Genomic DNA, 56,160 nt, shown 5'->3' with positions numbered 1-56,160 from the left:
AGATCACGTTGCCGGCATTGTTGACGAGGATGTCGAGCCCGCCGTGGCGTTCCTGCACCGCGCGCATCACCTCGATCCACTGCTCCTCGCTGGTGACGTCCAGCGCCATGGCATCGCCGCCGATCGAATCGGCGACCTTGTGGGCCATTTCAACCTCGCGGTCGGTGACGATCACCGTCGCACCCTCGCGCGCCAGCATCTCGCAATCGGCCTTGCCCAGCCCCATTGCGCCGCCCGTTACCAGCGCGATCTTGCCCGCAACCCTTCCCGCCATCCGTGTCTCTCCCCGTAAAGGTCTTGTTTTATGGGTCGCAGCCTATCGGGCGGGCGGTGCGCCGCCACTGTCGAAAGCGCGCATTCCCCGGCCTCGCACAAGTCGCAGTCGCACCGCCGCACGGCGCGGGTCTATCCTTGGCCATGAGGGAGAGGCGAGCATGATGGACGAAGCCGAAGTCGCGCGGCTGAAGGCACTGATGGAGTGGGAAGGCACGCGCACCGCGCCGCCCGAAGGCTTCCCCCGCCTGCCCGACATGCCGGCCGGGCGCTATACCAGTGCCGAATATTTCGCGCTCGAACAGGAACACGTGTTCCGCAAAAGCTGGCTGTTCGCAGGCCATCTCGACGAGATCCCCGAACCGGGGTGCTACATGCGCTGGCACAATGCCGGCGATCCGATCGTCATCGTGCACGGTATGGACGGCAAGGTGCGCGGGTTCCACAACACCTGCCGCCACCGCGGCGCGCCGGTCGTCACCGAGGATCGCGGCAAGTCGAGCCGCCTGATGTGCGGCTATCACAACTGGACCTACAAGACCGACGGCAGTCTGGTGGGCGTGCCCGAAAGGCGCGACTTTCCGTCCGATTTCGACCTGTCCTGCCGCGGGCTGCTGCCGGTGCGGTGCGAGATGTTCGGCAAGGTCATCTTCGTCAATTTCGACGAAAACGCGATGCCGCTGATCGACTGGCTCGGCCCGCTGGCGCGTGAATGGGAGGAATTCGCCTTCGACCGCATCAGGCTGGCGGCGCGCCATTCCTTCGAACTCAACTGCAACTGGAAGGTGGCGATGGAGGCGAACATGGAAGTCTACCATGTGCCCTTCATCCACCCCGACACGGTCGCGCCGCTGGTGGACAGCACCCGCAATCTCAACACCATGTACCCCAACGGCCATGCGCGGATGCTGGCCCCGCCGCCGCGCCAGACCAATCGTGAACACGTGCGCGCGATCGATTCCCCGCCGGGTTGGCAACAGATCGAAAGCGTGGGCGAATTGGGGCGCACCTGCACCCAGAGCTACACCCTGTTTCCCAACTGGGTATCGCCGCTGTCCAACTACTTCGTGCCGCCGCTGGTGTTCTGGCCAACCTCGTTGACGACGACCCGGCTGGAGCTGGTGACAATGGCGCTCGACTGGGGCGACGAACCGGCGCCCGATCTATGGACCGTCCCCGATGCCAGCCAGCCCAATGGACGGCAGATGAGCCCGATCATTCTTGAAGACACCCAGTTCGGCGAGGCAATCCAGCATTCGATGCAATCGGCCGCGTTCCGATCCGTGCCGCTGTCCTATCAGGAAGCGCGGATCTACTCCTTCCACCAGAGCCTCGACCGGATGATCGGGCCGGACAATGTGCCCGACGGACTCAGGGTAGAGCCGGTGATCGGCCCCGAATGGGTATGGCCCAACGAACCGCGCGTAGCACAGATGGAGCGCGAGGCTGCGGGGTCAGCGCAAGCGGCCGAATGACGTTACGGCATTCTTTGCTTTCAGGCGCTTTCGGGCGCCGTTGTGATGTTTTTGTCGCAGTTTCGGACCGTCACTATCGCTTTTGCTGATAGCGTGATTGCGCAGGCACCATACACCTTCATGTCATACCGATAGGCGCGTCAAAAAGCGCCACGGAATTGGGGAACCAGGGCCCGCGGGGGAGCCGCGGCCCGCAGGGGAGAGAGGACCATGAACACACTTCGTGCCCGAATTGCATGCCGCGCCGGCGGCTTGCGGACCGCATTGCTCTGCGGCGCCGCGCTTGGCGGGTTTGCCGCCATGCCGAGCGCCGCTTTCGCGCAGGACGCCGAGGATGCGGCGCAGGACGGCAACGATTTCGGAGAGCGGGTGATCGTCGTCCAGGCCCGCCGCCAGAACGAAACCCTGCAGGAAGTCCCCGTCACCGTCACCGCGATCGGCGGCGAGACGCTGGAACGCTACTCGATCGACCAGGTGGCCGACATCGCCAGCCGCGTGCCGACCCTCAATGTGCAGGTCGGCGGCTCGGGCTCGGGCGGCCAGCTGTCCCTGCGCGGTGTCGGCTCGTCCAACATCTCGGCAGCGTTCGATTCGGCGGTGGCGTTCGAATATGACGGTGTCGTCGTCTCGACCATGCGCATGGTGCAGGCCGGGTTCTTCGACGTCGAACAGGTCGACGTGCTGCGCGGCCCGCAATCGCTGTTCTTCGGCAAGTCGGCCACCGCGGGCGTGCTGTCGTTGCGTTCAGCCAACCCGACCCCGAATTGGGAAGTCGGCGTGCGCGGATCGTATGAATTCGAGGAAAAGGGCTATCTCGTCAGCGGTTATATCTCCGGCCCGCTCAGCGACACGCTGGGCATGCGTCTTGCCGCGCAATATAACGACATTGACGAATTCCAGCTGTTGCAGCCGGGCACCCCGGCGGTAAACCAGAAGCGCGGGCTGAAAGACCTGATCGTGCGCGGCACGCTCGAATGGGAGCCCTCCGATCGGTTCAGCGCCAACCTGAAAGTGCAGTATACCCGCAACGAAAACGACGGCGCGATCGGCACTGCCGAAATCGGTTGCGGCCCCAACGGCCTGCCCGATCCGGTGTTCCTGCTGGGCGGCGGGGTTGTGATCCCGGGCGGCCATGACTGTAACGTGCAGGACCAGCGCTACTTCATCCCCGACGCCGCACCCCAGCTGGCGCCCGGCGTGCCCACGCCTTCGGCTGCGGCAGGACGCAACGGCGTGCCCTTCGGCAAGACCGATATCTGGTTCGGCCGGTTGCAGTTCGAACTCGACCTGTCCGACACGCTCAGCCTGACCTCGGTCACCGGCCTGCTCAACATGGATGCCGTCGACTTCGACTGCTATTCCTATGTCGGCGTCTTCCCGGGCGGCATTCCGGGCGGTGCGGGCTGTTCGGACCCGATCAACTCGCTCGAACAATATAGCCAGGAGCTGCGGCTCGCCTCGGACTTCGACGGCGCGTTCAACTTCATGCTCGGCGCGTTCTACGAAGATCGTACCTTCATCTTCGATACCGCGCAGCAGGGCGTGAACATCTCGTTCCTCGGGGCCGACCCGATCACCGGGTTCACCTATGACTGGGACAAGACCCACACCACCAAGACCGAGGCCCTGTCGTTCTTCGGCAGCGCGATGATCGATCTGACCGACAAGCTGGAACTGTCGGGCGGTGTGCGCTGGACCGATGAAACCAAGGTCCAGACCATTTCGGTGCCCTATATCCACCTGTTCCTGCAGGGTCCGGGCTTCGTGCAGCCGGGCTTCTTTTCGGGCCCGATCAACTTCAAGGACGACAACTTCTCGCCCGAAGTCACGCTGCGGTATCAGGCGAACGACGATCTCAACTTCTTCGCCTCGTACAAGACCGGCTTCAAGTCGGGCGGCATCGACAACTCGGCGCTGCCGTCGAACAGCCTCAGCCAGGCGGCGATCAGCGGCGACTTCAGCTCGCTGATCTTCCAGTCGGAAGAGGCCGAGGGCGGTGAAATCGGCTTCAAGTCGCAGTGGGCAGGCCGCAGCTTCACCCTGAACGCGACGGCTTACTACTACGTCTTCACCGATCTGCAGGTGCAGAACTTCAACGCCACCACCATCCAGTTCGTCACCAGCAACGCGGGCGAGCTGACCACCAAGGGCGTCGACATCGAATCCCGCTGGATCACCCCGGTGGACGGGCTGAACCTGTCGGCCAACCTGTCCTATCTCGACGCGCAATACACCGACACCTTCCTCCAGCCGGGCGGTGCGGGCGGCACGATCGACCTCGACGGACGGCGCGGCAGCCAGGCGCCCGAATGGGCGGGCAACATCGCCTTCGACTGGACCGTGCCGGTGAACGACAATCTCGAGTTCTTCATGTCGGGCAACGCCGCCTATAACGACGGCTACATCACCGACGAAGCGACGCTGAACGACTATGTCCAGCCGAGCTTCTGGACGCTCGACGGTACCATCTCGGTCGGCGCGCCCGACGGCAAGTGGAAGCTTTCGCTGATCGGCGTGAACCTGACCGACGAGATCTTCGTGATCACCTCGGGCGGGCGTCCGTTCCTCGCGCCTCCGGGCAACATCGCCGGGTTGCCGGCGGGCGACGACCTGGTGCTGACCCAGAACCGCGGCCGGCAGGTGTTTGTCGAAGCAAGCTTCAAGTTCTGATCCATCCGGCACTGCCGGTCTGAAGGGGGCGGGTCCGCAAGGATCCGCCCCTTTTCGCATCCCCGCTCTGCCAAAAGTGAGCATTGCCGGAGGCGGCGCAAAGGCGGATGCTGACCCATAAATTCGCGGCTTCGGGGAGGAAACCATGTCACGCGACAAACTGATCGCCATGACCCGCAATCTGGTGGCGCACGGCGCCGCGGACACCATGGAATATGCCGACGAAGTCGTGCGCGTCCCCGCCAGCGCCTATACCGACGAAGCCCTGTTCGAACTGGAAAAGCGCAACATCTTCCGCCGCCTGCCGCTGATGGTCGCGCCGTCCTGCGAGCTGCCGAACCCGGGCGATTACAAGGCGATGGACATCTGCGGCGTGCCGCTGTTGCTGACCCGCCAGCGCGACGGCAGCGTGGGCGCGTTCCTCAACATGTGCACCCATCGCGGCAACCCGGTGGCAAGCGGCAGCGGCAATGCCAGCCGGTTCACCTGCGGCTATCACGGCTGGACCTTCAAGAATGACGGCGATCTGGTGGGCGTGGCAAGCGCGAAGGATTTCGGCGCGGTGGACAAGGCGGCGCTGTGCCTCAAACGTTTCCCGGTCTACGAAAGCGCGGGGCTGATCTGGGCGACGCTCGATCCCGACAGCAAGCTTTCGATTGCCGATTACCTGTGCGGCTATGACGAATTGCTCAAGGCGTTCGAGTTCGACGGCTGGACGCTGTTCGCGCAGCGCACGCTGGCGGGGCCGAACTGGAAGACGGCGTACGACGGCTATCTCGATTTCTATCACCTGCCGGTGCTGCACGCGAATACCTTCGGTTCGGATTTCTACAACCGTGCCAATTACTTCGCCTTCGGCCCGCACCAGCGCCTCAGCACCCCGTCGAAATTCGCGATCAAGGTGTCGGGCGAGGATGACCAGCAGATGGACCTCGAAGCCCTTGCCGACGAGGAGCTGCCGCAGGAAGTGCTGGTGCAGGGTGTGTGGACGATCTTCCCGCACATCTCGATCGCCAGTTTCTACGGCGGCGGGCAGCGCGGCGCGATGATCAGCCAGCTGTTCCCGGGCGACAAGGTGGGCGAAAGCTACACCACCCAGTTCTACGTCATGGAAAACCGGCCCGAGACCGAAGCCGACGTCAAATCGGCGCACGAACAGTTCGACTTCCTCGAAGTGGTTGTCCGCGACGAGGATTACGCCACCGGCAAGCGCCAGCACCAGGCATTGCAATCGGGGCTTATGAAGGAAGTGCTGTTCGGCCGCAATGAACGCGGCGGGCAGGTGTTCCACCAGTGGGTGGAGCGGCTGACCAATGCGAGCGATGCCGAATTGCTGGACATCTTTGCCGCCGAGCAGCGCGAAGCGGCGGAGTAACGGGCGGGGCCGCGTTATTGGGCGGTGTAGCCACCGTCCACGACGAACTCCGCCCCGTTGACATAGCCAGCCTCGTCAGAGGCCAGGAACAGCACGCAATTCGCGATGTCGCGCGGGTCGCCCAGCCGCCGCGCGGGGATGCCGGCAACGATCGCGTCGTAATTCGCCGAATTATCCTCCAGCCCCTGCTGCTGCATATTGGTGCGGATGATGCCGGGATGGACGGAGTTGACCCTGATCCCCTCGGCTGCGGTTTCGAGCGCGACCGACTTGGTCATCAGCTTCACCGCGCCTTTGGTTGCGGCATAGGACGCGCTGCCGCGAAAGCCGACTTTCCCCGCAACCGACGACAGGTTGATGATCGCACCGCCATTGCCGCACGCGCGCATCGCCCTCACCCCGGCCTGCGTGCCCATGAAGCAGCCGACGACGTTCACCTCCAGCTGCCGCCGCAGCCCGGCCAGCGCGTGATCGTCCGCAATCGCGGCGATATCGAGAATCCCGGCGTTATTGACCACGATGTCCAGGCGCCCGTGCCGACCGAGAATATCCTCGACCACCCGGGTCCAGTCCGCTTCCGACGCGACATCGTGCACCATGGCCTCGGCAGCGAGGTTGCGTTCGCAGATCAGCCGCGCGCTTTCCGCGACGCCGCCGGCATCGACATCGGTCAGGATGACGATGGCGCCTTCTTCGGCCAGCCGTTCGGCAATGGCAAAGCCGAGACCGGGGCGCGACGCGCCGCCGGTCACCAGCGCAACCTTGCCTTCAACCCTGCGGGTCATGATCCGGGCCTACCCGAACGCAGGCCGGTAATTGCTTTCGCCCCAGTCCTGCCGCTTGGTCCATTCGCCCATGGTTTCCAGCTTGCCGTCAAGCTCGGGGAAGCGTTCGTAGACATGCTCCATGTCGACGGCGAAGGGCTTGGTCGGGGCGGTGTTATTGTATTCGTAGAAGGCCTGGATGCCCTTGGCGAATTCCTCGCGCATTTCCGCGGGCATGCTGTCGCCCGCCGCATCGACCAGATAGCGGCCGAATTCCTCAGGCGTGCAGGGATCGTAGGTGATGTCCTTGTCCAGCGCTTCGGACAGGCACTGCGTCACCTGCTTGCCGACCAGCCGCTCCGGCCCGCCGATATTGAGCCACGCGCCCTCCATGTCTGGCCGCTCGATGCTGGCCAGCATGAACTTCGCCACGTCGTCGAGGCTGATCCAGTTGGCTTCCAGATTGGGGTTGTGCGGGTACACATAGCGGCCTTCGTTCACGATGAAGGGCCGTGCCCAGTTGGTCAGCAGGTTGTCCATGAACAGCACGCTGCCGAACACCGTCCCCGCTGCGCCGGAACGCCACAGCGCGTTGATGCCCTTGGTGTTCTCGCCATAGGTGAAGGGATCGCCGGGCTTGTCCGGAATCCAGCTCGAAGTGTTCCACACCACGCGCTTGACGTTCAGCGATGCGGCCACCTTGCCGACTTCGCCGATCAGGTAGGCGCGGTCCGCCCGGGCCTGCAGCGGGTGGGTGTAGAAGATGTAGTCCGACCCTTCGAGCGCGTCATGGAAGGTCGCGGTGTCATAGAGGTCCATATTGCGCACCTCGACCCGCTCGACCCCGTCGATAGGCGCCCCGTCGAGCGCATCCGGGCGGCGCGAGATCGCGCGCACGTCATAGCCTGCTGCCAGCGCCTGCCGCACCTGCGCCATGCCTTGCCGGCCGGTCGCGCCGATCACCGTGATGAGTGCCATGCTGTCTCTCTCCCCTCTTGTGGTCTTGGCGAAAGACTAGGAACCCGCGGTCCCCTGCGCACCGCGCCAAAATGATAGCCGCAGGCCTGAAACCCCCTAGCGAAAAGGCGGGGTTGCCGTAGCGACGAAGCGCCCGGACAGTGTGGCCATGAACAACCGTTTCTGGCGCATTGAAAGCCGCCCCGAAGGCAATGATTTCGCTGGCGCGCTGGCGCTGGTGGACGCCCCGCTCGCCCCGCTTGCGGAAGGCGAGATCCGCATCCGCAATTCGCACCTGTCGATGGATGCGGGCACGCGGTTGTGGCTCACCAGCCGCGAGGACGGATACCAGCCGCCGCTGCCGCTCGGCATCCCGATGACGGGGCTGGTGCTGGGCGAGGTGACCGAGAGTCGCGCCCAAGGTTTCGTCCCCGGCGATCTGGTGCGCGCCTTCGGGCAATGGGCGGATATCAGCACGGTCGATGCCGTCATGTCGGGCGCGATCGTGCTCGATCCGTCGGTGGCGGACCGGCGCGCATGGTTCGGCCCGCTCGGCATGAACGGCTGGACCGCGCTGTGGGGCGTCGAACAAACTGGTGCGGCCAAGCCGGGAGAGCGGGTGCTGGTGTCCGCCGCCGCCGGGGCAACCGGCATCCTCGCGGTGCAGATTGCAAAGCTGCTCGGCTGCGAGGCGTGGGGGATCGCCGGCGGCGCGGAAAAATGCGCCTATCTGACCGGCGAACTCGGGATCGCGGGCGCGGTCGATTACAAGGCGGGTGACGTGGGCGCGCAACTCGATGCGGCCAAAACAAATGGCTCCGGCTTCGACGTCTATTTCGACAATGTCGGCGGGGCGCTGCTGGATCAGGTGCTCACCCGCATGAACCACTATGGCCGGATCGCGGTGTGCGGGCTGCTCGCCGACTATTCGTCCGGCACGCGCACGGCGCCTGCGGAATTCGATCAGGTGCTGATGCGCCGCCTGCGCGTCGAAGGCTTCTTCTCGCCCGACTTCATGCACGAAGGCCCGGCCCTGACCGAGCGCCTTCGCGGCTGGTACGAGGCGGGCGATCTGGTGATGCCCTATGACGTGACGCGGGGGCTGGAGAACACGCTTGCCGCCTATGCGAAACTCTTCACCGGGGGCAATATCGGCAAGGTGATCGTGGAGCTGGAGCAATGACGGGCACAATCGAAGACCGCGAGGCCATCCGCGATATTCTGGCCGCCTATGCCCACGCGATCGACCGTCGGCGCTGGGGGATGATGGAGCGGCTGTTCCATGCCGACGCCACTTTCCGCTTCGGCGTGATCGAGGGCGACTGGCGCGGGTTCGTCGATCAGGCCCGCGCCGTGATTGACCCGTGCCTCGCCACCCAGCACCAATTGGGCCAGACGATCTTCGGGTTCGAAGGCGACACCGTCTGCCACACCGAAACCTATATGACGGCGATGCACACCATTCCGCCCGGCTATCCGCTGGCGGCGGTGTTTCCCGACAAGGGCGTGATCTACTCCGCGATTGTCGCGGGGCGCTATGTCGACCGGTTCGAGAAGCGGGCCGGAGAATGGCGCATCGCCCAGCGCACGGGCCTCTATGACTGGCGCGAGTTCCGGGTGATGGAGGGGGCCGACCTGTCGGACACGCCCGAGGGCGCGGCTGGCTATCACGACGAGCGCGATCCCGCGACCGCGGCTGTGCGGCATTGGCTCGGTTAGGGCCGCTTGAACGCGAATACCCCGCTCATCGTCGCGATCTGTTCGTCCCCGCGCCAGATCCCGCCCGAGGTATAGGCGGTGCGCCCACCCATACGATCAATCCTGACGCGGGCCTCCAGCCAGTCGCCCAGCCGCGCACCGGACAGGTAATTGACCGTCAGCGTCACTGTGGAGGGTGCGAGGCGGGGCCGCTCGGCATCATAAACCGCATGGCTCAGGGCAACATCGGCAAAGGTGGAGATCACGCCGCCGTGGGCTGCATCCTGATAATTGATGTGGTGCGGCACAATCCTGAGGCCCACCACCCGCACGCCATCCACGGCAGGGCCGAGATAATAGGGCCCGCCATGGTCGAGAAAACCGGGCGTGAAACCTGCGGGTTCAAAGCCTGAGGGAATATCCATCCGCCCACCCTAACGCGGCCTCGCCCCGGCGCCGCTATGAATTGTGCCAATGACAGCAGCCTTTCGGGCGGTCTATCTGCTTGCCCCATGGGAGACATTGCAGAACGCGCCGCAGATTCATTCTGCGACATCGTGGCGGAACACGCGCGCAATCAGGGCGACGTGATCGCCTTCACCTACGGCGACGAGGAAATCAGCTTCGCGGAGCTGGACGACGGCGCGAACCGGGTGGCGAACGGTCTGGTCGCGCTGGGGGTGAAGCCGGGCGATCGCGTCGCTTTCCTTGGCAAGAACCATCCGCTCTATTTCGAGGCTTTCGTCGGCGCGGCGCGGATCGGCGCAGTGATGACCCCGGTCAACTGGCGCCTCGCCGCGCCCGAGGTTGCCTATATCCTCGACAATTCGCAAGCCCGCGTGGTGTTCGTGGGCGAAGGTTTCGCGGCGATGATCGATCAGGTGCGCGCTGCTGTGCCGCATGTCGAACTGGTGATCGGCATCGACGCGCCCGAATATGCCGGCACCGATTACCGCACCTGGCGCGACGGCTTTCCCGCCACACCGCCCGCACACAAGGTGAAGCCGGAAGACGACGCCTTGCAGCTCTATACTTCTGGCACCACCGGCAAGCCCAAGGGCGCGGTGATGACCCACGGTTCGATCCTCTCCAGCCGCGATGCGATGGCGAGCGGGGAGGAGATGCGCCAATGGCAGGAGCCGATCCCGGGCGATGTCACGCTGCTGGCAATGCCGTGCTTCCACATTTCGGGCACCGGCACCGGCATCGGCACGATGGTTGCGGGAACCAATTCGATCGTCCTGCCCGAATATGATCCGACCAAGGCACTGGACCTGATCCAGAATTTCAACATCTCCAAGATCTTCCTCGTGCCCGCCGCGATCCAGATTCTGCTCAACCATCCGCGGGTGAACGATGTCGATTTCAGCCGCCTCAAATACGTCACCTACGGCGCCTCGCCCATCCCGCTCGAACTGATGCGCGAGGCGATGCGGGTGATGGGCTGCGGCTTCGTGCAAATGTACGGCATGACCGAGACCAGCGGCACCATCGTCGCGCTCGATCCCGAAGATCACGTGCCCGAAGGCAGCCCCCGCATGCGCTCGGTCGGCAAGCCGCTCGCCGGGGTGGAGATCAAGATCATCGACGAGGCGGGGAACGAAGTCCCCACCGGCACCGTGGGCGAAATCGCCACACGATCGAGCAAGAACATGCGCGGCTACTGGAACAATCCCGAAGCCACCGCCGCCACGATCGACGCCGAAGGCTGGCTGCGCACCGGCGATGCCGGATACCTCGACGAGGACGGCTATCTCTACATCCACGACCGGGTGAAGGACATGATCATCTCGGGCGGCGAGAACGTCTATCCGGCCGAGGTGGAAAACGCGCTCTATGCCCACCCCAAGGTGGCGGATGTGGCGGTGATCGGCGTGCCCGATGCCAAATGGGGCGAAGCGGTGAAGGCCTGCGTGGTAGTAAAACCGGGCGAGGAGCTGAGCGAGGCGGAGCTGATCGCGCACGCACGCCAGCATATCGCGGGTTACAAGTGCCCCAAGTCGGTCGATTTCATCCCCGCCCTGCCGCGCAACCCTTCGGGCAAGATCCTGCGGCGCGAACTGCGCGCGCCTTACTGGGCGGGCAAGGATCGCGCGGTTAACTGACGTGCTGCCGGTCCGGCAACTGGCCTACAAGGTCAATGATCTTGAAGCCGCGGCGGCAGCGCATCACCGCCAATTCGGTTCGGGGCCGTTCTTCGTGCTGCGCCATGTGGCGCTGTCATCCTCGCACCATCGCGGGATCGAACGAACTTTCGACCATTCCAGCGCCTATGGCCAATGGGGCAGCGTGATGGTGGAGCTGGTGGTGCAGCACAATTCCGACGACAGCGCGCTGCACGACATGTTCCCGCATGGCTCGGGGCGCGGAGGGCTGCATCACGCGGCGCTGTTCGTCGATGATCTGCAAAGCGAGATCGCCCGCTTCGAGAGCCTGGGCAGCCCGCTGGCCCAGCTTTCCGTGACGCAGACCGGCACCGCCTTCGCCTTTGTCGATACGCGGGCGAGCCTCGGGCACATGCTCGAACTCTATGAGCCTACCGAGCAGCTGACGGGGTTCTACGACTTCGTAGCGCAGGCCGCGCAGGGATGGGACGGGCGCGATCTTATCCGTGAGCTGGGTTAGGCCCCTGCCAACCCCGGCAGATCGACCATCGCCGCGCGGCATTCGGCATCGGCCAGCGCCGTCACCACCGAGAAGGCGACATAGCCCGCCTCGCCCAGATGCGCTGTTACGGCGGAGGCTTCAGCATCGCTGATCGCCGTATGCTCGAACGGCATCCGCCGGGCATAGGCGAGGCACAGCTTCGTTCGATCGTCGAGCATGCTTTCGTCCGGCGCGCGCGCCATCCCGTGCACCGCCGCCACCGCATCGCGGACCAGCGCCACCAGCGCGGGATCGAGCGCAGCCTCGGCATTGGCACGGAAGGTGGCGTAGTGTTCGGCCAGCACCGGATCGCCCGCCAGCGCGGCTTGCACCGCGCTCATTCCGCGGCCTCAAGCACGGCAGGCGTGGGCAGCACGGTGCGGTCCATCACCTCGGGCTCCAGCCCCATCGTGATCAGCGCCTTGGCGAGCGCGAGGAACAGCGTCACCCCCAGCCCCAGTTCGGCAATCTGCGCAGGCGTGAGGTGGCGTTGCAACGCGGCCTTTGCGCCACCGGTCAGCAATTCGGGATCGTGGATCAGCGCGTCGGTGAACTTCAGCACGGCCTTTTCGGTATCGGTCAGCTTGTCGGAGGTTTCGTAGCCATCGGTGATGTCGTCCACCACCTCCTCGCCCAAGCCCTCGGCCACCGCCTTGTCGAAGCGGACATTGCGGCAGAACCCGCATTCGGTGACGCGCGCATTGCGCATCCGCGCCACCTCCTTGATCCGCGCCGCCAGCACGTCCGATCCCCAGAACCGGCCATAGAGCGCGAAGAAGCTTTCCGCGATGGCAGGCTGGTGGGCGAGGACGGAACCGAAATGCGCAGGCTCTCCGGCAATCGCCGATGATACGCGGGGGATGGTGGACATGGCGCCTCTCCTTTGCAGGGGAGGATAGCCCGAGGGTGCCGTAACGTCCGCCTCGCCATTTTCACAGGCGGACGGGGCGCGGCGTCATGGCAGAATGCCGCCAGCACAAGGAGATGATCCATGCCCGGCGAAGCACAGCGCGTGATCGAGGAATTCTGGCGCATTCAGGACAGCGGCGACTACACGAAACTGGTCGATCTCTTCGCCGAGGACGCCTTTCTCGAAGACCCGATCTGGGGGCAATATCGCGGGCGCGAGGCGATCATGGGCTTCATGACCACGATGGTGAAGGAAATGGGGGACCGCAAAGTCCACTTCACCGTCGATGAAATCTGCGGTGACGATCATGCCGTCTGGGCGCGATGGACGATGCACATGGAAGGCGCAGCCCCGCGCGGGGGCGTGGGCATCTACAAGGTGAGCGGCGGCAAGCTGACCTATTACCGCGATTACATGGACCCGGCGGCCGAGTGACCTACATCACCCGGTAATCAGGGTGGCCGCTGGCGATGATCTGCAACACCGGCAGGGGGAAGTCGGGGTTGGGTTCATTGGACGGCTGATCGTCCAATGGCAGTTTCCAGTCCATGATGTAGCGGCGGCTGGCGATCCGCCATTCGCCGTCCTTCTTCTCGAACTCGTCGAGATAGCGCCCGCCATAGAGCCCGCCCGACCACGTACCGTCCTCAGTCTTGCGGATGCCGGTGGCAAAGCCGTAGGATTCGACGCTCGCCCTGTCGGGACCATCCAAGGCGATTGATGGTGTCGAGAGGAAATGCCAGCGCCGCTGGCTGGCACGCTCGATCTGCATCACCACCGGGATGAAATCCGCCGCGCTGCCGGTGAAAAAGCCGTAATCAATCTGCGCATCGGGCCAGAAACAGCCCGCCTGCCCTTCGTCATCCAGCCAGTCCAATGTGCGCGAATAGCGTTGCAGCACCTCGGTGATCGCCTGCTTGTCGAGCAGCGCCTGAAGCTGTGCCTCCATCGTCATGCGCGCGCACTCCACCATGCCGGGATGTCGAGCGGGAAGCGTTCCTGCGCGGTCTTCATCGCTTCGTCAGCGTCATCGGGCAGCGCCGGGTCGGCGGTGTGCGGCAGGCCCCCGCCCGCGCCCTCCACCGGATCGACATATTCGAGCCTGATGCCCGCCAGCACATCGGCAAAATCGTGGCCTTCGTGATGGTCGGACATCTGGTGGTGGTAGAACGCCCATTTGTCCCTGAAACTGAGCAGGCAGTAATAGATCAGCGGTTCCTGCCCCTTCCAGTATTCGTACCGGATCACACCCTCCTCGGTGCCGAAGGTCTGGGCCACCATGTCGCGCATGATCGACTCCCACTTGGCCTCCTTGCCAGGCTTGATCTGGATATGGGCGAGCAGGGTGGCCATCAGCGCGTCTCCGTCGGGGTGAGGTTCACAAGCAGTCGGTGGATGCCGAGCATGATCCCGCCCTGATGGCGGAAATCATTGCCCGGCGCGTAGGTCATATCGGCAAAGGCATCGCACAAGCGGTCCCACGCGATCATCTGTTCGAGCCGGGAGATGTTCGATCCCGGGCACGAACGCGGCCCCTGGCTGAAGGCGAGGTGGCGGGTGGCGGCCTTGCGGGTCAGCTTGAGATCGAGCGGGTCTTCGAATTCATCCGCGTCGATATTGGCCGCAGCCCACCTGAGGTGGAGCATCGATCCGGCAGGCACTTCGACCCCCTGAAACACCTCGTCCTGCGCACAGATGCGGGTGGACAGCCCCTGCGTGGGCGAGCGCAGCCGCATCCCTTCCTCGATGAAGGTGCGGATCAGGCTGCGGTCTTCGCGCAACCGGCCGAACATGCCGGGACGCTCGCACAGCAATTGCGCCTGTTCGGCGATGGCATATTGGGTCGTCTCCAGCCCGCCGATCACCATCGCATAGACCACGCCATTGATCTCGTCGTCGGTCAGCTTGCGGCCCAGCGCCTGATATTCGTGCCTTGTCAGGAAGCTGACCATGTCGTCCTGCGGGTTCGCGCGCTTCTTGGCCGTCTGCTCGGCGACATATTCCTTCATCCCTCCCAGCAGCCGGAATTTCTCGGCGGACTGTTCGGGGGTGAGGATGTTCTTGTGCGTGCGCCCGTGGACATAGGACATGACCTGCGCATTGCCCCATTGCTCCAGCCGCGGGATGTCTTCCTGCGGGAAGCCGAGCACATCGGCCATCACCCGCTGCGGCAGGGGGCGCGCGAAATCGGCGACGAAATCCACCGCCTCGCCCGCACGCGCCTTGGCAAGCATCCCGGCGATCAGATCGTCGATATGGCCGGTTATCATCGCGGCATGGCGGGTGCAGCCCGGCCCCACCCACGGATCGGTCAGCTCCTTGCGGTGCGCACGCCACAGCTCGGGCGTGGGGCGCAGCGAGACGATGCTCGCGACCATCGCGTCGATATCGGGGATGTGGGTCGGCATCTCACCCGACTGCTGGATCTGCGCCACCAGCAGCGACAGTGTCGGCGGGAAGCGGTCCCAATCCTTCACCACGCGGGAAATATCCTCGTATTTGGTGAGGACGAACGCGTCGGTGCCCGGGCTCAAACCCTCGCCCGGCAGGCGCTGCACCGGGCATTCTTGGTGGAGGATGGCATAGGCATCATACCAGTGCTCCTGCGCGCCGGGGGCGAACAGATCGACATCTGCCAATGTGTGCGGTTTTTCCGCCTGCAAACCGCCTCTCCCCTGCGGTGCGGAAGCGCGCTTAGCGAATCCGCCAATTGCTGATGCGGGGGTTGTCCCGCAGCCTCGCCCTTACGGAAACGGGCTAATTTGCCAGTGCCGAATATGGGGAGAGATCTGTGAGCCGCATTGCCAAACTGCCGCCGGAGGAGTGGGACGCGCGCCTCGTCAATGCGATCCGCCCCGAAAACCTGACCGATCTCGAACAGGGCCTCACCCGCTACTTCGCGCATTGTCCCGAACAGGCGCTGGGGTTGATGGCGTTCGGCGGGGCGTTGAAACAGAACCGCAGTCTGCCCGATCGCCTCGTCGAACTCGTGCGGCTGCGCGTCGCTTTCTTCAACCAGTGCCGTTCCTGCATGGCGATCCGCTATTCCGACGCGGTGGCGGATGGGGTGACCGAAGGGCTGGTTTGCTCATTGGAGCGCCCGCAGGAGGCGGAAAACCTCTCCGAGGCGGAAAAGGTCGCGATCCGTTACGGCGAACTCATGGCGACCGATCACCTCGCCATCGACGATGCGCTTTATGACGAGCTGCGCCGGCATTTCACCGAGGCACAGATCGTCGAACTGGGCATGACGGTCGCTTTCTTCGTCGGCTTCGGGCGGCTCGCGGCAACGTGGCACATGGTCGAGGAACTGCCCGAAGCCTTCCGGACCGCCGAAAAGATCGCGCCATGGGGTGCCGAGAAAATCCAGGTGCGCTGATGAACCAGCCCACGATCAACCTGTTCGATCCGCAGCTGCAGCAGTGCCCCTACGACGCGTACAAAACCCTGCGCGACGAGGCACCGGTCTACAATATCCCGGGCACGCAGATCTACGTCGTCAGCCGTTATGATCACGTGCGCGAGGTGCTGATGGACCCGCAGCGCTTCCCCTCCACCGCCGCCAACGAATTGATGCGCGCATCGCCGGTGGATATGGAGCGCGGGCGCAAGGTGGCCGAACGGTTCCGCGAGAAAGGCTGGCTGCCCGCGCCGACGCTGGCCGGGCGTGATGATCCCAATCACAAGCAGATGCGCGCCATGTTCAACGAGGCGTTCAAGCCCAGCCGCATCAAGGACATCGACCCGCGCGTCGAAACGCTCGCCTACGAGCTGATCGACGAATTTCTGGCGGACGGGAAATGCGACTGGGTGCGCCAGTTCTGCGTCCCCCTGCCGCTGTTCATCATCGGCGAGCAGATGGGCGCCCAGCGCGAGGACATGTGGCGGATCAAGGGCTGGACCGACGCCTTCTTCCACCGCATTTCGATGATGCTGCCCGAAGACAAGCATCTGGAGATGGTGGACCGCGAGATCGAGGCGCAGCATTATTTCCAGCCGATTTTCGAACGCCTGCGCGAACATCCCGACGGCAGCCTCATATCGGTGCTGGTCAACACCGTGATCGAAGGCTGGGGCCGACCATTGAACGACAATGAACTCCATGCCGAAATGATGGCCGACACCTTCGTCGGCGGTAGCGAGACCACCACCAATGCGCTTGCGGCGGGGATGAAGCTGCTGATCGAGAACAAGGATGTCTGGGCGAAACTGAAGGCCGATCCCGACAAGTACATGCGCAATTTCGTCGAGGAGGTGCTGCGGCTCGAAAGCCCGGTGCAATCGCTGATGCGCTTCACCCACAAGGATGTGGAGCTGGACGGGGTGACGATCCCTGCCGGATCGGTCGTCAATGTCCGCTACGGCGCTGCGAACCGCGATGAGCGGGTGTTCGAATGCCCGGAAAGGCTCGATCTCGACCGGCCCAAGCCGGGCTCGCACATGGCCTTCGGTTCAGGCACGCACCACTGTCTGGGTGCGCCGCTTGCCCGGCGGGAACTGACCTGGGGGTTTCAGGCGGTGGTCGACCGGTTCGAGGACATGGACTTCGCCGAAGGGCAGAACGATTTCAGCTACCACCCGCACTTCCTGCTGCGGAGCCTGAAGCAGCTCAACATCACCTTCGAGCCGAAGAAGCGTTAGGTGTTTGCCGCCGCCGCGCTGCGCCCCGCGATATAGCCGAAGGTGATTGCCGGGCCGAGTGTCCCGCCCGCCCCCGCATAGACACCCCCGGTCGGGCAGGCGATGGCATTGCCCGCCCCCAGCAGCCCCGGAATCGGCTGCCCGTCATGGCCAAGGATGCGGGCACTTCCATCGGTTCTCGGCCCGCCATTGGTGCCAAGCAGGCCCGATGAAATCTCCACCGCGTAGAACGGCGCCTCGCGGATCGCGCCGAGCGTGACGGCGGCGCCTTCCCGACTGCGGTCGCCGTAGAAATGGTCATAGGCGCTGGTTCCCCGTCCGAAGTCGGGATCATGGCCTTCATCGGCATGGACGTTGAAGCGGGCTACCGTTTCGGTCAGCGCCGCAGCGTCGATGCCGATCTGTCCGGCCAGCGCCTCCAGCGTGTCGGCGCGCATCACCCAGTCGGGGATCAGCTGGCCCGGCATCCTTAGCCCGAGCGGATAGCGTTCGGCATATTGCGCGTCGAAGATCAGGTATGCGGGCAGGTTGAGGTAATCATAATTTGCCGGATCGAACTGGTGGAACACGCCGCCCAGCGCCGAGTAATTCGCCGCCTCGTTGCAGAAACGTTTGCCCGAACGGTTGACCATGATCGAATGCGGCACGGTGCGCTCGATCAGGATGATCTGTGCGCGCTGTTCGCCGCTGGCCCACGGTGCGTCGGGGGTGACGAGCGTCGGGGCCCACCACGCGCTGGTCATATTGCCGAGCTTCGCGCCTGCCGCCATCGCAAGGCCCAGCCCTTCGCCGCGCGCGGTCGGCGGGCTGGCGGGGGCCGTCACCGGCCCGCGCAGGAAGGTCTGGCGCAGCTCGGTGTCCCATTCGAAGCCGCCGGTGCTGACGATCACCCCGCGGGCAGCCGACAGCGCGAAAGGCTGGCCGTCCCTGGTGCCTTCGATGCCGGTGATGCGTGTCCCGTCTTTCACCAGCCGCTTCGTTTCCACCCCGAGGATCGGTTCGATCCCGCGCGCAAGGCAGGCCTTGAGCAGCCGCGCGACCATCGCCTGTCCGAAGCCGCATTGCCGCGCAGCCATGCGCTGGCCCAGCACCTCCAGCGGCGGGGTCGATGTCGCGCCGCCTAGCGGCGTCTCGCGCAGCATCAGCGGCTTGGGTTCTTCAATGGCATAGATTTTCGCCGCCCAGTCGCCGAGCTCGGGCAGATCGAACAGGTCATGGTCAAGCGCGCGGCTGCCTTCGGGCTTGGCGCCGGGCCGGTCGAGGTAATAGTCGGGATAGCCCGGCAGCACCGCCACCTTGAGCGCATCGATGCTTTCGAGGAAGGCCAGCGCCTCCGGCCCCTTGTCGACGAAAGCCTCCAGTGTCTCGTCCACCAGATCGCCGTGATCGAGACTGCGGAAATAGGCGAGCGCTTCTTCGCGGCTGTCGGGCATGCCCGCCGCGCGCATTCGCGGGTTGTCCGCCACCCAGATCACCCCGCCCGATATGGCAGAGGTGCCGCCGATACGGTCGAACCGCTCGACCAGCGCCACCTTTGCCCCCGCTTCATGCGCGGCGAGCGCGGCGGCCATTCCGGCAGCGCCGGTTCCCAGGACGATCACATCGACATTGCTCATGGCGCCCATAGACGCGCCGCATGCCATGATCGGCAACCCGTCATTTTGGCAAGGTGCGCGCCCGCGCCGCTGCGGCTACCCAGCGGACAAAGGAGAATGAGCCATGAAACTTGAAGGCAAGGTCGCCGCGATCACCGGCGGCACGGCGGGCATGGGGCGCGGCATCGCCGAGGCCTTTCTGGCCGAGGGTGCGAAGGTGGCGCTGTTCGCGCGCAATCCGGACAAGGGCGCGAACGTGCTCGAAGAACTGGGAGCGGGCGACAACGCGATCTTCGTCGCCGGGGACGTGATGGAGCAAGCCGATCTGGAAGGCTTCGTCGACAAAGTGATCGCGCATTTCGGCACGATCGACATTCTGGTGAACAATGCGGGCGGTGCGGGCGATCTCCAGCCGCTCGTCAACCTGTCCGATCACGCCTTCGACGAGGCGATGAAGTGGAACGTTTATTCCACCTTCTGGGCCACCCGCCGCGCGCTGCCGACGATGCTGGAGAAAGGCGACGGGCGGATCATCAACATCTCGTCGATGGAGGGCAAGCACGGCAAGCCGGTGCTGACCGCCTATTCCGCCGCCAAGCACGCGGTGAACGGCATGACCAAGAGCCTGGCGCGCGAAGTCGGCCCGGCGGGGGTGACAGTCAACGCGATCTGCCCCGGCCTCGTCATCACCGACATCATCAAGAACAACGGCCCCGCCACCGCGAAGGCGATGGGGATGGAGCTGGAAGAGATGATCGAGCTGTTCGCGCAGGAAGCCGCGATCAAGCGCCCCAACGAGGTCGAGGAAATTGCCGCCGTCGCGGTGCTGCTCGCCAGCAAGGCCGGTGCGGGGATTACCGGCGCACAAATCAGCGTGGACGGCGGTACGGCCCAATATTGACGCGATCTCGGCCGATTTCGGCCGATTTCGCCCCAAACTCGCGGCATTTCGGCAAGTTGCGCCGTGTTTCACGTGAAACACGGCGGCACCGTCAGCCCTCCTGCAGCTTCGCCATCGCCGCGCCGACTGCGGCCTCGATATCGCGCGCCTGCGGATTGCCGCGCAAGGTCAGCCCGCCATTGGGCTGGATGTTCTGGCCCGTGACGAAGGCATGGTCGGTGGACAGCCACAGGCAGGCATTGGCGACATCTTCCGAGGTGTTGAGCCGGCCCAGCGGATAACGCGGCACGAATGCATCGACGAGACCCGGCACCTGGAAACTCTCGGACGTCATCGGGCTTTCGGTAAAGGCGGGGGAAACGCTGTTCGCCTTGATCCCCAGATGCCCGAAATCATTGGCGACACATTCCATCATCGCCTCGCCCGCGCGTTTCGATGCGATATAGGCCATGTGGTTGTTGATCAGCGCCTTGGTGGTGGCCGAGCTCAAGGAGATGATCGATCCGCCGGTCGGCTGCTGCTCGCTCATCACCCGGACAAATGCCTGCGCGAAGTGGTGCACCCCCTTGAATTGCAGGTCGGTGATCTGGTCGAGCTGTTCCTGCGTAATCTCGAGCGTGTTGGCGAGCAGGCCCCAGCCGGTGGTGTTGATCGCGATATCGACCCGCCCGAAGGCATCGCGCGCCTTGTCGGCCAGCGCGTTCACCTCGGCATGGCTGGTGATGTCGCACAATGCGTATTCGCCACCGATTTCCGCCGCGATATCGGCCAGCGGGGTCTGCTTGCGTCCTGCCACCATCACCTTCGCGCCCTCGGCCGCGAACAGGCGGGCGATGACCTGACCCATATTGCCCGGCGATGCCGCCCCCAGAATGACGGCGCTCTTGCCTTCGAGTTGTCCCATCGCGTCTCTCCTCTCTCTCTTGCCTGAGCGCCTACCACGCATCGGCGCGCAGCCACCCTTCCCAAAAGTGTCCATTGTCCGCGTGTCCGACGCGCCCGATAGCCGGACCATATTCGAGGGAGAGCGAACAATGTTCACCGGACCGCTGGAAGATCGCGTCGCGATAGCCGAACTCAACGGGACCTATGCCGACGGGGTGGTGCGCTTCGATGCCGACACCTGGGGATCGGTCTGGGCGGATGATGCCGACTGGGATCTGATGGGCCACAAGACGAAGGGCAAGGACGCCATCGTCGGCTTCTGGAACGGGGCGATGGGCGGGTTGGAAGCGGTCAGCTTCCAATGCGTGCCCTGCATGATCGAGATCGACGGCAACACCGCGAAATCGCGGGTGCAGACGCAGGAAATCCTAAAGCCCAAGGACGGCAAGGCACGCCATGTCGGCGGGCTTTACGAAGACACCCTCGCCAAGATCGACGGGCGCTGGGTGTTCACCAGCCGCGTATTTCGTATTGTCGCCGAATTCGGAGTGGAAGGCTGACCATGGCAAAAATCCTGATTTCCGCCCAGATCGATCTGGACCCCGCCCAGCGCGAGGAAGCCCTGCGCACCGCCCGCCCGCATATCGAGGCGGCGCTCGCGGAGAAGGGCTGCATCCACTACGACTGGAGCGCCTGTTCGATGAACCCCGCGCGGGTCAACGTGTTCGAGGAATGGGAGAGCGAGGAAGATCTCGCCGCGCATTTCAAGGACCCGGCCTATGCCGGCATGCGCGATCACATCGGCCAGTTCGGCCTGACCGGGGCAACCAGCCGGAAATACCGCGTGGATGCTGAAGGCGAAGTCTACAATGCCGAAGGGCAGGCGACCGAAGCATTTGACTAACATCCTCGGAGCGATCCTTGCGGGCGGTCAGGCGCGGCGGTTCGGCAGCGACAAGGCCCATGCCCGCGTCGATGGCTGGCGGCTGATCGATCTGGTCCATGATCGCCTTTCGGTGCAGTGCGACGCCATCGTTGTTTGCGGGCGGGTGGAGCAAGGCTTCACCTGCATCCCCGATCTGCCCGAACCGGGCCTCGGCCCGCTGGGCGGGCTCAACGCGGCGCTCGCCCATGCCGCCGCGTCGGGCCATTCGCATGTGCTGAGCTGCGGGGTCGATGTGCCCAACCTGCCGCCCGATCTTGCCGGCACGCTGGCAGGCGAAGGTGCGGGAATCGTGCAAAGCCAGCCGGTCGTCGGGCTGTGGCCGGTGACGCTGGCCGGTGTGCTGGCAGACTATCTCGCCGGGGGCGGGCGGGCGCTTTACGGCTTCGCCGATAGGGTCGAGGCGCGGCGGATCGCATTCGACCCGCCGCTGCTCAATGTGAACAGGCCCGAAGACCTGCCCTAAAGCTTCAGCATCTGCTTGCCGCGGTTCTGGCCGGTGAACAGGCGCTGCAATGTCTGCGGCGCGTTTTCGAAACCGTGCTGGATGTCTTCCTGATATTTCAGGCTGCCGTCCTTGACGAAACCTTCCAGCCGCTTGCGGATGCCGGGGAATTCGCTGGCCCAGTCGAGCACGATGAAGCCCGCCATGGTGCCGCGTCGGAACACGAGGTTGAAGTAGTTTTCCGGCCCGGCAGGAAGCGAGCCTGTCTCGTAACGGCTGATCCCGCCGCAGATCACCACCCGCGCGCCGGTGGCAATGCAGGCGAGCATGTCGTTCAAAATCTTGCCGCCGACATTGTCGTAGATCACGTCCACGCCGCGCGGGCAGTGTTCCTTGATCTGGCCCTTCACATTGTCGGCCTTGTAATCGATCGCGGCGTCATAGCCCGCCTCGCGCACCAGCCAATCGCACTTGTCCTTGCCGCCCGCGATGCCGACCACGCGGCACCCGGCGATTTTCGCGAGCTGGCCGACGATGCTGCCTGTCGCCCCTGCCGCGCCCGAAACCAGCACGGTATCGCCCGCCACCGGCTTGCCGACCTTGAACAGCCCGCAATAGGCGGTCAGCCCCGTGGTCCCCAGCACCGACAGCACGGCGGTGGGCGAAAGCTCGGTTTCGACCTTGGTCAGCTCCTTGCCGTCGGTGACGAGATATTCGGTCCAGCCAGTGGTGCCGAACACCAGATCGCCAACCGCAAAACGCCCGCCATTGCTGGCCACCACCTCGGCAATCCCGCTGCCGCGCATCACGTCGCCGATGTTCATGGGCGCGACGTAATCGGCGATGTTCTCCATCCAGCCCTTCTGCGCCGGATCGAAGCTGAGATAGTGGGTCTTCAGCAGCATTTCGCCCGGGCCGGGATCGGGTAGCTCGGCGGTGACGAGCTTGAAGTCGCTGTCTATCTCGATGCCGCGACCGCGCGGGTGTCCGTTCAACAGCCATTGGCGGGTGGTGGTGGGCATGGGGCATCTCCTCGTTTCGCCTGCCCTATTGCGGGCGCAAGCCTGTGGCCTCCACGGACAAAAGTATCAGTCGAGCCCCCTGCCCCCTGTGGTAGTTTGCCTGCTTCAAGGAGAGAGATGATGGGCGTCGAGACTCACAAAACCTTCTGCCGCTTCTGCCACGCCAACTGCGCGATGGAGGTGGATGTTGCCGATGGAAAGGTGATCGAGGTGCGCGGCGATCCGGTCGATCCGGCCTATGGCGGCTATACCTGCATGAAGGGCCGCGAGTTGCCGGATTCGCATAATTCGGAAAACCGCCTGCATCACAGCCTCGTCAGGAATGAAGCGGGCGAATTCGTCGAAACCCCGATGCCGGAAGCGCTCGCCCATGTGGCGAGCGAGCTGCGTCGGATCATCGACACCCACGGTCCGCATTCGGTCGCGGTGTTCATGGGTTCGGGCGGTTTCCAGAACTCTGCCGCGATGGCTGCGTCCCTGTCTTTCGCGCAGGCCGTCGGCAGCCGCAATTTCTACACCTCGGTGACGCTCGATCAGCCCGCCAAGGTCTTCACCACCGCGCGCTACGGCAAGTGGATGGCGGGGCCGAACACCTTTTCCGAAAGCGACGTCGCGCTGTTCATCGGCAATAATCCGATCGTCTCGCACTATGCGCCTGTCGGCGGCGTGCCGCCCTTCAGCCCATCGCGCCGCATCCGCGACCAGAAGGCGAAGGGCATGAAGCTGATTGTCGCCGACCCGCGCGAAAGCGACGTGGCGCGGCTGGCCGACATCTACCTGCCGGTAAAGCCGGGCGAGGATCCGGCGATGCTGGCGGGGATGCTCAACGTGATCATTTCCGAAGGGCTGTATGACCGTAACTTCGTCGCGGCTCACGTCGACGGCTTCGACGAGCTGGCCGAGGCAGTGAAGGACTTCCCGCCCGAAGTCGCGGCGGAGCGCGCAGGCCTCGACAAGGACCAGCTCATCGCCGCGGCACGGATGTTCGCGGGCGGCTCGAAGGGCTGCGCCACCACCGGAACGGGGCCCGAAATGGCGGGCCACGGCACGCTGACCGAATATCTCGTCACCTGCCTCAACACGATCTGCGCCCGCTTCAAGCAGGAGGGCGAGAAAGCCGCCATCCCGGGCGTGTTCAGCCCCTACCAGACCGCGCGCCGCGCGCAGGTCGCCCCGCCGGTGCCGATGTTCGGGGCGGAAGGCATGCCCAAATCGCGCTTCCGCGGGCTCGGCCACCTCGGCTGGGAAATGCCGTGCAACGTGCTCGCCGACGAAATCCTCACGCCCGGCGAAGGCCAGGTGCGCGCGCTGATTTCGGTCGGCGGCAATCCGGTGGTCGGCTTCCCCGATCAGGCCAAGATGGTCCGCGCGCTGGATGATCTGGAACTCTTCGTGCAGATCGACCCGTGGATGAGCGCCAGCGCCAAGCGCGCCACCGTGGTGCTCGCACCCTCGCAATGCCTCGAGCGCGAGGACATCACCAATCTTTCCGAATGGTGGCACGAACAGCCCTATGCCCGCTACACCGAAGCGGTAGTGAAAGCCCCGGGCGACTGCATCGACGAATATGAGATGTTCTGGACTCTGGCCCATCACCTCGGCCTGACGATGGTGCTGAACGGCGGCCCGCTGCCGATGGACCGCAAGCCGAGCAAGCAGGAATTCCTCGATCTGATGGTCGCAGGCAGCCTCAAGAAGCCGTCGGACGTGCGCAAGGATTGCCAGGCGAATGGCGGCGCGGCGATGGTCTATCCAGAGGTTCACCCGCTGGTCGAACCGCTCGACGAAAGCGAGTTCCACCGCTTCGATCTGGCAGTGGGCGCGATGCCTTCCGAAATCCTCAAATATGCCGCCAATCCAGCGAGCAAGGCGGGTTTCGACTTCCGCCTGATCAGCCGCCGTTCCAAGACGCGGTTCAATTCGATCGGCCATCCGCTGAAAAAGCTTCAGGCCAAGACCACCACCAACCCGGCCTATATCCATCCGGAGGACATTACCGCGCTGGGCCTGCAAGAAGGCGGGTTGGTGGCGATCACTTCGCCCCACGCCACGATCCACGGCGTTGTGAAGGCCAGCGACAAGGTACGGCGCGGGATTGTCTCGATGGCGCATGCCTATGGCGATGCCGACGCCACCAAGGAGGACGTGCGCGAGCGTGGGTCTTCCACCAACCGGCTGGTGAGCGAGGTGGTCGATTATGACCCGATCACCGGCCAGAGCCTGCAAAGCGCCATTCCGGTGAAGCTCGAACCGGCCTGATATTCTCTCCAACCGAAAGACCGATATGCCCCAGAACCGCCGCTTCCTTCTCCAGCGTCGCCCCGATGGCACGCCGGTGCCCGAAGACTTCGCGCTCGTCACCGAGGATACGCCCGCGCTGGAGGACGGCCAGTTCCTGATCCGCAACCATTACGCCTCGCTCGATCCGGCCATGAGAGGCTGGATGGATGCCGAGGGCAACTACATGCCGCCAATCCCGCTGGGCGATCCGGTGCGCGCCAGCACCATCGGCGTGGTCGAGGAAAGCCGCGCCGAAGGGTTTGAAAAGGGCCAGTGGGTGATGGGCCTCAACGCGCTGGAGGATTATTCCATCGGCGTTTCGGGCGGCTTCACCCAGCCGATCGATCCGTCACTGGTGCCCAGCGTAACCAATTACCTGTCGATCTTCGGGGCGGTGGGCATGACAGCCTATTTCGGCTTTCTCGAAGTGTGCGAGCCGAAAGCGGGCGAGACCGTGCTGGTCAGCGGCGCGGCGGGCGCTGTCGGCAGCCTTGTCGGCCAGCTCGCCAAGATCCACGGCTGCCGCGCGGTGGGCATCGCCGGAGGCCCGGCCAAATGCGCAAGACTTACCGAAAAATACGGCTTCGACGCTGCCATCGACTATCGCGGCAAGGACGAGGCCGCGCTCACCGCCGCGATTGCCGAGGCCTGCCCCGACGGGGTCGACGTGATTTTCGAGAATGTCGGCGGGATCATCCTGGATGCCGGGCTGATGAACCTGAACCTGCATTCGCGCGTCGGCCTGTGCGGCCTGATCAGCGAATACAACACCGAACCGCGCGGCATCCGCAACCTGTGGCAGCTGATCGTCAAGCGCGCGCAAATCCGCGGGCTGCTGGTGGCGGATTACGTCGAACGCTTCGGCGAGGGCGCGGCGCAGATGGGCGTCTGGGCGGCGCAAGGCAAACTCACCATCGACGAGCATATCGACGAAGGGCTGGAGAACGCCTTCGACAGCTTCATGCGGCTGTTCGCGGGCACCAATGACGGCAAGATGATCCTCAAGATCGCCTGATGCGCCAAAGCCGTCGAACGCTTCTGGTGCTGTCGGGCGGTCACCCCTACGAGGCCGGGCCGTTCGACGATCTGCTGCGAAGCCTGGGCGATTGGGACATCACCCACCTGATCCACCCCGATGGCGGAGAGGCTGACGCGGCAGACGCGATCTGCGCTACTGAAGCCCTGCTGTTCTACGACATGGCAGGCTATAGCTTCGGCGAGGGGCGCGTGGAAATGCGGCCACCCTCAGCCGCCTTCCGCGAGGCTCTATCGACCCGCTTCGAAAGCGGCAGGGGCGCGGTGGCGATGCACCATGCACTGGCCGGGTGGGCACTCTGGCCCGAATGGCATGACTGGCTCGGCGGGCAATTCCACTACCAGCCCGGCGCACATGGGCCAGACTCCGGCTATCGCCACGATGTCGCCTACGACGCGCGGATCGTGGCCGATCATCCGGTAACGCGCGGGTTGCCGGCGAGCTTTCCCGTCACCGATGAACTTTACCTTTGCCCGATTGACGAGGCAGCCTTCACCCCGCTGGTGCGCGCCAGGGGCTTCGCCTTCACGCGCGACAATTTCTACTCTGCCGCCAATGCCGTCGCGGGCGCGATGTTCAGCAACGAAGGCTGGGACCATCCGGCGGGCAGCGACTGCATTGCATGGGAAAGCCGCACCTGCCCCGCCCCGCTGGTCTACCTGCAATTCGGTGACGGCCCCGCGACCTACGCCAACCCGCATGTGCGCCGGATGCTGGCGCAGGCACTCGATTACACCTCAGGAGGAACAGCATGACCCCGCAAGCCACCGTCGAAGCGTTCATCGGCCACTGGAACGCCTGCGATATCGACGCGATGATGGCGCTGTGCGCGGACGGGATCGTCTATCACAACATCCCGATGGAGCCGATCCATGGCACCACTGCGATGCGTGCCATGGTCGAAGGCTTTCTCGCCGATCTTGCAGGCTGCGACTGGCACACCCACGCCATCGCCGCCAACGGCAATGTCGTTCTGACCGAACGCACCGACGGCTTCACCTTCAAGGACGGACGCAAGGCGGCGATCCGGGTGATGGGGACATTCGAAATCGATGCCGACGGCAAGATCGCGGCGTGGCGCGACTATTTCGACATGGGCGAATTCCAGCGCGAATTTGCCGGCGGATGATGCCCCGGGCGCAACCCTAACACATTCGTGCATCGCGTCGGGTGCGCAGTCATGGCTAGGCTCCCCACCATAATCTGCAAGGGTTGGAGCCTGTCGCCATGAACAAGCCCGAAGGCAACGTATTTGCCCCGGAAACGCTGATCGATCCGTTCGACTACTACCGCGCCGTGCACGACGCCGGGGTGGAGATCGAACTGATCGAAGGGATGAACACCTACGTCGTCTACAGTTATGATCTGTGCAGCGCGGCGGCAGCGAATCCGGAAGTCTTCTCGAACGATTTCACCGCGCTGATGGGGCGCGAACAGGACGAGGAAATCCAGGCGATTCTGGCCGAGGGCTGGCCCGACCTGCCCACCCTGCTGACCGCCGATCACCCGGTCCACACCCGCAACCGCAAACTGGTGAACCTCGCCTTTTCGGCCCCGCGCGTGAATGCGATCGAGGCCGATATGCGCGAGAAGTCGATCGAGCTGATCGAGGCCTTCGCCGACAAGGGCCACTGTGAATTCGTCGAGGATTTCGCGGTGCCGCTGCCGGTGGCGATGATCGCCGGGCAAATCGGGCTCGATAATGATCCCAAGCGGGTGAAGCGCTGGTCCGATGCCGCGGTCGACCGATTCAGCCAGATGGTCGATCACCAGCGCAAGCTGGAATGTGCACGCAGCCTCGTCGAATTCCAGCACTACATGAAGGGCCTGATCGACGACCGGCGGGCCAATGGCGGCAATGATCTGCTGACCGATCTGGTCGAAGCGCGGGTCGAAGGCGAAACCCCGCTGACCGATCCGGAAATCATGTCGCTGATGCAGCAGTTCATGGTGGCAGGCAACGAAACCACCACCTCGACGCTGGCCGGCGGCCTGCTCCAGCTGATCCGCAACCCCGACCAGATGGCCAAGGCCAAGGCGGCGGCCGGCGGGCGAGATCCCAAGGTGATCACCAACCTTGTCGAGGAATCGCTGCGCTATGAAACCCCGACGGCGGGGATGTGGCGGATCGTGAAGGCCGACACCGAGCTGGGCGGAATGAAAATCCCGAACGGCAGCGTGGTGCAGCTGCGCTATGCCGCGGCCAACCGCGATCCGAAGAAGTTCCCCGATCCGGACAAGTTCGACATAGAACGCGCCAATGCCCGCACGCACCTCAGCTTTGGCAAGGGGCCGCATATGTGCGTGGGCAACATGCTCTCCCGCAAGGAAATGCTGGTCGCCTTCGACGAGCTGCTCGAACGGCTCGATAACTTCGCGGTGGCCGACGAGAACGCCATCCGCATTCTGCCCAACATCCTGCTGCGCGGTGTGACCCACCTGCCGATCACGTTCGCACGCGCTGGCACGCGGAAGGCCTGACATGAATTTCGATCTGTCCGAAGAACAGCAGATGTTCGTGACATCGGTCGAGCGGTTCGCCGCGCCGGTCGATGTCGAGGCACGGCGGCGCCTGCGCCTGTCGTCCACCGGGTATGACCGGGCACGCTGGCAAAGCCTTGCCGAGATGGGTCTGATCGCGCTCGCCGCAGGCGAGGATGCGGGCGGTATGGGCGGGTCGGCTGTCGATCTCGCGCTGGTGGCGGAAGCGATCGGCAAGGCCAATGCCCCCGATCCGCTGCTTGAACACGGCATCCTGCCCGCACTGCTGCTCGAACGCGGCGGAGCGGACGAGGCGTTGGAGAGCGTGCTTTCGGGCACGGCCATCGCCACCCTTGCCTGGACCGAGCGGGGCCAGCGCTACAGCCTCAAGGCCAAAGGCATGAAGGCGGAAGAAAGCGCCGACGGCATTGTGCTGTCGGGCGAGAAAACGATGGTGATGGGCGCGCTGCTGTCAGACCTGTTCATCGTCACCGCAGATCATTGCGGCGAGACCGCTTGTTTCCTCGTGCCCAAGGACGCGCCGGGGTTGGAAGTGCGGGCCTATCGCCTGGCCGATGGCAGCATCGCGGGCGAAATGAAGCTCACCCGCACGCCCGCCAGCGCCCGGCTTTCGCTCGATGCGGCGGCGCTTGATGCGATTGCCGCCGAGATGCGCCTTTATGCGGCTGCCGAGCTGGTGGGGCTGGGCCAGCGGCTGCTCGACGACACGCTGGCTTACGTGAAAGAGCGCGAGCAGTTCGGCGTCGCGATCGGCAGCTTCCAGGCGCTCCAGCACCGACTCGTCGATTGCTACGCGCGCGAGGAACAGTCGCGCTCGATGCTCTATCGCGCCGCGCTGACCGACCGTGCCGACGCCGCCGCATGGCAGCGCGCCGCCGCCGGAGCCAAGGCCTTCATCGCCGAGAATGTCGATCACATCGCGCGCGAGGCGGTACAGATGCACGGCGGCATGGGGATCACGGATGAACTGGCGATCGGCCACGCATTGAAGCGCGTGCTGCTGCTGGCGCGGCTGTTCGGCGATGTCGACACCGTGCTCGCCGAATATGCGCTGGCGGCCTGAGGGGAGAAGGGATGGGACAGAAGATCGATCCGGAACTGTGGAGCGACGGGCCGGAACCGCACCTGATGGGCGGGCGTCTGCCTTCGGGCGAAATCGTCTTCCCCATGCCGGTCGGCGATGCGGCCGAGGGCGTGGAGCCCTACAAGCTGTCGCGCCGCGGCAAGCTGTGGTCGTGGACCTCGCAGGGCTTCCTGCCCAAAGAACCCTATGAAGGCCCGGGCAGCGGCCCCGGCGAAGGCCCGCCCGATTTCCAGCCCTTCCTGCTGGGCTATGTCGAACTGCCGGGCGAGGTGATCGTCGAAAGCCGCATCGTCGACGCGCGGCTTGAGGATCTGCACCTCGGCATGGATCTCGAATTCTGCGTGGTGCCGTTCAACGCCACCTACGACACCTTCGCCTTCCGTCCCCTCGCCGCAAAAGAGAGCAAAGCTGCATGAGCGAGAACGTCTATATCATCGGAGCGGGCATCCATCCCTTCGGGCGCACAGACGGCCGGTCAGGCCGCGAACAGGGTGTCTATGCCGTGCGCGAGGCGCTGAAGGATGCCGGGCTCGACTGGCCCGATATCGAATGCGCCTATGGCGGCAGCGCGGCGGCAGGCAATGCCGACATCATGGTGAACGAGCTGGGGCTGACCAGCCTGCCCTTCACCAATGTCGCCAATGGCTGCGCCACCGGCGGCAGCGCGCTCGCCGCGTCGCAGCAGGCGATCGCCAGCGGGATGTATGATCTCGCGCTGGCGGTGGGCTTCGACAAGCACCCGCGCGGTGCCTTCAACGCCAAGCCGTCCGATTACGGCCTGCCCGAATGGTACGGCCAGACCGGTATGATGCTGACCACGCAGTTCTTCGCGCTGAAGATCCAGCGCTATATGCAGCTGCACGGCATCAGCCGCACGACGCTGGGCCGGGTCGCGGAAAAAGCCTTCCGCAACGGCACCATCACGCCCCATGCATGGCGGCGCAGCCCGGTCGATCTGGAAACGATCATGAACGCGCCAATGATCAACGACCCGCTGACCAAATACATGTTCTGCTCTCCGGCAGAAGGCGGCGTTGCGCTGATCCTCGCTTCGGAAAAGAAGATGAAGGAACTGGGCGCCGACGGGGTCAAGATCCGCGCGGTTGCGGTTAAGACGCGCCCGCCCAATTCCTTCGAGGTGTTTCAGGCCGGCATCAGCATCGAAGAAGGCGGCAAGCCCACCGTGCTGGCCAGCCAGGCCGCATTCGAGAAAGCCGGCGTCGGGCCTGAGGACATCTCCGTCGCCCAGCTGCAGGATACCGAAAGCGGCGCCGAAATCATGCACATGGCCGAAAACGGCTTCTGCAAGGATGGCGAGCAGGAGGAATGGCTCGCGAACGGCTGGACCGAGATCGGCGGGAAGCTGCCGGTCAACACCGACGGCGGGTGCCTCGCCTGCGGGGAGCCGATCGGCGCCTCGGGCTTGAGGCAGGTCTATGAAAACGTCCAGCAACTGCGCCAGCGCGCTGGCGAACGACAGGTGCCCGGAAAACCGCGCTTCGGCTATTCCCATGTCTATGGCGCACCGGGCCTGTCGGGCGTCGCGATTCTGGAGCGCGAATGAGCAGGATGGAAGGCAAGGTCGCGCTGGTTTCGGGCGGCGCGGAAGGGATCGGGGCGGCGGTTGCGCGCCTGATCGTTGCCGAAGGCGGCAGCGTGATGCTGGGCGATATCCAGCTGGAAAAAGCGCAGGAACTCGCCGCCGAACTGGGTGAGCGGGCCGACGCCTGCCAGCTTGATGTGCGCGATCTGCACCAGTGGGAAGCCGCCGTTTCCGCCACGCGCGGCCGTTTCGGCAAGCTGACCGTGCTGTGCAATATCGCGGGCATTTCCGAACCGGGCAATGTGCCTGACGGTGCGCTCGACGTGTGGGAACGCACCATCGACATCAACCTGCACGGCCCGTTTTACGGCATGCGCGCGGCGATTCCGGCGATGGAGGCAAGCGGCGAGAAATGCGCGATCGTCAATATCGGTTCGATGATCGCGATGCGTCCGGCGGCCTTCGTGGCGGCCTATAGCGCGTCCAAGGCGGGCCTGCGCGGGCTGACGCAAAGCGTCGCGCTCGATCTGGCTGAACGCGGCCTGCCGATCCGCGCCAACATGGTCCACCCCGGCGCGATCCGCACCCCGATGTACAACCGTTACAAGTTCTCCGGTGCCGACACGCCGGAGAATATCGAGACCAATTTCGCCGCAACCCACCCGATGAACCGCATCGGCGAGCCGGAAGAAGTCGCCCGCGCGGTGGTGTTCCTCGCCAGCGACGAGGCCAGCTTCACCACGGGGTGCGATTTCACCGTCGACGGCGGCGGCAGCATCAGGAGCTGACATGGCAGAACAACCCGCCACCCGCATCGACGCGCATTTCATCGCTGCGGGGAAATATCACGACATCGACTATCCGCGGCTCGAAATTCTCAAGCTGCTGGCCGAACATCCGCAGATCCGCACCACCGTGGCGGCGGATTATTCGGGGCTGGAGCGGCTCGACCAATGCCGCTTCCTCATCACCTATACCTGCGATCTGATGCCGACCCGCGAACAGGCTGCGCAATTGCGCGAATGGCTGGCCAAGGGCGGCAAGTGGATGGCGCTGCACGGCACCAATTCGATCCTTGTCTTCACCGAAAACGGGCTGGTCGATGCGCCGGATGATCGCCCCGACGTGATGGAAATGCTGGGCACGCAATTCGTCGCCCACCCGCCGATCGACAAGTTCCCGGTGGAGGTGGTCAACAAGGACCACGAACTCACCAAGGGCATCGAGGATTTCGAGGTGGTGGACGAGCTTTACCTCTCCAAAACCACCGCGCCCATCGACACGCTGATGCAGACCACCTTCGAAGGCGAGGCGACGGGCTTCACCCACAGCCAGTGGGACAAGACCACCGTGCCTATCGTTTATACGAGGGATATCGGCGAGGGGCGGATCGTTTACAACGCACTGGGCCATTGCCGCGGTCATTACGACTTGCCCGGCATGGTCGATTTCTACCCGCACAAGGAAATGTGCGCGTGGAATTACGACGTTTATTACGACCTTCTGCGGCGCACGATCGCGTGGGCGATGCGGGACGGGAATTGAAGCTGATACGGCCGGGGCGCCGTAGCTGCCGGGATCGAATTGGGACTGACTGACATGGACATGGAATTCTCGCCGCAGGACATCGCCTTCCGGGAAGAAGTGCGCGCTTTCCTGAAGGACAACCTGCCCGAACGCCTGCGCGACGGCGCGCGGCGCACGCCCGGCGTGTTCGTGGAGCCCGATATCGGGATGGAATGGCACCGCATCCTTTATCAAAAGGGCTGGGTTGCCCCCCACTGGCCCAAGGAAGACGGCGGCACCGGCTGGACCCCGACGCAGAAATTCATCTTCGAAAAGGAATGCGCGCTGGCAGGGGCGCCCTCGCTCGCGATCCTGGGCCTGCGTCTGGTCGGCCCGGTGATCTGCCATTTCGGCACGCCCAAACAGAAGGCGCGTTTCCTGCCGGGCATCCTGTCGGGCGATGATTACTGGTGCCAGGGCTATTCCGAACCGGGCAGCGGATCGGACCTTGCCAGCCTGAAAACCACCGCGCGGCTGGACGGCGACGAATATGTCATCAACGGATCGAAGATCTGGACCACCCACGCGCATCATGCCGACTGGATCTTTGCCCTCGTGCGCACCGATGCCACGGTGAAGAAGCAGGCCGGGATCAGCTTCCTGCTGGTGCCGATGGACCAGCCGGGTGTGGAAGTAACCCCGATCCATTCGATGTCCGGCGATCATGAGGTCAATGCGGTGTTCTTCACCGATGCACGGACGCCGGCGGAAAACCGCATCGGCGAGGAAGGCCAGGGCTGGACCATCGCCAAGTTCCTGCTGGAAAACGAACGCGGCGGATCGTGCTTCGCGCCGCGGCTGCTCCAGAGCATCGACCGGCTGGAGCAATTGGCGCAGACCCAGCCTTCGGGCGTCAACGGCGCGATCGCGCATGATCCTCGCTTCCGCGACCGGCTGGCCCGCGTGCGTCTGGAGGCCGAGGCGCTGGAGATTACCGAGCTGCGCATCCTTGCCGAATTGGCCAAGGGCCGTGCGCCGGGGCCGCAGACCTCGCTGGTCAAGCTGCTGGGTTCGAATATCGGCCAGCAGGTCGATGTGCTGAGGCTCGAACTGCTGGGCCCGGACGCGCTGCAACTGCCGCTGGAACGCCCGCTTTACGGCAACGAGGCGCCCGAACCGGTCGGCAGCGAAATGGCGCAGACGGCGATGGGCCGCTACCTCAATAACCGCGCCGCGACGATCTTCGGCGGATCGGACGAGGTGCAGAAGAACATCATCGCCAAGACCGTGCTCGGTCTCTGAAAGGACAGATCATGGACGTGTCGAAGCTGATGTTCCGCGACGGGCTGATGGCGGGTGAGCGCATTCTTGTCACCGGCGGCGGCACCGGGCTGGGGCGCGAAATGGCCGAGGCTTTCCTGAAACTCGGCGCGACCGTCTACATCTGCGGGCGGCGACAGAACAAGCTTGATGAAACCGCCGCCGAACTGACAGCTCTCCACGGGGGCAAGATCGTCGGCATGGCCTGCGACATCCGCGATCCGGACGCGATCCACGCGATGGTCGATGCGATCTGGGCCGATGGCGGCGCGCTGACGGGCGTCGTCAATAATGCGGCAGGCAATTTCATCAGCCGTACCGAGGATCTGTCGGTGAACGGCTTCAACGCCATCGCCGACATCGTGATGCGCGGCACCTTCTACGTCACGCTCGACATCGGCAAGCGGCTGATCGCGGAGAAGAAGAAGGCCAGCTTCCTGTCCATCCTCACCACCTGGGTATGGTCGGGCAGCGCCTTTGTGGTGCCTTCGGCCATGTCCAAGACCGCGATCAACGCCATGACCCAGAGCCTGGCGACCGAATGGGGCCGCTATGGCCTGCGGTTCAACGCCATTGCGCCGGGTCTTTTTCCGACCAAGGGCATGAGCGCAAGGCTCTCCCCCGGCGGGCAGGGCGGCAATTCAAAGAACGACCTCAACCCCATGGGCCGCGCGGGCGAGATGCACGAACTCGCCAATCTGGCCGTGTTCCTGATGGGGCCGGGGGCGGAGTATGTGAACGGCCAGACCATCGCCATCGATGGTGCGGGCTATCAGGCCAATGGCGGCACCTTCTACCCCGTGCTCCACGCGCTCGGCGATGCCGAATGGGAGCAGATGCGCGCGATGATCAAGGGCACCAATGCCAAGGATAAGGCCGAACGCGCGACCGGCTGACGCCTGCCCGCGGCCGTAATTGCGGCTAGTCGGCCAGTTCCCTCAGCAGCCGGGGCCAGTGGTCCAGCCCTGCATAGAAGGCATCGACCGAAAGCCGTTCGTTAAGGCCGTGGGCATACATGTCCTGCGGGCGGTAGGCCGCGCCGGAAACCGCGACGGTGGAATAGCCGCGCGCGCGGTAATGCTTCCCGTCGGTCCCGCCCGATTCCATGTAGGGCTGGATCGGCAGGCCCGGATAGCGCGCGTCGATGGTCTTGCGCAGCGCCGCCATGACCTCGTCCGGAACGGTGGACACGGGGCTTTCGGTGACTTCGGCCAGCACTTTGAACTGCACCGCCTCGTTCGCGACCACTTGCCGCAGCGCCGCCTCGGTCTCGGCGGCACCCTCACCGGGGAAGATCCGGCAATTGACCGTCGCCGTCGCCGATTGCGGTAGGGCGTTTTCGGCATGACCCGCTCTCAGCATCGTGGCGATGCAGGTGGTGCCAAGCGTGCCCACGGTTTCGGGATTGGCGCGCAGCACCGCAATCGCGGCTTCGTCGGTCGGATCGGCGGAGAAAGCGCGCATCGCCGCGCCCTGTTCGCCCGGGGTAATCTGCCCCAGCGCGCCAAGGAACGAGCGGGTCAGCGGGCTCGCGCGCACCGGAAAGCGATAGGCGGCGATTTTCTGCAAGGCATCGGCCAATTCGTAGATCGCGTTGTCGCTGCGCGGGCGCGAGGAATGGCCGCCGGGGTTGGTGATCGTCAGCTCGAAAGTGGCGAAGGTCTTTTCCGCCGCCTGCACCGCCATCGCCAGCGGCGTATTGTCGGGCGCGAGCGTGATCCCGCCCGCATCCGAATTGAGCACATAGGCCGGGTCAATCTCGCGCGCGACATAATCGGCCTGCGCCTGTGTCGAAATCATGCCGGTTTCCTCGTCGCCCGAGAACACCAGATAGAGATCGCGGCGCGGGCTCCAGCCTTCCTGCTTCAGCCGGATGAAGGCGTGGACGAGGCTGGCGATGCCGTATTTGTTGTCGATCGTGCCGCGGCCGAAGAAATAGCCGTCCTGTTCGGTCAGGGTGAAAGGCGGAAGCACCCAGTCCTCCGCCAGCGCATCGACCACGTCCATATGGCCGAGCAGTACGATCGGCTTGCGCCCGTCCGGGTTGGCGGCGACATAGCGCACGATCAACCCCTGTACCGGCTCGCCTGCACTGTCGTAATCGCTCACCATGATATCGGCATCGGTAAAGCCCGCCTGCTTCAGCCGGCTGACCAGATAGGCGACCATTTCCGGTGTCTTCGCCTGCCCACGCGCCGTACGGATGGCGATGATGTCGCGATAGATGTCGCGTGCTTGCTGCTGCTCCGCCGTCAGCGGCGCGCGATCACTTGCGCCTGCCACGCCGCCTGTTGCCACCAATGCGGCGGCGAGCGCCAGCGCAATTCCGGTCCGTGCCATGCCCATGCGCCTATTCTCCCTGTGTTTCGCTGTCATTCGCCCGGTGCAAGCAGGCTCGAAAGGTTCATCCAGTCATCCTCGCCGATCGGATCGCCCGGCGGCACGCTGACCATGCGCGGCAGGCTGGCGGCGAGTTTTTCGCGGGCATCAGGATCGCCCAGCGCGCGCGAAAGGCTGAGCGCCCAGGCCCGTTCGGCCCCGTTCGCCTTGCGCTTCGCCAGCAATGCGGCGACGTCGACCAGCTTCTGGTCGAGCGCGGCGGCGACTTCCGGAGTGGCATCCCCCCGCCGCGCAACCTGCGCCATCGTCGCAAGCGTGCGATAGGCAATCCGGCGGCCGAGATCGTCACCGGTCCGGCCCAGCACCCTGTCCGTCAGCCGGTCGAGCACTTCGCCCACGCCCAGTGCGGCAGGATCGCCATGACGCTGCACCACCAGCCGCGCGAGCCGGCGCGGGGCGAGCAGGGTCTGCACGGTCAGCGAGGTGGCGGCATCGGCGGCGACCAGCGGATCGAACACCGGCCCGCCGGCGGTGGCGAAAACCTCGGTCTCGTACTGGCGATCATTGGTGCCGTTCTGCGCCGCCGACAGCAGCGGGACGAGCGCGGGCGGCACGCGCAGCGCCTCGGGCGTCAACGTCGCCAGCACAGCATCCAGCGTCGCGCGTTGTCTTGCGGGGGCAACCGGCTGCGCCGCCTCGCGCCCGCCGCCATTGACGGCATAGGTGAAATCGACCCCGCCGATCTGCTTGGCCGCAGCGACCAGCTGGTAACGGTGGAGCAGCCAGAGCGGCACGAAGCGGCGGCGCAAGTTTGCCACCGGCTCTCCGGGGGCGAGCGCGCCCAGCCCGAAGCGGGAAAGCGCCGCCGCGCGCACTTCCATCATGCGCGTCAGTTCGGCGGTCGGATCGGCGCCATCGTCCCACAGCCCGCCCCAGGCATAGGCGGTGTCGGCGCTGCGGGAATTGTCGTCCTGCCCGTACCGGAACTGTGCCGCGGCTTCGGCAGTCTCCGCCTCGTCCGCGTCGCCATACAGCCATCGTACCGTCGCCACGTCCCACGCGCCGATGCCTTCGGCATAGGCGTCCGACAGGTCGGGCGCGCCATCGACCAGCCCGATGCGCGGCGGCGGATAGTCCATCACCGATGCCCGATCCTGCGTGCTTGCAGCAAAATTATGCGCAAAGCCCAGTGTGTGGCCGACTTCGTGCGCGCCAAGCTGCGCCAGCCGGTCAAGCGCGACCTTGACGGGATCGTTCGGCCCGCCGCTGTTCAACGCGCCCGCGCCCACCAGGGCCTGGAATATCTGGATGTCCTGCCGCGCGCGCAGCGAACCCAGAACCACCATGCCCTTGATGATCTCTCCGGTGCGCGGATCGACGATCTGCTGGCCATAGGCCCAGCCGCGCGTCGCACGGTCGACCCAGTTGACCATGTTGTAGCGCACGTCGAGCGGATCAGCCCCTTCGGGCAGCATCTCCACCCGGAAGGCATCGATATAGCCTGCCGCATCGAAGGCATCGCCCCACCAGCCGATCCCTTCGATCAACGCAGAGCGGATCGGTTCGGGGGTATTGCGATCAAGATAATAGACAATCGGCTTCTTCACCCGCGAGCGCGGGGCGGAAGGGTCTACCTTCTCCAGCCGGAAGCGATTGGCGAGATCATAGACCACCGGCGCGCCGAGCGGGGCGGAAAAGTCCACCACTTGCGTTGCGAACCCGCCCAGTCGCGGATCGAAGACGCGCGGCTCGAAGCCCGGTTCGGGCAGGCGCACGAAGCTGTGGTGCACCGTGAGGGTGAGCTTTTTGGGTTCGGGCACGATGTTCTCGACTTCGGCACCCGGCTTGTCGGAAACGAAGGTCTGTACAGCATCCACTTCGAGATTGTCGGGAAACAGCTTCACCGAAGCGGGATCGGCAAGGCTGAGCTTGTCGTCCAGCCGGAAGCCCTTGCCGCCGATTGCGCTCGACGTGCCGATACCGAAGGAATCCTGATCGAGATTGAGCGAGCCGGCGATCCCCAGCGTATCCATCGCAAGAAACGGCGCGATGTCGATCACCATCCGTCCGTCGTCCAGCGTTTCGGCGATATCGGTGATCCACATGGTCGAGATCCCGAAATCGCTCGCCACCGCCTGCTGCTGCGCCGCGTCGCCGGCGGTCGCCCGGAAGCGGGGGTTTTCAAACTGCACCGCGATCTTGCCGCCGATGCGGCGGAAGGCGAGCAGCTGGGTATTCCCGATCCGTCCGCGATCAAGCACCAGCGGGGCCGAACCGAGCCCGGTCTTGAGCGCGGTGCTGTAAAGCACGCGCAGCGCCACGCCGTCTTCGGCCGGAGCAGGCAGGGTCAGCAGGATCCGGCCCTTTGCAGCCTCCGTGCGCACCGGCAGCAGCCCGGCTTCTCCCCCCGGAGCGACAATCTCCTCTGGCGCAGGCTGCGCGCCGAGCGGCGCGAGCGGTGCGGACAGGGCAAACAGAATCGCCCCCAGGCGCATACGGCGCATCATCTTCATCTGGCCCCCTTGCTGGCTTGCGCGGCTGCGGCGCGCGCAATTATTAGCGGTGATGCTCGGGCAAGAACCGCCAAAGCTCAAGCAGGAAATCGCGCGCTGCGTGCGCGATCAGGCCGGAAGCGCCAGATGTTTCGCGCCGAACACCGCCTGCCAGCTTTCGATCTCGTCCACCACGGCTTCGTCGACGGCATGCACCAGGTCTGCCGCGGCCTGATAGCTCAGCCCGCTTTCAGCACCCGACAGCAGCAGCCCGATGCGGGTCTCGACCTCGCCCAGCCGCTCTGCAGCCGCGCGCGAGATAGCGCCGAAGCGTTCGAAATCGCCGAAATAGCGGATCCCCGCGATGTTCGCGCCGAGCGTCGGGAAGGCCACCCCAAGCAGGGTGAAAACGGGCGAGAGAGCATCGGACAGGCTCTTGGGCGCAATTCCGGCCACCGTTGCCAGCTTGAGCAGCAGGTAAGCGAGGACCGAAACCACCGCCAGCGCGAAACAGGTTCCCGCCAGCCGGTCGAGCCGGTGGTGAACCCGCTCCAGCCGGATCGCCTTGCCTTCGTGATAGGCACGCTGGGCAGCAACATGCGGGCGCACGACGCCGTCAAGACAGGCCCGCAGATAGGCGCGGGTGACGCGGACGCGCGGCAGGCCGACCTCGCGCAGCGTGTGACGGGCAAAGTGTTCGGGCCACTCAGCCGCGTTTCCGCCGCCGCCTTTGCGCGGCCAGCGCCCCGTCGGTCGCGACACGCCGAGCAACAAAAGGCCCGGCGCATGACGCAGATATTCCGCCACGCGGCGCAATTCGAACCAGCGCCGGTGCCAGCCGCGCCGCGAGCCTGCCAAGGTCAGCGCCAGAATGCCCGCCAGCAACAGCAATTCGACCGAGGCGAACAGCCATTTCGCGTGCGTCATGCCCAGCGGATAGAAAGCCAGACCGATGATCACCGCCAGCGCGGCGAGCACGAAATTGATGCACATCCCGCTGCGATAGGCGTCGGACAGCCGGCCCGCGATCCCGTCGGCGCGGGCGAACATCGGCAGCAATTCGTCGCGCAGGCGTGCCGCAAGTTGCGGATCCCCGCCCGGCGCCGCGGCGACCGCCGCCAGCATTTCTGCCGCACTACCGGTCGCAATCGCTTCCGGCGCCTCGTAGGCGACCCGCGATGATGCGGGCAGCAGCTTGCCGTCGCCGAACACCCGCTCGATCAAGCGATAAAGGCCGAAGATCCGGCTCGACCGGTCATGCCACCGCTCTCCGGCAAGGCGCTGCGGATGCCAACCCTTCGCCACCACCGCCGCATGAATCGTTGCTTCCAGCCGGGCCGTGTCGGCCTGCGCGTCCGCTGCGCGCATTCCGATATGGCCGAGTTCCTCGGGCCGGGTCAGGATCGACCAGGCTTGCGGCGTGACCGGATCCACCAGCAGAACCGGCGTGCCCATTGTCAGCGCGGTCGCGACGGTGTGGCCCGTACCGCCGGGCAGATTGGCAACTTTTCCGTCCCACACCGCAATCACGAGGTCCGTGCGTTCGATCATCACCCTTCCGGCCAAGGCGACATTATCCGATGCCATCGCCTCGAACGCGCGGGCGGCAATGCGATCCTCGGGATCGGCCAGGCTTGCCATCCACAACCGCTCTATCTGCGCGTCGCGATCAGCCAGTTCGAACATTTCCGCCCTCGAAGTGACCGCGCGGATCGCGGCAGCGCGCGCCTCCACCGCCGGATCGCTTGCCGCTTGCCCGCGGCACAGCGCGGCGGCATCGGCGACAGTCGCGGGGTGGGCGTTGATCGCCAGATTGAGATCCGCCCCGAACGGCAGCGGCACCGCCAGTTCCCACCCGCACGCCAGCGCCAGTTCGGCTGCGACCTGATCGGTGCCGTCGACCAGCAGGCTGTGCAGCCGCACCGCCGCATGGGTTTCGGGCAAACCCGTCACGATCGCATCGATCCGCGCAAACAGTTCCGCCAGTGCGGCGGCTATCGCTTCGACATGCGCGGAATAGGATGAGTTGGTGGCGCGGTGGCCGGTAATGCCGAGGGCAAGACGCGGTTGCCACGTGGCCTCAGGGCTCGGACTGGGCAAGGGGGGCATTGGCGGGCTGTCTCTCCTTGCCGGGCGGCCGGGTGCGGCAACCTTAACGCCTTGTCTCGCGCGGTTACAAGGGGCGATGCGCGCAAAGGTTTGACCGTGGTGGCGGCAGGGAGCATCATGTAGGCTTGAAGGCACCGGGGGGGAGGGATGCCATGATCAGGCCACTGGCCGTGTTTTTTGCCGTGTTCTGGGCGCTGGCTGTGCCCGCCGGGGCGCAGGCGCCTGTCCCGCGGCAATATGACGACCGCAGCGTGATAGAACGGGCGGACCCCGACAAGCCCGCGGCGCGCGTTGCGCGAGAGAATGCCGCCGCCGCCGACGCGCAGATGCGCTGCGATGCCGGCGACCTTGCCGGATGCGCCGCGCTTGGCCGGGCCTACATGCTGGGCGAAGGCAAGCCCCAGAACCGTCCCGTCGCCGAATTGCTGTTTCGCCAGACTTGCGACGGGGCCGAGGCCTCGGGTTGCCTCGGGCTGGGAGAATTGTTCTGGCATGTCCCTGAGGAAGAGACGCGCAACCTGGCCTTGGTCGCGTTCCAGCGCGGTTGCCGTCTGGGCGCGCTCGATGCCTGCGCAAAGGCAGCGGAAGCGATCGAGTTGGGCGTCTGGACCGCGGGCGGAGACAAGGCCTCGGCCGATGCGTTGCGACGCGAAACCTGCGAAAAGGGCGGGGTTGCCTCATGCCGCGAACTTGCACAGTCGCTCTTTTGGCGGGACCGTCCCGATAGCGAGCAGGCCCGGGGACAGGCCGTAATCGAACGCTTCTGCCGGGAAGGCGACGCGGAATCATGCGGCATCCTCGTCTCCCACCTCGATAAGGAGGAGAACGGAAATCCGGTAGAGCTGCGCGAATGGCGCGAACTGGGCTGCCGGGCGGGCGATGCGATGCATTGCCGCGAACTTGCGGAACAGGCGTTCGCCACAGGCAGTGGCCTGCCGGAGGATCGTAGCGATGCGCTCGCCCTGTTTGACCGTGCCTGTGAACTTGAAACATATTTTTGCGGGCAAGCCGATGATATCCGCGCCCGTCCGGTACTTTCGGCAGCTTGCACGCAGGGCATCACGGCGGACTGCGTTGCGCTCGGCCAACTTTATGCCGACAGCCAATCCGCGCTCTATGCACCAAGCGAGGCGGTTACACTGCTGGGGGATGCCTGCGAAGCCGGCGCCCTTGCGGCTTGCGGGACTGCGGCAGGGCTGCTGCTCAATGTCCTTGAAGGCGATTGGGCAGACAGCGCGCTGCGCGCCGAACGTTGGTTTGTCACCGCCTGCGACGGGGGGAATGACGACGCTTGCTACAGCCTGGCCAGAAGCCTGCTGGACGGCGAAGGCCTTCCGCCGGATCGGGCACGCGGATATGCGCTGCTGGCAGGCGTTTGCGAACGCGGCGACCGGTCCACCTGCGACTGGCTGATACGGCGCGGCGAGACGGACCCCGATGCACCTGTGATCCCCGCTGACAGCGAATATTTGCCGCCAATGACAGCCGAAGAGAAAGCCGAGGTCGAGCAGCGCTGGCGCGAGGAGATTCAGGCGCAGGCAGCCAAGGACAGGGCGGATTTATGCACCACCACGCGCGTTGAGTTCCGCGGCATCATCTACGAGGACACGATTTGCCAGGTGGCTCCGGCGATGATCGGCGGCTTTCGTATGCACCCTGGCGAGGCTCCGTGGCAGGCGCTGCTGTGGCGTCCCGCAACATTGAACGGACAGGCCCTGCCGCCGGGACAAAGGGTAGCCTGCGGCGGCGCACTTGTCGCCAGCGGCTGGATCCTCACCGCCGCGCATTGCGTTGTCGACGAGAACAAGAAGTCGCTGATCGGGCCGGGTCACCGGGTCCGGCTGGGGGTTCATAATCCGCGGGCAGACGAAGGGGTCAGCTACCCCATCCTGCGTGCCGTCCCGCATCCGCGCTATCACGAACCTAGCAGGGCCTTTGATATTGCTCTGCTGCGGTTCGATCCCCGCGCGGGGGTCAAGGGAGAGGCGACCAATTCGATCCGGAGCATCCGGCTGGATCCCGTCCCGCTCGACGACCGCAGGATCACGCAAGGCCTGCCGGTCTTTACTTATGGCTGGGGCCTCACCGCAGTAAACGGCGATTCAAGCGAATATCTGAAAGGCGCGAAGCTGGAGCTTGATGATCCCGCGCGATGCACCCGGCGCACCGAGTTCCGGGGCGAATTGTTGCGGGATGCGGTGCTGTGCGCCAGCGCGCCCGATCGCTCGCAGGCGTGCAACGGCGACAGCGGTGGGCCGCTCATTACTTATGGCGATGCCGCAAAGGTTCCCACAGTGATCGGAGTCGTTAGCGCAGGAGAGGAATGCGGAACGACCGGTGTGCCCAGCCGCTACACCCGGGTCGCCAAGGTGCGCGACTGGATCGATGACGTGATGGCTGGCCGGACACCTGCGCGCAGACGGCGCTAGGCCGGAAGGCTGTGCGGGTACGCCGGCCTTGACGTATCGACATGCGCGCAAGGGCCCGGTTTGACCGAACGCGCGGGAAAGCGCATTATTCCGTCCGGGGCGCGGGGGGAGAGCAGGCGGTGATGAGACCGATTGCGATGATGTTGGGCGCTTTGCTGGCCCTGGCGCTGGCGGTGCCGGTGGCGGGTCAGGCGCAAGTGCCGCGCGAATATCCGGACGATGCCGATATCTGGCCTCTGGCCGACCCCAACAAGCCGCAAGACGTGCTGGCACGCGAAGCCGCCGAAGCTGCGGTCGTCGAAGCCGCCTGCGACAGTGGCGACCTTGCCGGATGCGCGGCGCTCGGGCGGGCCTACCGCGACGGCGAAGGCAAGCCGCAGAACCGCCCCGTGGCCGAATTGCTGTTCCGGCAGGCTTGCGACGGAGCCGAAGCGGCGGGTTGTCTCGCGCTCGGTGAGCAATTGCACAAGCTCGACGATAAAGGCGCGCAGGAAGAGGCGCTGATCGCCCTGCGACGCGGCTGCACCCTCGGTGCTCGGGAAGCGTGCGATCAGGTCGAACGGATTTCCGCCGATACCGCTGCGCGCGCCGAAGACCGGCGCCTGCTGGAACGGGAGTGCCGGGATGGCGAGGTCGATTCCTGCAATGCATTGCTCAACGAACATCTCGATGACACGGTCGAGCTGACGGCCGGATTGCGCGAAACGCTGGCGCAGGGCTGCCGCGCGGGCGCGGCACAAGCCTGCTACCGGCTTGGCGAGACGGCCTTCGCAGAGGGTCGCGGCCCGCCCGAGAACCGGGTCAAGGCCCTCACCCTGTTCGACGAGGCTTGCAGGTTCGACCAGTACAGGTGCTCCATATCGGAGCAAATCCGTGCGCGGCCAGTGCTGGTCCAGACCTGCCAAGCCGGGGTGATGGCCGATTGCTACGCTCTGGGGCGCATCTATTCGGCGGAATTTTCGCTGCTTCATTCCCCGACAGAGGCACTGGAGTTGCTCGGCAAGGCCTGCAACGGGGGCGAGGCCATGGCCTGCGCCGAGGCGGCTTCGCTGATAGGTGACGATGCTTCGCCCGATGCCATCGCCCGGGCCGATCAGTGGTATGCCAAAGGCTGTGAGGCCGGTATCCGTCTCGATTGCCTCAATCTTGGTCTGCGGCTGACCGAAGACCAGCGACCGCCCTCGGATCGTGAGCGCGGCTACACCATTCTCGCCGCCGAATGCGATGGCGGAAACGAAATGATGTGCGAGCGGCTCTACAAACGCGCCGGAGCCGACCCGGTGGCTCCGCTGCTGGTCGCAGACGACCGCTTCGCTCCGCCGGCCGAGCCGACAGACGCAGCCGAAGAGGCGCGGCGGCTTGCCGAAAATCTTGCCATGGAGGCAGAGAACGAGCGGTTCGATCCTTGCACGCAAACCTCCGTCAGTTTCCGCGGCACGACCTATTCCGACACCATCTGCGAAGCCGTGTATCGGATCAGCGGCGGGTACCAGCTGCGGCCGGGTCAGGCGCCCTGGCAGGCCTTGTTGTGGCGCCCCGCGGAACTGAACGGTCAGCCGCTTTCAGCCGGACAGCGGGTTGCTTGCGGCGGTTCGCTGATCCGGGCCGGGTGGATCCTGACAGCGGCTCATTGCATCGTCGACGAGAACGGCAATTCCCTGATCGGACCGGATCACCGTATCCGGCTGGGGGTCTATAATCCGCAGGCAGATGAAGGCGTGAGCTATCCGATCCTTGGTGCGGCTCATCACCCCCGCTATCACGAGCCCAGCCGCGCGTTCGATATTGCACTAATCCGGTTCAATCCGCGCGCCGGGAAAAAGGGATCCGAAACCAACGCGATTGCCAGCATCCGGCTCGATCCGCTGTCGCTTGGGGAACGAAAAATCGCGGGCGGGATGCCGGTCTATACCTATGGCTGGGGGCTGACGAAGTTCAGAGGGAAAACCAGCGACCACTTGCGCGGCGCGCGGATGCAGCTGGAGGATCCCGAGGCCTGCACCAGACGCACAAAGTTTCGGGGTTCCCTGCTAAAGGACGCGGTGCTTTGTGCGGCCGCGCCCGATCGTTCCCAAGCCTGCGACGGGGACAGCGGCGGCCCCCTCATCACCTATGGCGATGCCGTGAAAGGTCCGACAGTGATCGGCGTGGTAAGCGCGGGCGAAGCATGCGGCTTCACCGGCATTCCCAGCCGCTATACCCGGGTCGCCAAGGTGCGCGGCTGGATCGACGATGTGATGGCCGGCCGGACACCCTCGCGCAGAGGTCGCTAGGCCGGCAGGCAGGCGGGCCCGGTACCCTGACCGAGCCGCGCCTGCATTCTTCTTTTATTCGGCAGCCGGGCCGACCGGATTGCCATTGGTTTCCGTGCCTTCCGCGGCGGCGGCGGCAGCTTCAAGCGCTGCGGCATCTTCTTCGGTCATCGCGCCTTCCTCGGCCGGCGCAGCTTCGGTTGTCTCGGCCGCCGGCTCTTCTGCCGGTGCCTCGGGCGCTTCGCCCCCGCAGGCCGCCAGCGTCAACGCGGCTCCGGTGATCGCTGCGACAGTCAAGATCTTCTTCATGTGCATAGCCCTCCTCGCCCCCAATTGGGCGGGAATGAGCTATCACGAGGAAAGGCGCAAAAGCAAATTCTCGAACGCAGGCTCTTCATGCAAAGGATCGAGCAGCGGGTCGTTGCGGGTGAACAACACGCCCGGATCGCGTGCTTCGAACGCCTGTTCGAGCAGCATCAGCGCATCGGCCTTCTCGCCGCGCTGGGCGCGCACCTGCGCCTGCTGATAGAGGCTGGCATCCCCGTATTCGGAAATCATGCGGACCAGCGCTTTCTGTGCCCCGGCCGGGTCTCCCAGCTTGTGCGCCGCGATTGCGGTCGCCGTCAGCGCGAAGATCGCCACCGGCTCGGCCTTGGCCGCAGCCAGCGCCGCCGCTGCATCGCCTTGCATCAGCAGGGCATTGGCCATTGCGAAATGGGCGCTCGCAAGGCTCGGATTAAGCTCCAGCGCGCGCTGCATGTAGCGTATCACCGCATCATAATCTTGGGCCAGCAGGGCGATGTAGCCGGCTGTACGGAACGCACGGGCGTTGAGCGGATCGAGCGGGAGCAGGCGTTCGATCATCTCTTTCGCGACGCCGGGCTCGGGGCCATAGGCGTGGAACATCGCAACCGCCCGCAGCGCGTCGGCGTCGCCCGGGGCAAGGCGTTCGGCGGCCTGATAATGCGGCGCGGCGGCGGCGCGATTGAGCTGCCCGTTATTCAGCGCAAAGCCCAACGCGAGATGGCCCTGAGGCAAGCGGTCCTCCAGCGCGATGGCACGTTCGGCGGACGTGATCGCGGCCTCGAACAGCGACGCCACCTCGTCGGAATCGTTGGACGCGTTGGCAATGGCCGAAAGCATGGTCGCACGCATCGCGTGGGCGGCGGCATAGTCGGGATCGGCGGCAAGTGCCGCATCGAACTGGGCGAGTGCGCCGCGATCGCTTTCAACCCCGGCCGACAGGTCAGCCAAGGCCTGGCCGCGCAGGAAAGCCTCGTAGGCAAGGATGTTCTGCGTTCCGCCGACGCCCTGCTGGGCCGCGATGCTGTTCTTGACCTCTTCGCTCGTGGCCACTTGCGCCACCAGCGAAGTAGCCACAGTTTCGGCAATCTCGGTCTGGAGCGCGAATACATCGCCGGTCGCACGATCATAAATATTGGCCCAGAGAACCGTGCCGCCCTCGATCTTCACCAGTTCGGCAGAGACCCGCACCGTAGCCTCGTCACGCTGCACGCTGCCGCGCAGGATATGTTCGACGCCCAGCTTGCGGCCGATGGCGAATTCGTCCTCCCCCGCAATCGCGCTGGAGGACGTCGGCGCGGCGACCCTCAGCCGCGGATTGCGCACCAGCACCGAACGTAATTCATTCGAAAGGCCGTTGGAAAACCACGCCTTGTTCTCGTCCCCCGTCAGATTGGCGAAGGGCAGGACCACCATCGAGACCGCACCCGCGGCGCTTGGCGCGAACAGGCCGGTCGCCCAGCCAGCGGCAAGTGCGGCGGCACCGGCCATGCCTACGCCACCGATCATCAGCGCCCGCCGCGACAGGGCAGGCCCGCCGCCCGCCGGTGCCGAAGGGCGCATGGCCGCAGCGACAGGGATTGGGCTTGCAGCCGCCGAGGTCCCCGCTTCCCCCGACATGTTTCTTACAGCGACAAGGATCCGGGCGGCCTCGTCCGCCGCCGGATCGCCGGACCAGCCGGCGATATCGAGCAGCTGGAACTGGCGGAAACCGAGCGGGGCCATGGTGCCGTCGAGCGAAAGCGGAACCAGGCATCCGCGTTCGCGCCCGCGCTGGGCCTCGTCGCGCACCCAGTGCGAGGCGACCGAGGTTTGCGACCACAACACCACCACGCAATCGGCGGTTTCAAGCGCCGTTTCGGTGGTCGCCAGATAGTTTTCGCCGCCCTCGAGCCGCCCGTCCCACCATACGTCGAAACCCGCGCCTTCGAGCAGCGCGATGACCGGTCGGGCACGATCCAGATCGCCGCGCGAATAGCTGACGAAGACCGACGGCGGGCCCCCGTTCTGCCTATCCTGAGCCGTGTCTCGCGTTACCATCACCTGTGCCCCTGTGGGTCCCCTGGGGCGGTGTTACATCGAAACTGCCCCGTGCGCCACGCTGCACATTATTCGCCCGCCGCCGTGTCCGCCAGCGCCTGTGCGCTCTTGTAATCGGGCTTGCCGTTGTTGAGCCGCAGCGAGCCATCGGTGAACACGTAAAGCCGCGGAATCTTGTAACCGGCAAGGCCCGCGCGGGCGCAGGCATCGAGATCCTGCTCGGTAACCGAACCCTCGCGCTGGACCACCGCCACAACCTTCCGCCCGAAGCGCGGATCGGGAAGGCTCACCACCCGCACATCCTTCACCGCCGGATGTTCAAGCAGCACCGCCTCGACCTCCTCGGGGAAAACCTTTTCGCCGCCGGTATTGATGCACATGTTGTCGCGGCCGATGAATTCAAGGCTGCCATCCGCCGCCCAGCGCGCACGGTCGCCGGTCATCAGCCAGCGCTTGCCCCCGATTTCGGGGAAAGTCTGGCGGTTCTTCTCGTCCTCGCCGAGATAGCCCAGCGGCAGCGGCCCGGTGCGCGCAACGATCCCAACGCCGTCGCTGCCCGGGGGGATTTCATCGAGGTTTTCGTCGAACAGCTTCGTCTCGCGCCCCGGCAGGGGCTGGAACTTGCCGCCTCCGGTGGAGCCTTGTGCGGTGGTGATAACGATGCCCGTACCCGAGCTTTCCGACGAACCCAGCGCATCGATGATCATAAGCAAGGGATGGTGCGCGATCAGGCGCTGCTTGAGCGCGGGCGAGAACACCGCACCTGACGACGTGATCGACCGCAGCGAGGCCAGCACTTGCGCCCCATCCCCGCGCGCATCGAGGCGATCGGCGAGCGGCAGCGCGAAGGCGTCGCCGACGATGAAGATGCCCTTCGCCCCAATCCGCTTCACCTCGTCCAGCGCGACATCGGCGTCGAATTTAGGCGCGGGCAGCAGCGCCAGCGTGCCACCCTTCAGCAGGTGGATCACTGCGGTGAACTGCCCCGCCCCGTGCATCAGCGGCGAAAGCAGCAGCAGCGGCGAAGTGCTGGCGGGGTGATCCGTACCGATCGCCGCCGCCCGCGCGGTCTGTTCGTCGATCGATGAGGCGACGAAGGGCGGATTGCCCGGCCCTTGCTGCCAAACCCCGATGCTGAACGCGCCCCATGCCTCGTTCATCGGCCACATCACCGCCTTGGGCATCCCGGTGGTGCCGCCGGTAGCGGTGAGGAACAGTGCGTGCGGATCGTCGTGAACCGCGAAATCTTCCGGCAGGTCGCTGGCACACAATGCCGCCCAAGCATCGCTCCCCACATCGACCGTCATGGTACCTTCGGGCATGGCGTCACGCGCGATTTCGGCAAAATCGCTCTCGGTGAACAGCGCCTTCAGGCCGAAACGGGTGAAGATGTCGGCCAGCTCGCGGGCTTTGTAGTGGTAATTGACGTTGACCGGCACCACCCCTGCCTTCACGCAGCCGAAATAGGCCAGCATATAATCCGGGGTGTTGCGCAGCATCTGTCCGGCAATGTCTCCGGGCTGCAATCCGCGCGCGCGCAGGCCTGCGGCAATGCGGTCGGTCAGTTCATCGAAGGCGCCCCAGCTCACTATCCGCTTGCCGTGCACCAGCGCCGGCCGGTCGGGCGGGATCGCCTGCGCCAGCCGCTTCAATACCAACCCGAAATTCGCGCCCGCAAAGCCCATGCCCGCCATTCTCCTCTGTCATTTTCGCTAGCCCCCGCGCCCGCTTGTTTCCCCTACGTAAATGAAGAGGACATTCCGCAAAATTGCGCTAGGGTCCCGATTCGAGAGAACAAACGAGAGGAGCGAGGCTGACAATGGCCCATAATGTTGTCGAGCTGCGTACACCGCAAGGTCGTGAATCGCTGGAACAACTTCTCGATTCGGTGACAATCACCTGTCCCGAGGACATTCACGATGCAGCGGTGAACCTTGCACGAATCGCGCAGGAACGCGGCATGCAGATCGCGGTTTGCGACGACATTTCCTCGAAGGAGCCGATGGTCGATGCCGACGGCACGATCCTCAACGCCGACATTTTCCGGTGGCTGGACGACGGCGCGCGCTGGTGGGAGGATCACCGGCTGGCGCTGCATTCGCCGCTGCCACGCGCCTGCCGCTATGAAAGCGAGCCTTTCTGGGTCAACCGCCTCGGCTTCAACACACGCTGGCGCAATTCCTATCTCGACGAGATCGATCTTGCCGATTTCGAGAAGCGCGCTCTGTGCAAGGCGGCGATCGTGATCCCGGTGCATCTGCCGTTCGGCCAGATCTCAGCCTCCAGCTTCATCAGCATGGACCGCGAAAAGGAAGACCTGACAGCAGAATTCGCCGAATATGGCGCGCTGTTCGCAATGGTGACGCGCTGTTTCGTAGCGGGTTATGTCCAGGCCAACCGCACCAAGCGGCGCATCCCGTCCGACTGCGTGCTGTCAAAGCGCGAGGTCGAATGCCTGCGCTGGGCCGCGATCGGCAAGACCGACAAGGAGATCAGCATGATCCTCAACCGGTCGCACGCCACCATCCGCTACCACATACACCGCGCGGGCGAGAAGCTCGACAGCGTCAACCGCGCGCAGACGATCTTCAAGGCGGGGCAGCTGGGGTATCTGGGGGCCAGCGATTGATTGTTTTGCGCGCCCGCCTCCGCGGGTGCGTCCTCGGCGCGTTTCGATCCCTATGGGATCGAGCGCCTGCGGGCGGGCGGTCGCCCTTGCGGGCCTATGGCCCGATGCAGCCCTTTTCGTCGGCACTGCTGCTCACAATGACGAAGCCGATTATCCCAGCTTTCTCAACGGCTCCGAGCCGTCCCAGCCGATCCCTGCGGCCTTGATCATTCCGAACAGGTCCGGCCCGTCCTTGGCCTGCTGGAGAATCTCCACCAGTGTTCCGGGTCCGCCGCCGGCATCGACATAGATCGCCTTGCTGGTGCCGAAGGTGCCCTCGATCATGATCTCGGCGCCTTCCGCCTCGCACACGGCACGCGCGTGATCCATATCGTCGACAAGGATGCAGACGTGGTGCAGCCCGTTGCCGGTCGCCCCGTATTCCCCGGTGTAGACCGAAGGGTGATTGTCACGCGGGCGGATCAGCTCGATCTGCAGATCTCCCCAATATGCCAGCGCGAGATCGAACACGGCATCGGTAGGTTCGCCGCGATACTTCATGCCGTCGAGGTGGATACCCTCGATGATGTAGAAGGGGCCGACCCCCATAACTTCGGTCCAGTGCTTCACCGCGGCATCGAAGTCCTCCGGCACGAAGGCCAGCTGCATTACCTCGCCCAGGGCCGCGATTTTTCCGCCTAACGCCATGTTCCTCTCCAATCCGCTAGGGTGACCATGCGTCCAAGCTGTGTGATATTCTCCCCGCAAGACACTGCACAAAGTGCGAGGACGAGGGACGGGGACACCCCCGAAAGGACGCTTTAGGCCGATGAACGAGATCAAGGATATTGCCCGCGGCGATCGCTGCCCGGGAATCAGCTATACCGACATGCTCAATGGCGACACCCGCCGCCCGCCCGATTACCTGTTCGAGGAAACCACCATCGAAATGGGTGACGAGCCGCTTTCGGTCGCGCCCTATATCTCGGAAGAATTCGCCCGTCTCGAACGCGAAAAGATGTGGCCCAACGTGTGGCTCTTCGCCGCGCGCGAGGACGAGATGCCCGATCCGGGCGATTCCGTCGTGTTCGATATCGCCGGCAAAAGCTTCCTGTTGCTGCGCCAGAAGGACGGCAGCGTAAAGGCGTTCTACAATGCGTGCCTTCACCGCGGTCGCAAGCTGCGCACCGAAAGCGGCAATTCGGTGCAGCTGCGCTGCCCGTTCCACGGCTTCACTTGGCGCAATGACGGTTCATTGAAGGAAATCCCCTGTTCGTGGGACTTCAAGCATCTCGAAGGCAAGGACCTGTCGCTGCCCGAAGCCCGCGTCGAGCTGTGGCAAGGCTTCGTGATGATCACCGAGAACCACGATCTGCCCGATTTCAAGACCTGGCTCGGCCCGGCGGCCTCGCATTACGAGCGGTATGACTTCGAAAACCGCTACACCGGCATGTGGGTGCACAAGCGCATTCCGGCCAACTGGAAGGCGACCGCCGAGGCTTTCATGGAGGCCTGGCACTCGATCACCACCCACCCGCAGCTGCTCGCTTTCCTCGGCGATGCCAACACGCGGTATGATCTGATCGGCGATCACTTCAACCGCGCGATCACGCCGTCGGGCGTGCTCAGCCCGCACATCAAGGGCAAGAATTCCGATTATGTGCTGGAGAAGATGAACGAGTTCTCCGGCGGCAGCGATGCCAGCACCAACCGGCGCTTCAACGCCAGCGGCACGACCGAGGAATATGTCGCCGACGATCCGCTGGGCGCACGCAAGATCCTCGCCGATGCGGGCCGCAAGGGTTTTGCCGAGCAATATGGCTATGATTACTCGGACGCCTCGGACACCGAGATCCTCGACAATTTCACCTATAACATCTTCCCCAATTTCTCGCCGTGGATCGGCTTCCTGCCGACACTGGTGTACCGCTGGCTGCCCGGCGACACGCCCGACTGGTGCACCATGGAAATCCGCCTGTTGTTCCCCACCCCCAAGGGCGAACCGCGGCCGCGATCGGTGGCGATGACGCGGATTCCCGACGACGAACCTTTCGCCTGGGCCACCGACGTCATGGGGGCCGGGCTCGCCAACGTGTTCGATCAGGACATGGCCAACCTGCCCTATGTGCAGGAAGGCATGAAGGCGATGAAGGAAGGCATGATGGAGCTCGGCCATTATCAGGACAGCCGGGTGCGCCACTTCCAGACCACGCTGAAGAAATATATCGACGGGGAACTGCCCGCGACTAAGTAAGCGTCATGGGCTTTTCCTTCGAACTCACGGGGCGCACCGCGCTCGTCACCGGCGCGTCTTCGGGCCTTGGCACGCGCTTCGGGCGCATCCTTGCCGCCAGCGGCGCGCGCGTTGCACTCGGCGCGCGGCGCAAGGAACGGCTTGAGGCGCTGGCCGACCAGATCGGGGCGCAAGCCGCTGCGGTGCAGATGGACGTCGCACGCGAGGCCGACATTATTGCCGGCTTCGATGCCGCCGAAGCCGCTTTCGGGCCGGTGGACACGGTCATCGCCAATGCGGGCGTAGACGGCGCAGGCATGGCGACCACCATTTCCGAAGAAGAAATCGCGGCGACGCTGGCAATCAATCTCAAGGGCGCGATCCTGACCGCGCGCGAGGGTGCCAGGCGGATGATGGCGCACGGCATTACGAAGGGGCGGATCGTCATGATCGCCTCGATCACCGCTTTCGAACCTTCACCCGGCCTCGTCGCCTATGCCGCTTCCAAGGCGGGCGTGGTGCAGGCGGGGCGTACGCTGGCGCGCGAATGGGCGCGTGCGGGGATCAACGTGAACACTGTTTCGCCCGGCTACATCCGCACCGCGATCAATGACGAATGGTTCGATACCGAACCCGGCAAGAAGCAGATCGCGCGCTTTCCCAAACGCCGCCTGATGGGTGAGGAGGGGCTGGATGCAATGATCCTGTTCCTATGCTCGGACGCGGCGAAATTCGTGACCGGCGCAGACTTCGTGCTGGATGACGGGCAGACATTATGACCCGCCGCCTGATCTCGCTTGCCGCCGGGATCATGCCTGAAGCCACACCCTCGCAACTGATCGAAGCCGCCGCTGCGTCCGATTTCGACTTCGGCGGCATGTGGGCCGAGCGCGAAACGTGGACGCCCGCGACGACCCGCGCAATTCGGCAACAGGCGCGCGATGCGGGTGTGCAACTGCTCGATCTTGAGGTCGCGTGGATCATGCCCGGGCCGCCCGATCCGTGGCTGACCGAACTTGTCGATATCGCTGCCGAGCTGGGTGCGCGTAATCTGCTGTGCGTTTCGAGCGATCCCGACATCGCGGCCACTACGGCCAAGTTTCAGGCGATGGTCGACCGGGCGAAAGGCACCGGGGTCAGGATCAATCTCGAATTCGGCATCTTCACCGAGGTCAAGACGATCCACATGGCGCGCAGCATCCTCGAGGCGGTCGAAGGCGAGGCCAAGGCGCTGCTGGTGGATACGCTGCACTGGGCGCGTTCGGGCGGCACGGCAGAGGAACTGGCAGCAATCCCGCGCGAGTGGCTGTCCTATTGCCAGCCCTGCGATGCGCCTGCCGAGGGGCCGGATACGAGCAATTTCGACGCGATTATCGATGATGCGATCAACCGCCGGATGCCGTTGGGTCAGGGCAGGCTGGAGCTGGCCGCGATGGTCGATGCCCTGCCCGATCACTTGCCGATGGCGGTGGAAGAACGCTCCGAAGCCTTGCGGGACGCCTTCCCCGATCTGATTGAGCGTGCCCGCGAAGTGGCACGCACCAGCCGCAAATGGCTGGATCCTCGCGCCTGATCAGCCCAGCAGCCCCGCGCTCCAGTCCTTCGATTTCGCCCAGTCGAGGTGGCGCGTCGGCTCCATTCCGAGCAGGTCGTGCGCTTGCTTCGGATCGACCACCAGCGGTGATCGGGCCTGCGAATTGTAGAAGGCGTAGAACTTCGCCATCCCGTCATAGATGCTGAGCGGGGTAACCTCGCGCGAACCGGTGACCAGCTCGCTCATGCGCGCGGCAAATTCTTCCGGGGCAAGGCTCTGGAACCGGACGGGCCGACCGATCGCTTCCGACAGATTGGCGGCGACCTCGTCCCCCGTCAGCGCCTCCGGCCCGCCGAGCGGCACGTGCTGGCCATCGGCAGCATCGGTCTGGAGTGCGCGGCGCATCGCCTGCGCCACATCTTCAAGGCACACCCAGTTGATAAGCAGATCGGGCTTGGCCGGATAGGCGAAGATGCCTTCGCGCATGATCAGCGGGCGCGTCCAGATGCGGTACTGGTTGTCCATGAACACGGTCGGTTCGATGAACACGCAAGGGATGCCCGTTTCCTCCAGTGCGCGCTCGATATCGCGCCGCCCGTCATGTGCCGACAGGTCAAGATCGTGATCGGCGACATAACAGGCGGTGTTGAAGATGATCTTCTTCAGCCCCGCGCGCCGCGCACCTTCGGCAATCTGCTGGCCGAAATGGGCGGCCCTGGCGCGGTCGAACTCGAACGGCAGATGGAAGGCGGCGGCGTCCTGACCGGCAAAGGCGCTTGCCATGGCGTCGGCATCGGTGATGTCGGCGTGGACGGTGGGCAGATCGGGGAAAGGCGTGCCCGCCATCGCATCGGCGCGGCGCACCCCGGCGGTGACCCGAAAACCGTGGGCGAGAAGTTCCGCCACCAGCGGCTGCCCCTGGTCGGCAGGCGCGCCAAGGACGCAGACTTTGCTGATGGTCACCGGAAACTCCTTATGATCAGGCGCGCGCCGCGACCTCTGCCGCGTCGAAATAGTGGATCCGCAGTTCCTTCAGCAGGCCGTCCTCGAAACACCCGGCCTCGCAGATCGTCTGGGTGAAGGGCGCAGAACCATCCTTGGGGTGCATGGTGAGGCGAATTACCATCACAGCCCATGTGTCGCCACCGGTGCAATCGAGCATTTCGAGCTTGGTATCGGCCCAGGTGCCATACATGGCAGCGGCGCAGCGTTGCAGCGCATCCTTGCCGCGCCACTCACCCGCGAACGGCAGCGAGTTCGCCTCGTAGAGGACGAAATCCGGATGGATGAGCGCCTCGACCGCGTCCCAGTCGCGGGTGCCGGCGGTGGCATAGACCGCCGCGAGCATC

Annotated in this window: 53 protein-coding genes (2 of these 53 only partly in view); 32 read left to right on the top strand and 21 right to left on the bottom strand. The window is 64.9% G+C overall.

Going from position 1 to position 56,160, the window contains the following annotated elements:
- Positions 1-274, bottom strand: partial view of an SDR family NAD(P)-dependent oxidoreductase gene (locus tag OIK40_RS04575; protein WP_273676586.1) — the 5' end (the start) only. 506 nt of this gene lie to the left of the window's left edge; 274 of the gene's 780 nt are visible here — the first part of the coding sequence; the start codon lies at positions 272-274; its stop codon lies beyond the left edge, outside the window.
- Positions 275-434: 160 nt separating this feature from the next.
- Here OIK40_RS04575 and OIK40_RS04570 point away from each other — a divergent pair, with 160 nt between their 5' ends.
- The 3 genes from OIK40_RS04570 (at position 435) to OIK40_RS04560 (ending at position 5,793) form a co-directional block, all read left to right on the top strand.
- Positions 435-1,748: an aromatic ring-hydroxylating oxygenase subunit alpha gene (locus OIK40_RS04570; protein WP_273676584.1), complete on the top strand. Its 1,314-nt coding sequence runs from the start codon at positions 435-437 to the stop codon at positions 1,746-1,748.
- 210 nt (positions 1,749-1,958) lie between these two features.
- Entirely contained in the window at positions 1,959-4,418 is a 2,460-nt protein-coding gene (locus tag OIK40_RS04565; protein WP_273676583.1) for a TonB-dependent receptor, read from the top strand.
- 145 nt (positions 4,419-4,563) lie between these two features.
- Positions 4,564-5,793 (top strand): aromatic ring-hydroxylating oxygenase subunit alpha, encoded by a 1,230-nt coding sequence (locus OIK40_RS04560; RefSeq protein WP_273676581.1) that lies wholly within the window; start codon positions 4,564-4,566, stop codon positions 5,791-5,793.
- A gap of 14 nt (positions 5,794-5,807) precedes the next feature.
- On the opposite strand, the gene OIK40_RS04555 is transcribed toward OIK40_RS04560, so the two are convergent.
- Positions 5,808-6,578 carry an SDR family NAD(P)-dependent oxidoreductase gene (locus tag OIK40_RS04555; RefSeq protein ID WP_273676580.1) on the bottom strand — a complete coding sequence of 257 codons (771 nt, stop codon included), beginning with the start codon at positions 6,576-6,578 and terminating at the stop codon, positions 5,808-5,810.
- Positions 6,579-6,587: 9 nt separating this feature from the next.
- Complete coding sequence (locus OIK40_RS04550; protein WP_273676578.1) at positions 6,588-7,535, bottom strand: SDR family oxidoreductase; 948 nt, start codon at positions 7,533-7,535, stop codon at positions 6,588-6,590.
- 148 nt (positions 7,536-7,683) lie between these two features.
- On the opposite strand from OIK40_RS04550, the gene OIK40_RS04545 reads away from it, so the two are divergent.
- On the top strand, positions 7,684-8,697 hold the full coding sequence (locus OIK40_RS04545; RefSeq protein ID WP_273676576.1) for an NADP-dependent oxidoreductase: 1,014 nt from the start codon (positions 7,684-7,686) through the stop codon (positions 8,695-8,697).
- Positions 8,694-9,233, top strand: a complete 540-nt coding sequence (locus OIK40_RS04540) for a nuclear transport factor 2 family protein (protein ID WP_273676575.1) — start codon at positions 8,694-8,696, stop codon at positions 9,231-9,233. The genes OIK40_RS04545 and OIK40_RS04540 overlap by 4 nt, the downstream gene beginning before the upstream one ends.
- On the opposite strand, the gene OIK40_RS04535 is transcribed toward OIK40_RS04540, so the two are convergent.
- Positions 9,230-9,637, bottom strand: coding sequence for a PaaI family thioesterase (locus tag OIK40_RS04535; RefSeq protein ID WP_273676572.1), 408 nt, complete (start codon positions 9,635-9,637; stop codon positions 9,230-9,232). The genes OIK40_RS04540 and OIK40_RS04535 overlap by 4 nt on opposite strands.
- A gap of 87 nt (positions 9,638-9,724) precedes the next feature.
- Between OIK40_RS04535 and OIK40_RS04530 the strand changes: the two genes are divergently transcribed.
- Complete coding sequence (locus OIK40_RS04530) at positions 9,725-11,317, top strand: fatty acid--CoA ligase (RefSeq protein ID WP_273676571.1); 1,593 nt, start codon at positions 9,725-9,727, stop codon at positions 11,315-11,317.
- Position 11,318: 1 nt separating this feature from the next.
- On the top strand, positions 11,319-11,837 hold the full coding sequence (locus tag OIK40_RS04525) for a VOC family protein (protein WP_273676568.1): 519 nt from the start codon (positions 11,319-11,321) through the stop codon (positions 11,835-11,837).
- Here OIK40_RS04525 and OIK40_RS04520 read toward each other — a convergent pair.
- The gene (locus tag OIK40_RS04520) at positions 11,834-12,199 is read right to left on the bottom strand and encodes a hypothetical protein (protein WP_273676567.1); all 366 of its coding nucleotides are present in this window, start codon (positions 12,197-12,199) and stop codon (positions 11,834-11,836) included. The two genes, OIK40_RS04525 and OIK40_RS04520, sit on opposite strands and share 4 nt — an antisense overlap.
- Positions 12,196-12,729, bottom strand: coding sequence for a carboxymuconolactone decarboxylase family protein (locus OIK40_RS04515; protein WP_273676566.1), 534 nt, complete (start codon positions 12,727-12,729; stop codon positions 12,196-12,198). The genes OIK40_RS04520 and OIK40_RS04515 overlap by 4 nt, the downstream gene beginning before the upstream one ends.
- 120 nt (positions 12,730-12,849) lie before the next feature.
- On the opposite strand from OIK40_RS04515, the gene OIK40_RS04510 reads away from it, so the two are divergent.
- On the top strand, positions 12,850-13,203 hold the full coding sequence (locus tag OIK40_RS04510) for a nuclear transport factor 2 family protein (RefSeq protein ID WP_273676564.1): 354 nt from the start codon (positions 12,850-12,852) through the stop codon (positions 13,201-13,203).
- 1 nt (position 13,204) lies between these two features.
- On the opposite strand, the gene OIK40_RS04505 is transcribed toward OIK40_RS04510, so the two are convergent.
- The 3 genes from OIK40_RS04505 to OIK40_RS04495 are packed head-to-tail and all read right to left on the bottom strand — an operon-like array spanning position 13,205 to position 15,431.
- Entirely contained in the window at positions 13,205-13,723 is a 519-nt protein-coding gene (locus OIK40_RS04505; protein WP_273676563.1) for a nuclear transport factor 2 family protein, read from the bottom strand.
- Complete coding sequence (locus OIK40_RS04500; RefSeq protein WP_273676562.1) at positions 13,720-14,121, bottom strand: putative quinol monooxygenase; 402 nt, start codon at positions 14,119-14,121, stop codon at positions 13,720-13,722. Before OIK40_RS04500 ends, OIK40_RS04505 begins: the two co-directional genes overlap by 4 nt.
- The gene (locus OIK40_RS04495; protein ID WP_273676561.1) at positions 14,121-15,431 is read right to left on the bottom strand and encodes a cytochrome P450; all 1,311 of its coding nucleotides are present in this window, start codon (positions 15,429-15,431) and stop codon (positions 14,121-14,123) included. Before OIK40_RS04495 ends, OIK40_RS04500 begins: the two co-directional genes overlap by 1 nt.
- Before the next feature lie 128 nt (positions 15,432-15,559).
- On the opposite strand from OIK40_RS04495, the gene OIK40_RS04490 reads away from it, so the two are divergent.
- Together OIK40_RS04490 and OIK40_RS04485 are read left to right on the top strand one after the other, a co-directional pair.
- Entirely contained in the window at positions 15,560-16,147 is a 588-nt protein-coding gene (locus tag OIK40_RS04490) for a carboxymuconolactone decarboxylase family protein (protein ID WP_273676558.1), read from the top strand.
- Positions 16,147-17,409 carry a cytochrome P450 gene (locus tag OIK40_RS04485; RefSeq protein ID WP_273676556.1) on the top strand — a complete coding sequence of 421 codons (1,263 nt, stop codon included), beginning with the start codon at positions 16,147-16,149 and terminating at the stop codon, positions 17,407-17,409. The genes OIK40_RS04490 and OIK40_RS04485 overlap by 1 nt, the downstream gene beginning before the upstream one ends.
- Here OIK40_RS04485 and OIK40_RS04480 read toward each other — a convergent pair.
- Positions 17,406-19,034 (bottom strand): FAD-dependent oxidoreductase, encoded by a 1,629-nt coding sequence (locus OIK40_RS04480; RefSeq protein ID WP_273676554.1) that lies wholly within the window; start codon positions 19,032-19,034, stop codon positions 17,406-17,408. The two genes, OIK40_RS04485 and OIK40_RS04480, sit on opposite strands and share 4 nt — an antisense overlap.
- 94 nt (positions 19,035-19,128) lie before the next feature.
- On the opposite strand from OIK40_RS04480, the gene OIK40_RS04475 reads away from it, so the two are divergent.
- Complete coding sequence (locus OIK40_RS04475) at positions 19,129-19,905, top strand: SDR family NAD(P)-dependent oxidoreductase (protein ID WP_273676552.1); 777 nt, start codon at positions 19,129-19,131, stop codon at positions 19,903-19,905.
- 91 nt (positions 19,906-19,996) lie between these two features.
- Here the strand turns inward: OIK40_RS04475 and OIK40_RS04470 are convergent, their stop codons facing one another.
- On the bottom strand, positions 19,997-20,809 hold the full coding sequence (locus OIK40_RS04470) for an SDR family NAD(P)-dependent oxidoreductase (RefSeq protein WP_273676551.1): 813 nt from the start codon (positions 20,807-20,809) through the stop codon (positions 19,997-19,999).
- A gap of 130 nt (positions 20,810-20,939) precedes the next feature.
- Here OIK40_RS04470 and OIK40_RS04465 point away from each other — a divergent pair, with 130 nt between their 5' ends.
- From OIK40_RS04465 to mobA, 3 genes are read left to right on the top strand one after another with little or no spacing between them, the layout of a single operon-like run.
- Entirely contained in the window at positions 20,940-21,350 is a 411-nt protein-coding gene (locus OIK40_RS04465; RefSeq protein WP_273676549.1) for a nuclear transport factor 2 family protein, read from the top strand.
- A gap of 2 nt (positions 21,351-21,352) precedes the next feature.
- On the top strand, positions 21,353-21,694 hold the full coding sequence (locus tag OIK40_RS04460) for a putative quinol monooxygenase (protein WP_273676548.1): 342 nt from the start codon (positions 21,353-21,355) through the stop codon (positions 21,692-21,694).
- Positions 21,687-22,199: a molybdenum cofactor guanylyltransferase gene (mobA, locus tag OIK40_RS04455; RefSeq protein WP_273676547.1), complete on the top strand. Its 513-nt coding sequence runs from the start codon at positions 21,687-21,689 to the stop codon at positions 22,197-22,199. Before OIK40_RS04460 ends, mobA begins: the two co-directional genes overlap by 8 nt.
- Here the strand turns inward: mobA and OIK40_RS04450 are convergent.
- Positions 22,196-23,200 carry an NADP-dependent oxidoreductase gene (locus OIK40_RS04450; RefSeq protein ID WP_273676545.1) on the bottom strand — a complete coding sequence of 335 codons (1,005 nt, stop codon included), beginning with the start codon at positions 23,198-23,200 and terminating at the stop codon, positions 22,196-22,198. The two genes, mobA and OIK40_RS04450, sit on opposite strands and share 4 nt — an antisense overlap.
- Positions 23,201-23,320: 120 nt before the next feature.
- Here OIK40_RS04450 and OIK40_RS04445 point away from each other — a divergent pair, with 120 nt between their 5' ends.
- The 12 genes from OIK40_RS04445 to OIK40_RS04390 all read left to right on the top strand — a co-directional run bounded on the left by OIK40_RS04445 (position 23,321) and on the right by OIK40_RS04390 (position 35,367).
- Positions 23,321-25,459 carry a molybdopterin-containing oxidoreductase family protein gene (locus OIK40_RS04445; protein ID WP_273676544.1) on the top strand — a complete coding sequence of 713 codons (2,139 nt, stop codon included), beginning with the start codon at positions 23,321-23,323 and terminating at the stop codon, positions 25,457-25,459.
- Between the two features lie 25 nt (positions 25,460-25,484).
- A complete protein-coding gene (locus OIK40_RS04440) occupies positions 25,485-26,495 on the top strand; it encodes an NADP-dependent oxidoreductase (RefSeq protein WP_273676543.1) in 1,011 nt (336 codons plus the stop codon).
- Positions 26,495-27,271, top strand: coding sequence for a ThuA domain-containing protein (locus OIK40_RS04435; protein WP_273676542.1), 777 nt, complete (start codon positions 26,495-26,497; stop codon positions 27,269-27,271). The genes OIK40_RS04440 and OIK40_RS04435 overlap by 1 nt, the downstream gene beginning before the upstream one ends.
- Positions 27,268-27,645 (top strand): limonene-1,2-epoxide hydrolase family protein, encoded by a 378-nt coding sequence (locus OIK40_RS04430; protein WP_273676540.1) that lies wholly within the window; start codon positions 27,268-27,270, stop codon positions 27,643-27,645. Before OIK40_RS04435 ends, OIK40_RS04430 begins: the two co-directional genes overlap by 4 nt.
- Positions 27,646-27,743: 98 nt before the next feature.
- Positions 27,744-28,997: a cytochrome P450 gene (locus tag OIK40_RS04425; protein ID WP_273676538.1), complete on the top strand. Its 1,254-nt coding sequence runs from the start codon at positions 27,744-27,746 to the stop codon at positions 28,995-28,997.
- 1 nt (position 28,998) lies between these two features.
- On the top strand, positions 28,999-30,081 hold the full coding sequence (locus OIK40_RS04420) for an acyl-CoA dehydrogenase family protein (RefSeq protein ID WP_273676536.1): 1,083 nt from the start codon (positions 28,999-29,001) through the stop codon (positions 30,079-30,081).
- Between the two features lie 11 nt (positions 30,082-30,092).
- Positions 30,093-30,518, top strand: coding sequence for an OB-fold domain-containing protein (locus tag OIK40_RS04415; protein WP_273676533.1), 426 nt, complete (start codon positions 30,093-30,095; stop codon positions 30,516-30,518).
- Positions 30,515-31,666, top strand: coding sequence for a thiolase family protein (locus tag OIK40_RS04410; protein ID WP_273676532.1), 1,152 nt, complete (start codon positions 30,515-30,517; stop codon positions 31,664-31,666). The genes OIK40_RS04415 and OIK40_RS04410 overlap by 4 nt, the downstream gene beginning before the upstream one ends.
- A complete protein-coding gene (locus tag OIK40_RS04405) occupies positions 31,663-32,433 on the top strand; it encodes an SDR family NAD(P)-dependent oxidoreductase (protein WP_273676531.1) in 771 nt (256 codons plus the stop codon). Before OIK40_RS04410 ends, OIK40_RS04405 begins: the two co-directional genes overlap by 4 nt.
- Position 32,434: 1 nt before the next feature.
- Entirely contained in the window at positions 32,435-33,190 is a 756-nt protein-coding gene (locus OIK40_RS04400) for a ThuA domain-containing protein (protein WP_273676530.1), read from the top strand.
- Positions 33,191-33,244: 54 nt separating this feature from the next.
- Positions 33,245-34,453, top strand: a complete 1,209-nt coding sequence (locus OIK40_RS04395; protein WP_273676528.1) for an acyl-CoA dehydrogenase family protein — start codon at positions 33,245-33,247, stop codon at positions 34,451-34,453.
- Positions 34,454-34,464: 11 nt separating this feature from the next.
- Positions 34,465-35,367, top strand: a complete 903-nt coding sequence (locus OIK40_RS04390; protein ID WP_273676526.1) for an SDR family oxidoreductase — start codon at positions 34,465-34,467, stop codon at positions 35,365-35,367.
- Positions 35,368-35,392: 25 nt separating this feature from the next.
- Here the strand turns inward: OIK40_RS04390 and OIK40_RS04385 are convergent, their stop codons facing one another.
- The 3 genes from OIK40_RS04385 to OIK40_RS04375 form a co-directional block, all read right to left on the bottom strand.
- A complete protein-coding gene (locus OIK40_RS04385; RefSeq protein ID WP_273676524.1) occupies positions 35,393-36,811 on the bottom strand; it encodes a M20/M25/M40 family metallo-hydrolase in 1,419 nt (472 codons plus the stop codon).
- A gap of 32 nt (positions 36,812-36,843) precedes the next feature.
- Positions 36,844-39,324, bottom strand: coding sequence for a zinc-dependent metalloprotease (locus tag OIK40_RS04380; RefSeq protein WP_273676522.1), 2,481 nt, complete (start codon positions 39,322-39,324; stop codon positions 36,844-36,846).
- A gap of 108 nt (positions 39,325-39,432) precedes the next feature.
- On the bottom strand, positions 39,433-41,412 hold the full coding sequence (locus tag OIK40_RS04375; protein ID WP_273676520.1) for a hypothetical protein: 1,980 nt from the start codon (positions 41,410-41,412) through the stop codon (positions 39,433-39,435).
- A 152-nt stretch (positions 41,413-41,564) separates the two neighbouring features.
- Between OIK40_RS04375 and OIK40_RS04370 the strand changes: the two genes are divergently transcribed.
- Together OIK40_RS04370 and OIK40_RS04365 are read left to right on the top strand one after the other, a co-directional pair.
- Positions 41,565-43,841 (top strand): trypsin-like serine protease, encoded by a 2,277-nt coding sequence (locus OIK40_RS04370; RefSeq protein WP_273676518.1) that lies wholly within the window; start codon positions 41,565-41,567, stop codon positions 43,839-43,841.
- 122 nt (positions 43,842-43,963) lie between these two features.
- Complete coding sequence (locus OIK40_RS04365; protein WP_273676517.1) at positions 43,964-46,114, top strand: trypsin-like serine protease; 2,151 nt, start codon at positions 43,964-43,966, stop codon at positions 46,112-46,114.
- 54 nt (positions 46,115-46,168) lie between these two features.
- On the opposite strand, the gene OIK40_RS04360 is transcribed toward OIK40_RS04365, so the two are convergent.
- From OIK40_RS04360 to OIK40_RS04350, 3 genes are all read right to left on the bottom strand, one after another.
- Positions 46,169-46,402 carry a hypothetical protein gene (locus OIK40_RS04360; protein WP_273676515.1) on the bottom strand — a complete coding sequence of 78 codons (234 nt, stop codon included), beginning with the start codon at positions 46,400-46,402 and terminating at the stop codon, positions 46,169-46,171.
- Between the two features lie 42 nt (positions 46,403-46,444).
- Positions 46,445-48,436, bottom strand: coding sequence for a TIR domain-containing protein (locus tag OIK40_RS04355; RefSeq protein ID WP_273676513.1), 1,992 nt, complete (start codon positions 48,434-48,436; stop codon positions 46,445-46,447).
- A gap of 68 nt (positions 48,437-48,504) precedes the next feature.
- A complete protein-coding gene (locus OIK40_RS04350) occupies positions 48,505-50,130 on the bottom strand; it encodes an AMP-binding protein (protein ID WP_273676511.1) in 1,626 nt (541 codons plus the stop codon).
- Between the two features lie 125 nt (positions 50,131-50,255).
- Here OIK40_RS04350 and OIK40_RS04345 point away from each other — a divergent pair, with 125 nt between their 5' ends.
- Complete coding sequence (locus OIK40_RS04345; RefSeq protein ID WP_273676509.1) at positions 50,256-51,065, top strand: helix-turn-helix transcriptional regulator; 810 nt, start codon at positions 50,256-50,258, stop codon at positions 51,063-51,065.
- A gap of 150 nt (positions 51,066-51,215) precedes the next feature.
- Here the strand turns inward: OIK40_RS04345 and OIK40_RS04340 are convergent, their stop codons facing one another.
- On the bottom strand, positions 51,216-51,752 hold the full coding sequence (locus OIK40_RS04340) for a VOC family protein (protein ID WP_273676507.1): 537 nt from the start codon (positions 51,750-51,752) through the stop codon (positions 51,216-51,218).
- A gap of 121 nt (positions 51,753-51,873) precedes the next feature.
- On the opposite strand from OIK40_RS04340, the gene OIK40_RS04335 reads away from it, so the two are divergent.
- From OIK40_RS04335 to OIK40_RS04325, 3 genes are read left to right on the top strand one after another with little or no spacing between them, the layout of a single operon-like run.
- Positions 51,874-53,298, top strand: coding sequence for an aromatic ring-hydroxylating oxygenase subunit alpha (locus OIK40_RS04335; protein WP_273676506.1), 1,425 nt, complete (start codon positions 51,874-51,876; stop codon positions 53,296-53,298).
- Positions 53,299-53,303: 5 nt separating this feature from the next.
- Complete coding sequence (locus tag OIK40_RS04330; protein WP_273676505.1) at positions 53,304-54,056, top strand: SDR family NAD(P)-dependent oxidoreductase; 753 nt, start codon at positions 53,304-53,306, stop codon at positions 54,054-54,056.
- Positions 54,053-54,850: a sugar phosphate isomerase/epimerase family protein gene (locus OIK40_RS04325; protein WP_273676503.1), complete on the top strand. Its 798-nt coding sequence runs from the start codon at positions 54,053-54,055 to the stop codon at positions 54,848-54,850. Before OIK40_RS04330 ends, OIK40_RS04325 begins: the two co-directional genes overlap by 4 nt.
- Here OIK40_RS04325 and OIK40_RS04320 read toward each other — a convergent pair whose 3' ends face one another.
- Entirely contained in the window at positions 54,851-55,774 is a 924-nt protein-coding gene (locus OIK40_RS04320; protein WP_273676501.1) for an SDR family oxidoreductase, read from the bottom strand.
- Between the two features lie 16 nt (positions 55,775-55,790).
- A protein-coding gene (locus tag OIK40_RS04315) for a nuclear transport factor 2 family protein (RefSeq protein ID WP_273676500.1) crosses the window boundary here: on the bottom strand, positions 55,791-56,160 show its 3' portion. The gene runs 17 nt beyond the window's last position; 370 of the gene's 387 nt are visible here — the last part of the coding sequence; its start codon lies beyond the right edge, outside the window; the stop codon is at positions 55,791-55,793.

The organism is Erythrobacter fulvus (assembly GCF_028595285.1).
GTDB lineage: Bacteria > Pseudomonadota > Alphaproteobacteria > Sphingomonadales > Sphingomonadaceae > Erythrobacter > Erythrobacter fulvus.
The sequence above is the reverse complement of the archived record's forward strand: the minus strand, read 5'-3'. Positions and strand labels throughout refer to the sequence as shown.

Coding starts and splice junctions, on each gene's coding strand:
- OIK40_RS04355 (WP_273676513.1), bottom strand. CDS start 48,436: ATGGTAACGCGAGACACGGCTCAGGATAGGCAGAACGGGGGCCCGCCG.
- OIK40_RS04475 (WP_273676552.1), top strand. CDS start 19,129: ATGAAACTTGAAGGCAAGGTCGCCGCGATCACCGGCGGCACGGCGGGC.
- OIK40_RS04330 (WP_273676505.1), top strand. CDS start 53,304: ATGGGCTTTTCCTTCGAACTCACGGGGCGCACCGCGCTCGTCACCGGC.
- OIK40_RS04430 (WP_273676540.1), top strand. CDS start 27,268: ATGACCCCGCAAGCCACCGTCGAAGCGTTCATCGGCCACTGGAACGCC.
- OIK40_RS04410 (WP_273676532.1), top strand. CDS start 30,515: ATGAGCGAGAACGTCTATATCATCGGAGCGGGCATCCATCCCTTCGGG.
- OIK40_RS04470 (WP_273676551.1), bottom strand. CDS start 20,809: ATGGGACAACTCGAAGGCAAGAGCGCCGTCATTCTGGGGGCGGCATCG.
- OIK40_RS04385 (WP_273676524.1), bottom strand. CDS start 36,811: ATGGCACGGACCGGAATTGCGCTGGCGCTCGCCGCCGCATTGGTGGCA.
- OIK40_RS04375 (WP_273676520.1), bottom strand. CDS start 41,412: ATGCCCCCCTTGCCCAGTCCGAGCCCTGAGGCCACGTGGCAACCGCGT.
- OIK40_RS04485 (WP_273676556.1), top strand. CDS start 16,147: ATGAACCAGCCCACGATCAACCTGTTCGATCCGCAGCTGCAGCAGTGC.
- OIK40_RS04345 (WP_273676509.1), top strand. CDS start 50,256: ATGGCCCATAATGTTGTCGAGCTGCGTACACCGCAAGGTCGTGAATCG.
- OIK40_RS04560 (WP_273676581.1), top strand. CDS start 4,564: ATGTCACGCGACAAACTGATCGCCATGACCCGCAATCTGGTGGCGCAC.
- OIK40_RS04435 (WP_273676542.1), top strand. CDS start 26,495: ATGCGCCAAAGCCGTCGAACGCTTCTGGTGCTGTCGGGCGGTCACCCC.
- OIK40_RS04520 (WP_273676567.1), bottom strand. CDS start 12,199: ATGAGCGCGGTGCAAGCCGCGCTGGCGGGCGATCCGGTGCTGGCCGAA.
- OIK40_RS04390 (WP_273676526.1), top strand. CDS start 34,465: ATGGACGTGTCGAAGCTGATGTTCCGCGACGGGCTGATGGCGGGTGAG.
- OIK40_RS04500 (WP_273676562.1), bottom strand. CDS start 14,121: ATGGCCACCCTGCTCGCCCATATCCAGATCAAGCCTGGCAAGGAGGCC.
- OIK40_RS04335 (WP_273676506.1), top strand. CDS start 51,874: ATGAACGAGATCAAGGATATTGCCCGCGGCGATCGCTGCCCGGGAATC.
- OIK40_RS04530 (WP_273676571.1), top strand. CDS start 9,725: ATGGGAGACATTGCAGAACGCGCCGCAGATTCATTCTGCGACATCGTG.
- OIK40_RS04460 (WP_273676548.1), top strand. CDS start 21,353: ATGGCAAAAATCCTGATTTCCGCCCAGATCGATCTGGACCCCGCCCAG.
- OIK40_RS04540 (WP_273676575.1), top strand. CDS start 8,694: ATGACGGGCACAATCGAAGACCGCGAGGCCATCCGCGATATTCTGGCC.
- OIK40_RS04480 (WP_273676554.1), bottom strand. CDS start 19,034: ATGGGCGCCATGAGCAATGTCGATGTGATCGTCCTGGGAACCGGCGCT.
- OIK40_RS04535 (WP_273676572.1), bottom strand. CDS start 9,637: ATGGATATTCCCTCAGGCTTTGAACCCGCAGGTTTCACGCCCGGTTTT.
- OIK40_RS04555 (WP_273676580.1), bottom strand. CDS start 6,578: ATGACCCGCAGGGTTGAAGGCAAGGTTGCGCTGGTGACCGGCGGCGCG.
- OIK40_RS04465 (WP_273676549.1), top strand. CDS start 20,940: ATGTTCACCGGACCGCTGGAAGATCGCGTCGCGATAGCCGAACTCAAC.
- OIK40_RS04425 (WP_273676538.1), top strand. CDS start 27,744: ATGAACAAGCCCGAAGGCAACGTATTTGCCCCGGAAACGCTGATCGAT.
- OIK40_RS04510 (WP_273676564.1), top strand. CDS start 12,850: ATGCCCGGCGAAGCACAGCGCGTGATCGAGGAATTCTGGCGCATTCAG.
- OIK40_RS04360 (WP_273676515.1), bottom strand. CDS start 46,402: ATGAAGAAGATCTTGACTGTCGCAGCGATCACCGGAGCCGCGTTGACG.
- OIK40_RS04445 (WP_273676544.1), top strand. CDS start 23,321: ATGGGCGTCGAGACTCACAAAACCTTCTGCCGCTTCTGCCACGCCAAC.
- OIK40_RS04545 (WP_273676576.1), top strand. CDS start 7,684: ATGAACAACCGTTTCTGGCGCATTGAAAGCCGCCCCGAAGGCAATGAT.
- OIK40_RS04565 (WP_273676583.1), top strand. CDS start 1,959: ATGAACACACTTCGTGCCCGAATTGCATGCCGCGCCGGCGGCTTGCGG.
- OIK40_RS04350 (WP_273676511.1), bottom strand. CDS start 50,130: ATGGCGGGCATGGGCTTTGCGGGCGCGAATTTCGGGTTGGTATTGAAG.
- OIK40_RS04440 (WP_273676543.1), top strand. CDS start 25,485: ATGCCCCAGAACCGCCGCTTCCTTCTCCAGCGTCGCCCCGATGGCACG.
- OIK40_RS04395 (WP_273676528.1), top strand. CDS start 33,245: ATGGACATGGAATTCTCGCCGCAGGACATCGCCTTCCGGGAAGAAGTG.
- OIK40_RS04505 (WP_273676563.1), bottom strand. CDS start 13,723: ATGACGATGGAGGCACAGCTTCAGGCGCTGCTCGACAAGCAGGCGATC.
- OIK40_RS04325 (WP_273676503.1), top strand. CDS start 54,053: ATGACCCGCCGCCTGATCTCGCTTGCCGCCGGGATCATGCCTGAAGCC.
- OIK40_RS04515 (WP_273676566.1), bottom strand. CDS start 12,729: ATGTCCACCATCCCCCGCGTATCATCGGCGATTGCCGGAGAGCCTGCG.
- OIK40_RS04405 (WP_273676531.1), top strand. CDS start 31,663: ATGAGCAGGATGGAAGGCAAGGTCGCGCTGGTTTCGGGCGGCGCGGAA.
- OIK40_RS04365 (WP_273676517.1), top strand. CDS start 43,964: ATGAGACCGATTGCGATGATGTTGGGCGCTTTGCTGGCCCTGGCGCTG.
- OIK40_RS04415 (WP_273676533.1), top strand. CDS start 30,093: ATGGGACAGAAGATCGATCCGGAACTGTGGAGCGACGGGCCGGAACCG.
- OIK40_RS04550 (WP_273676578.1), bottom strand. CDS start 7,535: ATGGCACTCATCACGGTGATCGGCGCGACCGGCCGGCAAGGCATGGCG.
- OIK40_RS04570 (WP_273676584.1), top strand. CDS start 435: ATGATGGACGAAGCCGAAGTCGCGCGGCTGAAGGCACTGATGGAGTGG.
- OIK40_RS04340 (WP_273676507.1), bottom strand. CDS start 51,752: ATGGCGTTAGGCGGAAAAATCGCGGCCCTGGGCGAGGTAATGCAGCTG.
- OIK40_RS04380 (WP_273676522.1), bottom strand. CDS start 39,324: ATGAAGATGATGCGCCGTATGCGCCTGGGGGCGATTCTGTTTGCCCTG.
- OIK40_RS04400 (WP_273676530.1), top strand. CDS start 32,435: ATGGCAGAACAACCCGCCACCCGCATCGACGCGCATTTCATCGCTGCG.
- OIK40_RS04370 (WP_273676518.1), top strand. CDS start 41,565: ATGATCAGGCCACTGGCCGTGTTTTTTGCCGTGTTCTGGGCGCTGGCT.
- OIK40_RS04420 (WP_273676536.1), top strand. CDS start 28,999: ATGAATTTCGATCTGTCCGAAGAACAGCAGATGTTCGTGACATCGGTC.
- OIK40_RS04450 (WP_273676545.1), bottom strand. CDS start 23,200: ATGCCCACCACCACCCGCCAATGGCTGTTGAACGGACACCCGCGCGGT.